General features: G+C 44.1%; 50 protein-coding genes and 1 tRNA gene (1 of these 51 running past the window's edge). 31 read left to right on the top strand and 20 right to left on the bottom strand.

Annotation, left to right across the window (positions count from 1 at the left end; genetic code table 11):
• The 5 genes from J7I42_RS15500 to J7I42_RS15520 form a co-directional block, all read left to right on the top strand.
• Positions 1–628, top strand: partial view of a glycogen synthase gene (locus tag J7I42_RS15500; protein WP_209139739.1) — the end only. The gene continues 791 nt to the left of window position 1, outside the view; 628 of the gene's 1419 nt are visible here — the last part of the coding sequence; its start codon lies beyond the left edge, outside the window; the stop codon is at positions 626–628.
• 80 nt (positions 629–708) lie between these two features.
• A complete protein-coding gene (locus J7I42_RS15505; protein ID WP_209139740.1) occupies positions 709–1983 on the top strand; it encodes a glucose-1-phosphate adenylyltransferase in 1275 nt (424 codons plus the stop codon).
• A gap of 925 nt (positions 1984–2908) precedes the next feature.
• On the top strand, positions 2909–4288 hold the full coding sequence (locus J7I42_RS15510) for an MFS transporter (protein ID WP_209139741.1): 1380 nt from the start codon (positions 2909–2911) through the stop codon (positions 4286–4288).
• Positions 4275–6149: an alpha-amylase family glycosyl hydrolase gene (locus J7I42_RS15515; RefSeq protein ID WP_209139742.1), complete on the top strand. Its 1875-nt coding sequence runs from the start codon at positions 4275–4277 to the stop codon at positions 6147–6149. The genes J7I42_RS15510 and J7I42_RS15515 overlap by 14 nt, the downstream gene beginning before the upstream one ends.
• Before the next feature lie 125 nt (positions 6150–6274).
• Positions 6275–9061 (top strand): glycosyl hydrolase, encoded by a 2787-nt coding sequence (locus tag J7I42_RS15520; protein ID WP_209139743.1) that lies wholly within the window; start codon positions 6275–6277, stop codon positions 9059–9061.
• Position 9062: 1 nt separating this feature from the next.
• Here J7I42_RS15520 and J7I42_RS15525 read toward each other — a convergent pair whose 3' ends face one another.
• The gene (locus J7I42_RS15525) at positions 9063–9251 is read right to left on the bottom strand and encodes a hypothetical protein (protein WP_209139744.1); all 189 of its coding nucleotides are present in this window, start codon (positions 9249–9251) and stop codon (positions 9063–9065) included.
• A 306-nt stretch (positions 9252–9557) separates the two neighbouring features.
• Here J7I42_RS15525 and J7I42_RS15530 point away from each other — a divergent pair, with 306 nt between their 5' ends.
• The 5 genes from J7I42_RS15530 (at position 9558) to J7I42_RS15550 (ending at position 14372) form a co-directional block, all read left to right on the top strand.
• A complete protein-coding gene (locus tag J7I42_RS15530; protein ID WP_209139745.1) occupies positions 9558–10205 on the top strand; it encodes a hypothetical protein in 648 nt (215 codons plus the stop codon).
• A 209-nt stretch (positions 10206–10414) separates the two neighbouring features.
• Positions 10415–11893 carry an aspartate ammonia-lyase gene (locus tag J7I42_RS15535; protein ID WP_209139746.1) on the top strand — a complete coding sequence of 493 codons (1479 nt, stop codon included), beginning with the start codon at positions 10415–10417 and terminating at the stop codon, positions 11891–11893.
• A 49-nt stretch (positions 11894–11942) separates the two neighbouring features.
• Positions 11943–12989: a type II asparaginase gene (locus tag J7I42_RS15540; protein ID WP_209139747.1), complete on the top strand. Its 1047-nt coding sequence runs from the start codon at positions 11943–11945 to the stop codon at positions 12987–12989.
• Between the two features lie 151 nt (positions 12990–13140).
• Entirely contained in the window at positions 13141–13545 is a 405-nt protein-coding gene (locus J7I42_RS15545) for a cupin domain-containing protein (protein ID WP_209139748.1), read from the top strand.
• A 263-nt stretch (positions 13546–13808) separates the two neighbouring features.
• A complete protein-coding gene (locus tag J7I42_RS15550; protein ID WP_209139749.1) occupies positions 13809–14372 on the top strand; it encodes a DUF1003 domain-containing protein in 564 nt (187 codons plus the stop codon).
• A gap of 143 nt (positions 14373–14515) precedes the next feature.
• Here the strand turns inward: J7I42_RS15550 and J7I42_RS15555 are convergent, their stop codons facing one another.
• Positions 14516–14698 (bottom strand): hypothetical protein, encoded by a 183-nt coding sequence (locus J7I42_RS15555; RefSeq protein WP_209139750.1) that lies wholly within the window; start codon positions 14696–14698, stop codon positions 14516–14518.
• A 56-nt stretch (positions 14699–14754) separates the two neighbouring features.
• Complete coding sequence (locus J7I42_RS15560; protein WP_209139751.1) at positions 14755–15156, bottom strand: SPW repeat domain-containing protein; 402 nt, start codon at positions 15154–15156, stop codon at positions 14755–14757.
• 170 nt (positions 15157–15326) lie between these two features.
• Here J7I42_RS15560 and J7I42_RS15565 point away from each other — a divergent pair, with 170 nt between their 5' ends.
• A complete protein-coding gene (locus J7I42_RS15565; RefSeq protein ID WP_209139752.1) occupies positions 15327–16340 on the top strand; it encodes a manganese catalase family protein in 1014 nt (337 codons plus the stop codon).
• Entirely contained in the window at positions 16321–17007 is a 687-nt protein-coding gene (locus J7I42_RS15570) for a DsbA family oxidoreductase (RefSeq protein ID WP_209139753.1), read from the top strand. The genes J7I42_RS15565 and J7I42_RS15570 overlap by 20 nt, the downstream gene beginning before the upstream one ends.
• A gap of 182 nt (positions 17008–17189) precedes the next feature.
• Here J7I42_RS15570 and J7I42_RS15575 read toward each other — a convergent pair whose 3' ends face one another.
• Entirely contained in the window at positions 17190–17402 is a 213-nt protein-coding gene (locus J7I42_RS15575; protein WP_209139754.1) for a putative signal transducing protein, read from the bottom strand.
• Between the two features lie 251 nt (positions 17403–17653).
• Between J7I42_RS15575 and J7I42_RS15580 the strand changes: the two genes are divergently transcribed.
• The 3 genes from J7I42_RS15580 to J7I42_RS15590 all read left to right on the top strand — a co-directional run bounded on the left by J7I42_RS15580 (position 17654) and on the right by J7I42_RS15590 (position 23633).
• Positions 17654–18049 carry a PRC-barrel domain-containing protein gene (locus J7I42_RS15580; RefSeq protein ID WP_209139755.1) on the top strand — a complete coding sequence of 132 codons (396 nt, stop codon included), beginning with the start codon at positions 17654–17656 and terminating at the stop codon, positions 18047–18049.
• A 665-nt stretch (positions 18050–18714) separates the two neighbouring features.
• Positions 18715–20394 carry a CBM96 family carbohydrate-binding protein gene (locus J7I42_RS15585; protein WP_209139756.1) on the top strand — a complete coding sequence of 560 codons (1680 nt, stop codon included), beginning with the start codon at positions 18715–18717 and terminating at the stop codon, positions 20392–20394.
• Positions 20395–20450: 56 nt separating this feature from the next.
• Complete coding sequence (locus J7I42_RS15590; RefSeq protein ID WP_209139757.1) at positions 20451–23633, top strand: PQQ-dependent sugar dehydrogenase; 3183 nt, start codon at positions 20451–20453, stop codon at positions 23631–23633.
• A 288-nt stretch (positions 23634–23921) separates the two neighbouring features.
• Here the strand turns inward: J7I42_RS15590 and J7I42_RS15595 are convergent.
• Positions 23922–23993: transfer RNA gene (locus tag J7I42_RS15595), tRNA-Cys, on the bottom strand.
• A 207-nt stretch (positions 23994–24200) separates the two neighbouring features.
• Here J7I42_RS15595 and J7I42_RS15600 point away from each other — a divergent pair.
• The 3 genes from J7I42_RS15600 to J7I42_RS15610 all read left to right on the top strand — a co-directional run bounded on the left by J7I42_RS15600 (position 24201) and on the right by J7I42_RS15610 (position 27301).
• Positions 24201–24953: a hypothetical protein gene (locus J7I42_RS15600; RefSeq protein ID WP_209139758.1), complete on the top strand. Its 753-nt coding sequence runs from the start codon at positions 24201–24203 to the stop codon at positions 24951–24953.
• A 105-nt stretch (positions 24954–25058) separates the two neighbouring features.
• Positions 25059–25784 (top strand): hypothetical protein, encoded by a 726-nt coding sequence (locus J7I42_RS15605; protein ID WP_209139759.1) that lies wholly within the window; start codon positions 25059–25061, stop codon positions 25782–25784.
• A 305-nt stretch (positions 25785–26089) separates the two neighbouring features.
• The gene (locus J7I42_RS15610; RefSeq protein ID WP_209139760.1) at positions 26090–27301 is read left to right on the top strand and encodes an epoxide hydrolase family protein; all 1212 of its coding nucleotides are present in this window, start codon (positions 26090–26092) and stop codon (positions 27299–27301) included.
• A gap of 83 nt (positions 27302–27384) precedes the next feature.
• On the opposite strand, the gene J7I42_RS15615 is transcribed toward J7I42_RS15610, so the two are convergent.
• From J7I42_RS15615 to J7I42_RS15655, 9 genes are all read right to left on the bottom strand, one after another.
• A complete protein-coding gene (locus J7I42_RS15615; RefSeq protein WP_209139761.1) occupies positions 27385–28176 on the bottom strand; it encodes a hypothetical protein in 792 nt (263 codons plus the stop codon).
• 105 nt (positions 28177–28281) lie between these two features.
• Entirely contained in the window at positions 28282–29010 is a 729-nt protein-coding gene (locus J7I42_RS15620) for an outer membrane beta-barrel protein (RefSeq protein ID WP_209139762.1), read from the bottom strand.
• Positions 29007–29564, bottom strand: coding sequence for a DUF4136 domain-containing protein (locus tag J7I42_RS15625; RefSeq protein ID WP_209139763.1), 558 nt, complete (start codon positions 29562–29564; stop codon positions 29007–29009). The genes J7I42_RS15620 and J7I42_RS15625 overlap by 4 nt, the downstream gene beginning before the upstream one ends.
• A gap of 25 nt (positions 29565–29589) precedes the next feature.
• Entirely contained in the window at positions 29590–30471 is an 882-nt protein-coding gene (locus tag J7I42_RS15630; RefSeq protein WP_209139764.1) for an OmpA/MotB family protein, read from the bottom strand.
• 138 nt (positions 30472–30609) lie between these two features.
• Positions 30610–31440: a hypothetical protein gene (locus J7I42_RS15635; RefSeq protein ID WP_209139765.1), complete on the bottom strand. Its 831-nt coding sequence runs from the start codon at positions 31438–31440 to the stop codon at positions 30610–30612.
• Between the two features lie 285 nt (positions 31441–31725).
• The gene (locus tag J7I42_RS15640) at positions 31726–32784 is read right to left on the bottom strand and encodes an amidohydrolase family protein (RefSeq protein WP_209139766.1); all 1059 of its coding nucleotides are present in this window, start codon (positions 32782–32784) and stop codon (positions 31726–31728) included.
• A gap of 1 nt (position 32785) precedes the next feature.
• On the bottom strand, positions 32786–34120 hold the full coding sequence (locus J7I42_RS15645) for a hypothetical protein (protein ID WP_209139767.1): 1335 nt from the start codon (positions 34118–34120) through the stop codon (positions 32786–32788).
• 25 nt (positions 34121–34145) lie between these two features.
• On the bottom strand, positions 34146–35171 hold the full coding sequence (gene glsA, locus J7I42_RS15650; RefSeq protein ID WP_209139768.1) for a glutaminase A: 1026 nt from the start codon (positions 35169–35171) through the stop codon (positions 34146–34148).
• Between the two features lie 33 nt (positions 35172–35204).
• A complete protein-coding gene (locus J7I42_RS15655) occupies positions 35205–36431 on the bottom strand; it encodes a DcaP family trimeric outer membrane transporter (protein ID WP_209139769.1) in 1227 nt (408 codons plus the stop codon).
• Between the two features lie 271 nt (positions 36432–36702).
• On the opposite strand from J7I42_RS15655, the gene J7I42_RS15660 reads away from it, so the two are divergent.
• The 5 genes from J7I42_RS15660 (at position 36703) to J7I42_RS15680 (ending at position 42226) form a co-directional block, all read left to right on the top strand.
• Positions 36703–37725, top strand: coding sequence for a DUF481 domain-containing protein (locus J7I42_RS15660; RefSeq protein ID WP_209139770.1), 1023 nt, complete (start codon positions 36703–36705; stop codon positions 37723–37725).
• A 101-nt stretch (positions 37726–37826) separates the two neighbouring features.
• Positions 37827–38954: a hypothetical protein gene (locus J7I42_RS15665; RefSeq protein WP_209139771.1), complete on the top strand. Its 1128-nt coding sequence runs from the start codon at positions 37827–37829 to the stop codon at positions 38952–38954.
• A 20-nt stretch (positions 38955–38974) separates the two neighbouring features.
• Positions 38975–39649: a hypothetical protein gene (locus tag J7I42_RS15670; protein ID WP_209139772.1), complete on the top strand. Its 675-nt coding sequence runs from the start codon at positions 38975–38977 to the stop codon at positions 39647–39649.
• A 611-nt stretch (positions 39650–40260) separates the two neighbouring features.
• Positions 40261–41544, top strand: a complete 1284-nt coding sequence (locus tag J7I42_RS15675) for an OprO/OprP family phosphate-selective porin (RefSeq protein ID WP_209139773.1) — start codon at positions 40261–40263, stop codon at positions 41542–41544.
• A gap of 361 nt (positions 41545–41905) precedes the next feature.
• Entirely contained in the window at positions 41906–42226 is a 321-nt protein-coding gene (locus tag J7I42_RS15680) for a helix-turn-helix domain-containing protein (protein ID WP_209139774.1), read from the top strand.
• A gap of 129 nt (positions 42227–42355) precedes the next feature.
• Here J7I42_RS15680 and J7I42_RS15685 read toward each other — a convergent pair whose 3' ends face one another.
• Both J7I42_RS15685 and J7I42_RS15690 read right to left on the bottom strand, forming a co-directional pair.
• Positions 42356–43540 (bottom strand): BamA/TamA family outer membrane protein, encoded by a 1185-nt coding sequence (locus J7I42_RS15685; RefSeq protein WP_209139775.1) that lies wholly within the window; start codon positions 43538–43540, stop codon positions 42356–42358.
• 31 nt (positions 43541–43571) lie between these two features.
• On the bottom strand, positions 43572–44108 hold the full coding sequence (locus J7I42_RS15690; RefSeq protein ID WP_209139776.1) for a sigma-70 family RNA polymerase sigma factor: 537 nt from the start codon (positions 44106–44108) through the stop codon (positions 43572–43574).
• 154 nt (positions 44109–44262) lie between these two features.
• Between J7I42_RS15690 and J7I42_RS15695 the strand changes: the two genes are divergently transcribed.
• The 6 genes from J7I42_RS15695 (at position 44263) to J7I42_RS35600 (ending at position 48681) form a co-directional block, all read left to right on the top strand.
• A complete protein-coding gene (locus tag J7I42_RS15695) occupies positions 44263–44913 on the top strand; it encodes a DUF4136 domain-containing protein (protein WP_209139777.1) in 651 nt (216 codons plus the stop codon).
• A gap of 11 nt (positions 44914–44924) precedes the next feature.
• Positions 44925–45515, top strand: coding sequence for a hypothetical protein (locus J7I42_RS15700; protein ID WP_209139778.1), 591 nt, complete (start codon positions 44925–44927; stop codon positions 45513–45515).
• A 44-nt stretch (positions 45516–45559) separates the two neighbouring features.
• A complete protein-coding gene (locus J7I42_RS15705; protein WP_209139779.1) occupies positions 45560–46405 on the top strand; it encodes a hypothetical protein in 846 nt (281 codons plus the stop codon).
• Positions 46402–46950 (top strand): hypothetical protein, encoded by a 549-nt coding sequence (locus J7I42_RS15710; RefSeq protein ID WP_209139780.1) that lies wholly within the window; start codon positions 46402–46404, stop codon positions 46948–46950. The genes J7I42_RS15705 and J7I42_RS15710 overlap by 4 nt, the downstream gene beginning before the upstream one ends.
• A 48-nt stretch (positions 46951–46998) precedes the next feature.
• Positions 46999–47751: an OmpA/MotB family protein gene (locus tag J7I42_RS15715; RefSeq protein ID WP_209139781.1), complete on the top strand. Its 753-nt coding sequence runs from the start codon at positions 46999–47001 to the stop codon at positions 47749–47751.
• 69 nt (positions 47752–47820) lie between these two features.
• A complete protein-coding gene (locus J7I42_RS35600; protein WP_209139782.1) occupies positions 47821–48681 on the top strand; it encodes a pentapeptide repeat-containing protein in 861 nt (286 codons plus the stop codon).
• A 354-nt stretch (positions 48682–49035) separates the two neighbouring features.
• On the opposite strand, the gene J7I42_RS15725 is transcribed toward J7I42_RS35600, so the two are convergent.
• The 4 genes from J7I42_RS15725 to J7I42_RS15740 all read right to left on the bottom strand — a co-directional run bounded on the left by J7I42_RS15725 (position 49036) and on the right by J7I42_RS15740 (position 54262).
• Positions 49036–49668: a hypothetical protein gene (locus J7I42_RS15725; RefSeq protein ID WP_209139783.1), complete on the bottom strand. Its 633-nt coding sequence runs from the start codon at positions 49666–49668 to the stop codon at positions 49036–49038.
• Positions 49669–49958: 290 nt separating this feature from the next.
• On the bottom strand, positions 49959–50387 hold the full coding sequence (locus J7I42_RS15730; RefSeq protein ID WP_209139784.1) for a helix-turn-helix domain-containing protein: 429 nt from the start codon (positions 50385–50387) through the stop codon (positions 49959–49961).
• A 101-nt stretch (positions 50388–50488) separates the two neighbouring features.
• Complete coding sequence (locus tag J7I42_RS15735; protein WP_209139785.1) at positions 50489–51226, bottom strand: GLPGLI family protein; 738 nt, start codon at positions 51224–51226, stop codon at positions 50489–50491.
• Positions 51227–51475: 249 nt separating this feature from the next.
• Positions 51476–54262, bottom strand: coding sequence for a TonB-dependent receptor (locus J7I42_RS15740; RefSeq protein WP_209139786.1), 2787 nt, complete (start codon positions 54260–54262; stop codon positions 51476–51478).
• 208 nt (positions 54263–54470) lie between these two features.
• Between J7I42_RS15740 and glgB the strand changes: the two genes are divergently transcribed.
• Both glgB and J7I42_RS15750 read left to right on the top strand, forming a co-directional pair.
• Positions 54471–56417 (top strand): 1,4-alpha-glucan branching protein GlgB, encoded by a 1947-nt coding sequence (gene glgB, locus J7I42_RS15745; protein WP_209139787.1) that lies wholly within the window; start codon positions 54471–54473, stop codon positions 56415–56417.
• Between the two features lie 33 nt (positions 56418–56450).
• Positions 56451–57479, top strand: coding sequence for a tetratricopeptide repeat protein (locus tag J7I42_RS15750; RefSeq protein WP_209139788.1), 1029 nt, complete (start codon positions 56451–56453; stop codon positions 57477–57479).
• The last annotated feature ends 192 nt before the right edge of the window (positions 57480–57671 follow it).

Consider the following 57671-nt stretch of genomic DNA (forward strand, 5'->3'; position numbering starts at 1 on the left):
ACACGACTATGAAGCCGGCAAGGCAAAAAATAAAATGCTGCTGTGCGATCAGTTCAGTCTCGATTATGACAAACCCCTGATAGGTTTTATTGGCCGCCTCGTTGGCGAAAAAGGGGCCGATCTGTTACCCCAGGTTATCAGCGATTCTTTTTATTTTATAGGGCGTCGAATGAATTTCCTCGTATTGGGAAGCGGTTTCCCCGAAGTGGAAGCACGCCTTTCGGCGCTAAAACCATTATCGCAATCCGATTATAACGTCTATATCGGTTATAACGAAGGGTTAAGTCATACCATGTATGCCGGGCTTGATTTTTTGTTAATGCCTTCACGCGTAGAACCATGCGGACTGAACCAGATGTACTCCATGCGATATGGCACCGTACCCATGGTACGCCGTACCGGCGGGTTAAAAGATACCGTTATAGATTTTGGTGACGTAAATGGATACGGCATCTGTTATAACCATGCCAGTGTACCCGATGTTACGCATGCCGTATGGCGTGCCGCCGAAGTATACCACGACAAAGAAAAAATGAAAGGCATCAGACAGCGAATGATGAACCTTGATTTCAGTTGGGAAAGTAGTGTAAAGCAGTATATACAGGTTTATTCATCGTTAGTAATGTAATAATTGTATAACTTTAAGAAGAGTAGAGTAGACTAATTCAAGAGTATAATAGAACAAGATTTAGGTTTAAAACTACAACCATGAGCAAACAAGTGATTGCTGTCATCCTGGGCGGAGGAGCCGGTACACGACTTTATCCCCTTACTGCCAGCCGTTCGAAACCCGCAGTGCCTATCGCCGGAAAATATCGTTTGGTAGACATCCCTATTTCAAACTGTATCAACTCCGGTATTAACCGCATGTTTGTTTTAACGCAATTCAACTCGGCATCGCTGAACAAACACATTAAGAACACCTATCACTTTAGTATTTTCAGCAGTGCCTTCGTTGACATTCTGGCCGCAGAGCAAACCCCCGATAACCCGTCGTGGTACCAGGGTACAGCAGATGCCGTACGCAAATCATTACGCCACCTCAGTCAGCACGACTTTGAATACGTGCTTATTCTCTCCGGCGACCAATTGTACCAAATGGACTTCCAGGACATGATCAACAAACACCGGGAATCCGGCGCCGCCATATCAGTGGCCACCATTCCGGTGAATGCCAAGGAAGCTTCTGATTTTGGGATCCTGAAAGCCGATCCCGATGGTCATATTACTTCATTCATTGAAAAACCCAAGCAAGACCTGTTGCCCGACTGGAAAAGCGAAACGAGCCCTGATATGCAAAAACAGGGCAGGGTATACCTGGCAAGCATGGGTATCTATATCTTCAACCGTAAACTGATCTTTGATCAGTTAATGGAAGAACATAAAGGCGCCACCGATTTTGGTAAGGAGATCCTTCCTAAATCCATCGGTGTGCATAAGATCATGAGCTACGAGTACGATGGGTACTGGACCGATATTGGCCATATCTATTCCTTTTTTGAAGCCAACCTCGCGCTCACGGCAGATATTCCACCATTCAACTTATTCGACAACAGGAACGCCGTATACACCCGTGCACGCATGTTGCCACCGGCTAAGATCAGCGGCACCACGCTTGAAAAGACCATCATTGCGGAAGGCAGCATCATCAATGCCAGCCGCATCGAAAACAGCGTGATCGGCATTCGCAGCCGTATTGGTCATGGTACTACAGTGGTGAGCAGTTATGTGATGGGCTCCGATTATTTTGAGACCATTGAAGAAATGCAGCATTCGCTGGAGAGAGGACTGCCCAAACTGGGTATAGGTGAACGTTGTTATATTCGCAATGCGATCATTGACAAAAACTGCCGCATTGGCAACGATGTGCGGATCAACGGAAGCAATCATCTCGAAAATACCGATCACTCGTTATACACTATAAAAGACGGAATTGTCGTTGTGAAGAAGGGTTCTATTTTACCCGATGGATTTGTGATCTAAGCGACAAGACATAAGATTAAAGGTGGATTATCCGTAAAGGATGGTTCACCTTTTTTAATTGGAGCAAGGCAATGGGCAGCAGGCAATAGAAATACACCGCTGCGTGTCAATCCGCGTCGCGGCCCATTGCCCATTGCCTATTGCCTTATTCAACCCTATTCACTCTTCAAACTACTCACCGGGTTCATCATCGCGGCTTTAATTGCCTGAAAGCTTACCGTTAACAAAAAACTGTTCGGTTTTGATACGTTCATTGTTCGGATGAATACAAAATTACCTATTACTTCCATCCGGCAACGCCATCATGTGACGGTCTTCGGAAACCGCTGGGACGGGCTTCGGAAAACGGTGGGACGAATGGCAATTTCTCCACTGAAAATTCATTTTAGTTGTGACGGTCCGAGGGAAATGGTGTGACGGTTACCTTTACATCGATGGGACGAATGGTAATTTCTCCTCTGAAATTTCATTTTAGTTGTGACGGTTAAGCAGAAAACGGTGTGACGAATGGTCGAAAACCGGTGACGGTTTTTATTTCCTTCACTTTGCCTATACTGATCCTTCGCTTTGCCTATACTGATCCTTCACTTTGGGTCCTCGGGCGCCGGGGAAGCAATGAGGTGCTATCAAGGTAGCATTGTACCGGTTTTTTGAGTTTGATTGCTGACTGCCGCGACACGCGCAGCGTGGAGCTAACTGTATGCTGTATTCCACTGCCGACTGCCGATTGCCGGCTTGGCCGCCGAAGCCTTGGCGAAGGCGGATTGCCGCGACACGCGCAGCGTGGAGCGTACTATTGTATTCCTTTGCCGTTTGCCGTTTGCCGTCTGCCGTTTGCCGTCTGCCGTTTCACGTTTCACGCTTACCCCACTTCCCCTATATAAATTTTCTTTTCGTATCTTACACATACTCAAAGCGATTGCATATGGAACCATCCCCGATAGTATTGGATACCGAACAGGCCATTCAGGCCAAACCCCATTTCAACTTCTGGCAGATCTGGAATATGTGTTTCGGCTTCTTTGGAATACAATTTGGCTGGTCGTTACAAATGAACAATATGAGCGCCATTTATGAATACCTGGGCGCATCGGCCGAACAAATACCAGGCTTGTGGCTGGCAGCCCCTATGACAGGTTTATTGGTGCAACCCATCATCGGTTATCTCAGCGACCGTACCTGGCATCCTGCCTGGGGCCGCAGAAGACCCTACTTTTTAATTGGCGCCATCCTGAGTTCCCTCGCTTTGTTTATTATGCCCAACGCCTCGGCCGTTTGGATGGCCGCTGGCACGCTCTGGATCCTGGACTCATGCATTAATGTTAGTATGGAACCCTTCCGCGCCTTTGTGGCCGACAACCTCAATGAACAGCAGCGGCCCTTTGGTTACTCCATGCAAAGTATGTTCATTGGCGCTGCGGCCTTTATCGCCGGGTTCTTACCGGGTATCCTCGTAAACTGGTTTGGCATCTCACGCGAAAAAGCAACCGGTGGCATTCCTCAAAACATCATGTGGTCGTTTTATATTGGCGGCATTATGTTTTTAGTGGCCGTGTTGTACACCGTATTCCGCAGTAAAGAATATCCACCCACCGATCCTAACTGGCGGCAACAATTGAATGCAGAACATGGTCCCGGCTTAGCCGGGAGCATTGGGGGTGCCATAAAGGAGATCACAGCCTCAATCTTTCAAATGCCGGCACAAATGAAGAAACTGGCATTGGTGCAGTTCCTCACCTGGCCCGGACTGTTCCTTATGTGGTTTTATTATACAACCGGTGTGGCGCGCGATATTTTCAAAGGCGATCCTAACACCTCTAATGCTATATACACACAGGGAATAGAACATGCCAATGCCACCTCCTCCATTTTAAACCTCGTTACCTTTTTGTTTTCACTTACATTGTCATTTTGGGTGGCCAAGCTGGGCAAAAAAATGACCCATACATTTTGTCTTATCATTGGCGGCATTGGTTTATTCACTGTAAAATACATCAGCGATCCTGCTATGTTGTATGTGTCCATGAGTTTGGTGGGCGTTGCCTGGGCTTCTATTTTGTCAATGCCATATTCTATGCTGGCCGGACATTTACCTGCAAACAAGATCGGCATCTATATGGGCATCTTTAATTTCTTTATTGTATTGCCCGAGATTATCGCCTCACTTTTCTTTGGAAAGATCATGGAATCCTTTCTGCACAACGATCGCCTGTTGGCCGTGCAGATAGGAGGCTGCTTGCTGATGGCAGCAGGTTTTGTTTGTGCTTTTATTGTAAAAGAAAAAACACAAGATGAGCTGTTGTAGAAAACTGGTTATTACGGTTGTTTTTTCTTTTTTGACCCTGTTTGTTATTGCACAGGATAGTACCCGGGTATTTCCCACGCATTGGTTTACTGGCATGAAGAACCGGGACCTTCAATTGATCTTTTATAATAAAAGCAAAAACCTGAGCGGGGAAAATTGGGTTGTCCAATCCGCTGATCCTGCCATAAAAGTTAAAAGGTTTTACAAAAACCCAAACCGGCATTACCTGATCGTGGATGTAGAAATTGCGCCCAATGCCCAGCCAGGGAAATATTTATTAAAATTTGGCGGGTTGGCGCTGAATGAGTGGAGCAAGATCTGGTTTGAATTAAAACCACGCAGCCCCCAGAATGGCAAAACGCGCATCAAAGGCATAAACAGTACTGATCTTATTTACCTCATTATGCCCGACCGCTTCAGCAATGGCGACACCACCAATGACCGTATTGCCGGACTGAGAGACCAAAGTATCGACCGCAACAATTATTTCAAACGTCACGGCGCCGATTTGAAAGGCATACAAAACCACCTCAATTACCTGCAGCAACTGGGTGCAACTGCATTATGGCTGAACCCGGTGTTACTAAACGATATGCTTGACCGCAACGAACACGGCTATGCATTTACCGATCATTATACCATTGACCCGCGACTGGGGGGCGCCAACGCCTATCATGAGTTGATCGACAGCATACACAAACGGGGCATGAAGATCATCCAGGATGCGGTTTACAACCATGTGGGCATCGAACATTTTCTGTATCGCGATCTGCCCGACAGCAGCTGGTTCCATTGGTGGCCAATCTATACCAACACCACCTTTAAAGACCAGGTGCTGATGGACCCCTATGCTTCCACAATTGATAAAAAGCGAATGAGCGATGGCTGGTTTACGGAAAAAATGCCCGACCTGAACCAGAACAACCCGCAGGTAGCCAGCTTTCTGATACAGCATGCCATCTGGTGCACGGAAGAGTTCGGCATCGATGGCTGGCGTATAGATACCTATGCTTATAACGACCTCGATTTTATGAACCGCTGCAATAAGGCCCTGCTCAATGAATACCCGCAACTGCATTTATTTGGCGAAACCTGGGTGCATGGCATTCCCAACCAGAGCTTTTTTACCCGCAACCAATACAACATCCCATACAAAAGCAATCTGCCAGGTGTAACCGATTTTCAACTCAACCTCTATGGCATTGTACCGGCATTAACACAGGAGGTTGGCTGGACGGAAGGTGTGAACCGGCTGTACGGTACCACCGCCAATGATTTTGTATATGCCGATCCCATGAAAAATGTAATTTTTCTCGACAACCATGATATCAGCCGGTTCTTCAGTGTAGTAGGAGAGGATGTTGCCAAACAAAAAATGGGGCTTGCCTGGCTGTTCACTTTCCGTGGCATTCCCCAATTGTATTATGGTACGGAAATAGGGATGAAGAATTTTGCCGATCCCGATGGCAAGGTACGCCTCGATTTTCCTGGCGGCTGGGCTGGCGATAGCGCTAATAAGTTTGAACCAGGAGGCAGAACACCCGCAGAAAGCGAAGTGTACAATTATGTACGAACGCTGGCCAACTTTCGTAAGACGTCCCCGGCATTAACAACCGGCAAGCTGATGCAATACGTGCCGGAAGACGGCGTATATGTTTACTTCCGTTATACGGCGCAACAAACCGTGCTATGCGTCATGAACCCCACCGATCAGGAAAAGGAAATAGACATGCACCGGTTCGAAGAAAGAATAAAAACATTTACTCAGGCCAGGAATGTGATTGATGGTACTGTAATAGACATCACCAATAAATTAAAAGTACCGGCCAAAACATTGTGGGTGGGAGAGTTGGTAAGGTGACCTGTAAGGTCCGCCATCGGGTCTCGTACAATTAGTGGGATTAAGCGGTCCTGACAGGTCTTATTTAAAGTGAGAAGAGCCAGACCTGTCAGGTCCAAGACACCAGTCTGAAAGGACAAGCCCCAATGATGGACCTTACAGGTCTGCACCTTAACCTGATAGTACAGGAAGGACAGCCTGTCAAATTCTGCTATATTAGCCAGATGTTACACAAAACGATCCTTGCCTGCTGTATAACAGCACTCTCATTTTCTGTTTCTGCACAAACAAAATGGCCCGCAATAAACCAGCAAACCCGTCCCTGGACCCGTTGGTGGTGGATGGGCAGCGCGGTGGATGAAAAAAATATCAGCAGCTCGTTACAACAGTATAGCAATGCCGGTTTTGGCGGCGTGGAGATCGTCCCCATATATGGCGCCAAAGGATATGAGAACCGCTACATAAAATACTTATCGCCGCAATGGATGCAAATGCTCGATCACACTGTTCAACAATCCAACAAACTGAACATGGGTGTGTATATCTCCGTAGGCACTGGCTGGCCCATCGGCGGTTCCAACGTGACCATCCCCGATGCCGCTTCAAAACTGATCGTTCAACAATATAAACTCAAAGCCAGCACCCCATTTATGGAAAAGATCGTGGTGAATGACCCCAAGCAAAAAGGGGTTGCCGTATTAAGCGCCCTGATGGGCTACAATAAAAACGGAGGTGTCATCGATCTGACCAATAAAGTTGATACCAGTCGTACTCTGCAATACAACACAACCGAAGACCTTGATCTATATGCAGTATTCACGGGTAAAACCCGGCAGGCGGTTAAAAGAGCAGCCCCGGGTGGAGAAGGGTATACCATCGATCATTTCTCAAAAGCGGCCACCGCTGACTATTTCAAAATATTCGATACCGCATTCGGCAATTCATCCCATGGCGTAAAAGCATTCTTTAATGACAGTTATGAAGTATACAATGCCGACTGGACGCCCGACTTCTTTACCGAGTTTCAAAAACGGCGGGGATACGATCTGCGGCAATACATCAACCTGTTTGTTTCCGATGCCGTGAACGATACAGTGGCCCGCTTAAAATCAGATTACCGGGAAACCCTGGCCGACCTGATGCGCGAGAATTTCAGCACTGTGTTCACCCAATGGACCAACAAACGAAATACCCTTTCGGTAAACCAGGCCCATGGTTCACCCGGCAACCTGCTCGATCTGTATGGCGCTTTTGACATTCCCGAAACAGAAACCTTTGGCAGCAGCTATTTTCCTATAAAGGGATTGAAAAGAGACAGTGGCGATATTCGCAATGTAGACCCCGATCCCAATATGTTAAAATTTGCCTCTTCCGCGGCACATGCCTATGGCAAACCACTTACCAGCTGTGAAACTTTTACCTGGTTGACTGAACATTTTAAAACCGCCTGGAGCCAGTGCAAACCCGAAGTAGACCAGGTATTTTTATCAGGCATCAACCATGTATTTTATCATGGTACCACGTACACGCCCGCCGATGTAAAATGGCCCGGCTGGCTGTTTTATGCCTCAGTGAACTTTGTGCCTGATAACAGCTTATGGCCGCATGTAAAGGGATTGAATGAATACATCACCCGTTGCCAATCGGTTTTACAAGCCGGCGAACCAGATAATGAGATCCTCATCTACTGGCCGGTGTACGATGTATGGCACCATGCAAAAGGTATGGATATGCCGCTGAAGGTGCATGATGTGGACCATTGGCTGCACCCCACCAATTTTTATAAAAATGTAGTAGGATTACAAAACGCAGGATACTCGTTGGATTTTGTGTCAGATAAAATGCTGGAACAAGCCAGCGTAACCAATGGCATGATAAGCGTAGTTCCTAAGGGTGCCAAACACAAAGTACTGGTGGTGCCAGGCTGTGATAAAATACCGGTGGCTACTTTGAAAAACATTATAAGATTGATGAAAACGGGCGCTACCGTGATCTTTGAAAGCCAACCCCAAGATGTTCCGGGATTTAATGACCCACAAAAAGGAAAACAGGCTTTACAAGCCTTATTAAACGAATCGAAAATAGCCACCAGTGATGTGGCCGGGGCATTAAACCAGTTGAAAATATTGCCGGAACCCATGGCAACAAAACAGCTGAAATTCATTCGCCGGAAAACAACTGAAGGCATGTATTATTTCATTGTAAATAACTCCGCCAACGATATCGACGAAAAAATAACCCTGCAATCACCAGCTACAACGGTATTACGGATGGACCCACTGAGCGGTGCAATCAACGTTTTGACGGCTGAAAAGAACGCCAACACAACTGCCGTTCAATTACAATTAAGATCAGGCCAATCCATTATTTTAAAACTGAGCAAAAAGGCAGAATCGGCGCCTGCGTACAAAAGTGTTAAACCAGCCGGCGAGGCCATCAATTTACAAAACAATAAATGGACGCTGAGTTTTAAGGACGGTGGTCCGCAATTACCGGCCATCAAACAAATGACCGGTATTAAACCATGGACCAGTTTCACAGAAGATTCAACTATCCAATCATTCTCAGGTACGGGTGTATACACCACTACCTTTACCATTAAAAACAAGGCAGCTGATTATTTATTGCAATTGGATAAGCTGTACGAATCTGCCAGGGTGATCATCAATGGGAAGGAGGCCGGGTTGATCTGGAGCCTGCCTTATGAATTAAAAACGGGCAGTTTTTTAAAAGAAGGGCAGAATACTATTAGTATAGAGGTTTGTAACCTGATGGCCAATCGAATCCGCGATATGGACCGCAGGGGCCAGGTATGGCGCAATTACCATGAGATAAACTTCGTGAACATCAACTATCAAAATTTTGATGCCAGCAAGTGGAAAGTCCAACCATCAGGACTGGATGGCGCTGTGCAATTGATCCCGTTGAAATAAATTACGACATATAAAATGGTGAACTGATCCTCAAGGTACCAGGAGCCAGTTTCTTTGCATGCACTTCCTGCTGTTCAATAGCAGGCAGAATGGATGTTGTGAACCATTTAACTAATTCGCTTTGCGTGTACTGGTTTGCTAACTCTTTGGAGAACATCATTACTTCAATGTGATTGTTGTTGTCTTTCATAATTTTTGTTTTTTTAACAATACAAAGTTCCTTCAGAAAACACCGGTTGAACGTGTACGGATTTCAGCATTTCTTATACATTTCTAAGGTTGGGGACCAAGGTGCTGGTGAATTCGAATTGCTGATACAAAGTTGAAGACAATTCACAAGGCAATTGCGTGACATGCCTCACATTTGAAATGGGCGCTTGCGTTTGTGATCCCCGTCACACTCAGGTTGCCAAGACTTATAAATTCAGGCAATTCAATGCGCTGTTTTTTTGGGAAAACAGAGAAAATAATAAAAATTGTTAGTACAACTAATAATATGAAAAGCATTTACATGCTACTGGCGATCATTACAGCAATCGCGTTCTCCACCTGTACAGGTCCCAAAAAAACGGAAGGTGTTTGGATAAACAAAGAAGGAATAAAGGGCAAAACATACAGCAATCTCTTTATTTTAGTGGTAACGGCAGACATCCAGGCAAGGGTAAGACTGGAAAGCGATCTGTCAAATGTGGCCACATCCAGGGGTTTGAAAACGGTTAAAAGTGTTGATGTAATGCCATTTGACATTGAGAACCCTAAGCAACCCACCAAAGAGGAAGTGGTCAGTAAAGTAAAAGCCAGCGGTTGTGATGGTGTTTTTATCGCTACTTTATTAAAGAAAGATGACCGGGTAACGTATACAGAGGGAAGAACTGGCTATGTACCCATGAACAATTATACCCCCGCAGGCAATTATTATGCATATTATACCGGGGCGTACAATACTATTTCAACTCCATCGTATTACACAACAGATAAAGTATATTTTATGCAAAGTAATTTATACGATGCGGCCTCTGAAGAAAAAATGTGGGCAGTTGATTCAGAAGTTTTTAATCCTTCAAACATTGATGCCTTCAGCAAATCATACACAAAAACGCTCATTTCCAAACTGAAGAAAGCAAGACTGATAAAGAAGAAATAATTCATTCTCTTTAAATAAAATACAGGTAAAGAGTCTATCCCAGGTCTCCATTCGACTACTCCGGCAGATAATGCTATTCTCCGAACGGCGCCGTTTAACGGTTACTTTATAACTCCGGGCAAAAAAGACTAAGCCAGATTGCAAAATCAGGGGCTTAAGGGTGTCTTTTATACAAGCAATATTGCTTTTGTGAATTATAAATAAAATATATGAACAAAGGTCAGTTCTTGGTCCCGCTTGTTATTATACTGCTTTTTTTCGAAGGTGCTTTTCCTCAGGCAACCCGTACAGAAAAAGACCTGCTTGGCGAAAAACAGATCCCTGCAGATGCCTATTACGGAGTGCAAACAGCACGGGCCCTGGAAAATTTTCAGGTGAGTGGAATGCTTACGAAATTCTACCCTGATTATGTAAAAGCGTATGCCATGGTAAAAATGGCGGCTGCACGCGCCAATACCGATGTAGGCAGAATGAGTAAAGAAAAATTGAGCGCCATTGAAAAAGCCTGCCAGGCAGTGATCGATGGGAAATATCACGATCAGTTTTTAGTTGATCTGTATCAGGGTGGTGCAGGCACTTCGGCCAATATGAACGCCAATGAAGTACTTGCCAATGTAGCGCTTGAGATGAAGGGAAATAAAAAAGGCGAATACACGATAATAGAACCACATGACGACCTGAATATGGGGCAATCTACCAACGATGTATACCCTACGACCATTCATGTTGCCTTAATATTGCACAATGATAAAGTTGTAAAAGAAGCTAAAGAACTGGCCGCCGCATTTCATAAAAAAGGGGATGCATATGCAAAGACCCTGAAAATGGGCCGTACCGAAGGTCAGGATGCTGTGCCCATGACCGTTGGGCAGGAGTTTCATGGATTTGCCAACCAGATAGAAGGGGCCATTGACGCACTGGTTAAATCAGAAGCATATTTATATGAGATAAATATGGGCGCCACAGCCATTGGCACCGGTATTACAGCCTCACCCGGATATGCAGAAAAATGCGCTACCCGTTTGGCTGAAATTACCGGTAAACCCATGACGCTTAGCAAAGATCTGATAGCCGCCACCTCCAGTATGCAGGCATTTGTAATGTATTCCGCTGCAATAAAAAACCTGGCGGTTACATTATCCAAGATCAGCAAAGACCTGATCTTTCTTGCCTCAGGGCCAAGAACAGGGATCTTTGAGATCAACCTGCCGCCCCTGCAGCCGGGTTCATCCATCATGCCGGGAAAAGTAAATCCGGTTATGCCCGAACTTATGAATGGAGTATGCTATAAGGTAATGGGAAACGACGCCACAGTAGCAATTGCATCGGCAGATGGTTTATTACAGCTGAATGCATATGAGCCATTTGTTGCAGTTGCCATCATGGAATCGCAGGGACTATTCTTCAAAACGATTCCGATATTCAGAAAACAATGTATAGAAGGCATCACTATAAATGAAAAGGTTTTGCAGAATTATATGAACAGGAGCGTAGGTATAGTGACTGCCTTAAATCCGGTGCTCGGTTACGACAAAACCACAGAACTGGCAAAAGAAGCTTTACAGTCTGGTAAAGGGATCCTGGAATTGATAAGAGAGAAAAAGCTGCTGACTGAGCAACAGATAAAGGACCTGCTGGATCCGGTAAAACTGACCTCACCTACAGGCCCAACAAAGCTTCAGGAATAACCAACATGCATGGAAATTTTCTATTCCTTTCAACATACAAACATGAAATATGAAAAAAATAATCACCTTTTTATTTTCTTTAGTTATAATCATATCTGTACAGGCACAACTGCCACGGGTTATTATTCTGGCAACAGGTGGTACAATAGCAGGTGCAGGCGCTTCTTCCGACAGGGCCGGTTATACAGCCGGAAAGATCCCTATCGATGATCTGATCGGAGCAATACCCACTGTAAAAAAGGTCGCCAGCATTACCGGCGAGCAGATCGCCTCCGTCGGCAGCCAGGATATGACCACCGATATCTGGAAAAAACTCGCTGTTCGCGCAAATGAGATCTTTGCAAAAAATGAGGCAGATGCCATTGTAGTTACCCATGGTACCGATACCCAGGAGGAAACCGGTTATTTTCTGGACCTGGTAGTAGCCAGCGAAAGACCAGTAGTATTGACTGGCTCCATGCGACCTGCCACAGCCATCAGTGCCGATGGTCCCAAGAATCTGTATGATGCTATTACAGTAGCCATTAATCCTAACAGTAAAGGAAGAGGGGTGTTGATCAGTTTCAATGAAGGCATCTTCGATGCAAGGGAAGTCATGAAGTTAAGCACCACGAAAGTAAACGCATTCGGCTCACCCAATACAGGCCCTGTTGGCCAGGTATATGATGGCAAGGTAGAATATTACATGAGCTCCATGCGGGAAGTAAATGTAAAAACGCCCTTTTCCGTACAGGCCGATACAAAATTCCCAAGGGTAGATATTGTATACATGTATGCCGATGCACCACCTGATATGCTGGATATGCTGATTGCCAAAAAAGTAGACGGTATTGTGATCGCCGGGGTAGGAAACGGCAACTTCAATAAGGCATATATGGATGCGGTAAAACGCGCCGTAAGTGCAGGTATTGTTGTATGCCGGGCAAGCCGTACGCCCTCGGGAAGGGTAGTGCTGCATGATGAGATCAATGACGACGAACTGGGCACCATTGTTTCAGATGATCTCACTCCACAAAAGGCAAGGGTCTTGCTGATGCTGGGACTCATGAAAACAAAAGATAAAAAACAGTTACAGCAGTACTTCTTTAAATACTAATACCCACAGGTTACTCCCTCATTGCATTAAATGAAAAATTAAGGCAATGAGGGGGTTCTTTTTGCCCACCCCAGGTATCAATTCGCCTACTCCGGCAGATAGCTATTGGTAAAGGCTACCCATTGACTGTATTTTTACAAAAATCAGAAAAATGAAAAACAACATTCTTACCAACAGCATCGCAGCCGTTATACTCAATACATTTGCATTCGGCGGTCCGGCATCAGCACAACAATCAGGTGTTAAACGTACCGACTTACAACAACACGACCTCAGCATCCCAGGACGTGAAATGGTACAGGTGCGCGTTGACATTGCCCCAGGTGTGCTGGCAGCAAAACATAAACATCCGGGTGAGGAGATCATCTATGTATTGGAAGGCGAATTGCAATACCAGCTGGAAGGCAAGCCACCAGTTACGCTCAAGGCAGGGGAGGTATTGTTCATTCCCGCCGGCACACCTCACACCGCCAAAAATGTAGGAAAAACAAATGGCGCAGAGCTGGCCACTTATATCGTTGAAAAAGGGAAGCCACTGGTAAACATGTTAAAATAATAAGGCTACCATAAACTTTTTGCAAATAAAAAACGTCCCGGATTTTAATCTTTCTAACTCGCTTTTTGGGCCCGGTTTCAATCCTTACAGCTGCTGTACTAACACAAATTCAATTCATTCTCCTCAAAATTATTTTTTATGAAAAGTATACTATTAATTGTTGTGCATGCTGCTTCTAAGTGACGGCTATAGAAATGGCCATTCAAAATAAATAAAGCAATGTAAGCATTGCTGTTCTTCATTACAGCTAAAACAAAATCATTATGGATACTAAAATAATTAACCAGGTGTTATCAGACGAAGATGAATACCTGCTCAAATTGCATAAAATTGTGCAGGACACTATTCAGGAGGAAGATCTTATCATCAATAATTTATTGCATCCGCCACAGGAAGTCATTTCACAGGGGCAAAAGCTTTCCGATAAGGTAGCACGTTTTGGAGGTAGCTGGAAGTTTATTATTTCCTTTGGGATCACTATTGCAATTTGGATCATTTTTAACGTTATAATGACAAAAAGCAAAGAGTTTGACCCCTATCCTTTTATACTTATGAACTTGCTTCTTTCGTGTATAGCGGCATTACAAGCACCCATTATTATGATGAGCCAGAACCGGCAGGAAGTAAAAGACAGAATGAGAAGTGAAAATGATTATCTCATCAATTTAAAAGCTGAAATAGGCATTCGCAGTCTGCATCAAAAGATGGACTTATTGTTGGGCGAACAAATCAAAACATTATATGAAATGCAGGTAAAACAATTTACCATGCTTGAGGATATTAAGGCAAAATTAGACGCGAAGACAGACATTGCTTCCCCCTATTAATTGGCATTTTAGTCATACTTTATCTTTTATCACCTGCCTGCAAGTGTGAATGGTATAACTTATTCATTAAATCATGTAATAGCTACCTTTGCCAGGCATCAGCGCTCCTTTGGCATAAAAAAGTAAAAGATGATTCGCCACCATTATCCTGTTTGCTTTCTATTCTTTAACATCTTTAAACCAGAAATAATCACCATTACTGCAACAGCAATCTTCAGGATACCGCTGATTTTATTTTGTTTTGGCTGGGCTTTTATTACTCTATTACCGACAATTCCTATATCTTCCATTTCCGCGGTAGAAACTGCCAATCCTTTTTCTGACATAACAATTAATTTGAATTTTCAATTTTGTTTCAAAACCAGGTATTTCCTTAATCGGTCTAAAGTCCGGTTGCTGTCTTGTGGGGTATATTTCTATTAACCGGTGCATGTCTTTCATCAGGTACACCTCTGGTCATTAACACAACCCCAATTTCGAGAATACCTAATAGCAGGTGCGGTTGCCAAACGTGATTAACAAACCCGAACAACCAGGGTGAAACAGCCAGAAAAATACCACCTACCATATCAAGTGTTAAATGTGAACGCATTGAGATCATGCGAGCTACGCCTAATTCATAATTTGTCAATAGACTATACAATATGGTTGTTATACCTAAAATTACGGGAACCCAAGTTTCTGCGCCATTTCGCGTAAAATCAAATATCCATGGCGCTGCTATGAGCAATACACCCATAATATAATCGAGACATCCATGAACTTTCGTGTTTATTGGTTTCATAATATCAACATTTAATTATAATAAAGCTTCACAAGTTATGCCAGTCCATTTCAAGTGAGGCATGACTATTTATACAAATAGAGTATCCCACCCATTGAAGTCAAAAAAACATAACTGCCTATCTTAAAAATTCACGCTTCGTTTCTCATTTTAAATAAAATTCAAAGTATATGTTTTATCATGTTAAAGAATTACAATTCAATGCGAGGGTATCAAAACCTAATCCTGCATTTGCAACCTTATTATTAGAACAATTTGGGGGAGCAAATGGCGAGTTGGCTGCCGCATTACGTTATTTTGGTCAGGCATTTGGCGCCCGCAAACCATATCCTGACAAATATGATCTGTTAATGGATATCGCTACAGAGGAATTCAGCCATTTGGAAATTGTGGGCGCGACTATTCAAATGCTGCTAACAGGCATTAACGGAGATTTAAAAAATGCATCTGAAAATTCAGAGATCATGCAATTGCTTAATGGGAAAGCCGCTAAAGAACAAATGATCCATGAAGGTATGACTGCCACCCAGTTCCTTGTTGGCAGTGCCGGTACCCCGGCTTACACCAACACCCAGGGCGTTCCCTGGACGGCAGCCTATATAAATGGAGATTGCACAGGCGATCTAACGGCCGATCTCAGGTCAGATATTGCCGCTGAATCACGCGCCAAAATGGTATATGAGTATTTGATGCAGTTTACCGACGATCCCTATGTGAAAGAAACCCTCATTTTCTTAATGACAAGAGAAGTAGCGCACTATCAGATGTTTGAAGCTGCGCTGGGAACTATTCAGCCAAACTTTCCTCCAGGAGTGCTTCAAAGCGATCCAAGGTATAGCAATCTGTATTTTAACATGTCTACCGGTAATGATTTTTCGGGCCCCTGGAATGAAGGAAAATCCAGTCAACTCGGTGAAAACTTCCAGTACATTGAAGATCCAATACAGCACGTACTGGATACAAATGGACTACTGCAACAGCAACCATCCGGCACAAACCGAACAGCTAAAAAGGTAGAGGAAATGAACAGAGAGCTGAGTGCAACCCGGAGTGAAGAAATCAATCTTGCCACTCCGATAGGTGAACAACAATGGGATGAGCCAAGAGAAGAAAATAACAAAGAAAATACAAAACGCAAAACTAAATCAGCAAAAAGTGTTAAGAATGGTCAGTCAGGATTGTAAAAATGCTTCCGGCAATATGCAGGTGGAAAAAGATGATCTGAACATCGTGTATTTTACCGATCCTTTATGTTGTTGGAGTTGGGCCATGAAGCCCCAACTGGACCGATTAAACGTAGACTGGAAAGGAACGATACACTGGCGTTATTGTATGGGCGGTTTATTGCCGTCATGGAACCAATTTACGGACTCATTAAACAGCATCAGTCGGCCTGCCCAAATGGGGCCTATCTGGATGCAGGCGGGACAACTTACAGACCTGCCAATACCACACAGAATATGGATCGAAGACCCTCCTGCATCTTCTTATCCGGCGTGTATAGCTGTAAAATGCGCCATGCTTCAATCTCCTGCGCTTGGCGAATTATATCTGCATTATATACAGGAAGCGATCATGATGCATAGGCTCAACATTGCGAAATATGAAGTATTACAGCAGGTAGCTGAGCAGGTAGCTGCAGCAGCTACCTGTTTTGATCTAGATCTGTTTATTGAAGATATGAACAACGGCAATGGCCTGGAAGCATTCCGTAAGGACATACAGGAAGTTAAATATTGTTCAATTCAAAGATTTCCTACATTATTAGTACGGCGAACAGCGCATAGACCTTTGTTAATTACAGGATATAAGCCTGTCGATGTTATAATGAGCATAATTATACAACCCTGAACGAGCATAATATTGCCCCACGATGGGCAATACTTTACCTTGTTATATATTTACTCATTCTCTTTTGGATCAATGATCCCCAGACTCTTTACAATTTTGAACTTACCATTATTCGCCTGGGCAATGTACATGTTCATTCGAACGTGATGCTGACCGGGCACCATTTCAGCTGCACCGCACTTTTATTCCGCTATAATTATTTCGGCTTTCTCTTTATCCTTAGCAAATATTTTCAGCTCTATTCCGCCCAAAGGGTTTAAGCCGATGGAATTTTCATTTTCCAGAAAAGAATCTATTCCGTTCGCTTTCAGTTTTTCCTGGACGAAAGTAGCTTCCAGCGTATCATTGAATGTACAAAGTACGATGGTCGTGTCTTGTGTTATATGAGTGGGCATTTAATATGATTTAATATTTTTTGCATTTATGAAAATGCCATTTAATAAGAATATAGCTATATAAAGATAGACCATTTAAGGATCATTGAATGGAAAAACGATTCACGCCTGAAAATGTGTGAATGATGTAACTCCATTCGATAATTATATAATGTATTTCTAAATTTAATAAACAACCTTTATATAGCTTAATCATATACACTCATACTGGAGATGCATAAAGAGAAAGAGAACGCCATAAAAAACAATCTATGAACACCATTACATTAGATAACCTCACAGGTACGAATCATGGAAAATTATATTCCAACATCCCGTTAAAATATTTAACAGCTTTGTCTATTATCGGAGATAAAGTTCGTAATGACCATGGTGAACATCTTGGGGACATCAAAGACATTATGATTGATATTACTACCGGTAAAATCGAATATTATGTAATAGAATTCGGAGGTTTCCTCGGCATTGGCATAAAATATTTTGCTATCCCATTTGCCCTTCTTCAGGTTGACCCTGACAAAAAAATATTCATCTTTAATCAGAAAAAAGAAGCCCTTGAAAAAGCCCCCGGGTTTGATATAGATCATTGGCCGGATACGAATATTCATTTAGAACAGGTTCACAGTTATTGGAGTTTTATGGGATAGAACATGCAATGGTACACTTCAAGAGTCGCATTTTTTAGTCGAGTAATGGTCGAGTAGGATGGGCTTGTTACACCTATTATTACTTCATTAAACCCAGAATAACTCAGCTTATTCAAATTTATGAATTTCTATTAAAGAAATTTGATTTCATCCCCAACGGTAGGTTTTACTCCACTTGAAGCTTCTACATATTCTGAACTTGCTATCCTTATTAATTATCCCCATTAAAAGAACTACCAGCACCGTTATTATTGGGATAATCGGCAATGTTCAGCGCTCCGACTTATCTACTATATTACCGGCGTTAATATTGTAATATATATATTCTGTATATACCGCACTGTTGTAACTATTCGTTACCGTTACTATTTACTTTTGCTAAAATAGATTATTATTCAGCTAATCACATGCAAACAACTGACAAAAGAATGTAGTTACTTCATAGTAACCTTCTTCTAACAAAAACGACTGCAATATGAAAAATATACACTCACCTGATTATATCCATAAGATATATTCATCTTCCTAGTATTACCATCCATCATACTCACTTTACTGGTTTTTCCCTACACCCCCATTACTCCTACCCATTTATCGTAGATGCCAAACAGATCATATGATCTGCTTGTGAATGTTTATTTTTTACTCTTAAAACACCTTATCAAATGAAACTTTTACATTTTGAACGGCTTGCTATGGCCGTTACTTTCTTACTGCTATTTGTTTTCACTTCCACATTACAGGCACAGGTTACTTTAAGCGCTACCGGTTCAGGCACCGCTTATGACCTGATAGCTTCAAAAGGATTCGGTAATGAAAACCCTGATTGCAAACACCCATCTTTTGGCCCGCATGTTACCCAGGCATTTGATAATACGCTGGGTAAATATGTATTTGTATTTCACAGCCATGCTACGGCCGATGACGACCGCTGCACCAATGAAGACCGCACCCGGATGGAAATAAAAGGGGGCGATGGCTCCAATGCTGAGATGCAGCATACGCAGGGACAAACGGCGTACTATCGCTGGAAGTTTAAACTGGATGCCGGTTTTATTCCTTCTAGCCGGTTCACCCATATTTTCCAGATCAAGGCGATTGATGGTGATGCCGGTGCGCCATTGATGACCATTACGCCAAGAGCCGGTAACCCGCAAAAGATCCAGATCATTCACAGCTCGGGCGAGGGGAGCGGCAGCCTGGGCACTGTTAAAGAAGCCGACCTCGCTCCTTTTAAAGGCAATTGGGTGGAAGCTTATGTAAAATACAAAAGCAGTGACGGCAGCGCCGGAACGTTTGAGATCACTTTAACTCGCGTGAGCGATGGCGCCGTGTTGCTTTCCTATAGCAACAGCAGCCTAGACATGTGGCGCGAAGGCGCTTCTTACAACCGGCCCAAATGGGGTGTATACCGGGGTAAGGATGATGTGCTGCGCGACGAGCAGGTGCGGTTCAATGATTTTTGTATTTCGGAAAGCAGCGCCAGCCTTTGCCCTAGCAGCATTGGCAGTAACCCCGGCAATCCCGGATCAGTTAATCTTTCCCCACAACACGACGCCTATGTACGCGATGGGTCAAATGCCGGAACTGCTTTTGGCTCAACCGATGCGGCTAATTTAGTTACCAAACTGGCGCCCGCTGGTCAAACCGGCAACAACCGCGAAACCTATCTCTCGTTTGATCTGTCTGCCGTGACCGGCACCATTACCGGCGCTACGTTAAAAGTAAACGGACATACTCAGGATAGCCGGGACGCCAATATAGTAGTGGGCGCTTTTGCCGTTTCCACTACCAACTGGACGGAGTCGGCCCTTACCTGGAATAATAAACCGGCCTCCGCTGCTTCGGCCCTGGCTACTGCTACCGTTACCGACGCCACTGCCCGGTATTACAACTGGAATATCACCAGCTATATACAAAGCGAAAAAGCGGCAGGCCGTACCAAGGTTTCATTTGTGCTGAAAAATCAGCAGGAAACCCAGGGCCAGTTATTATGGAATTCAAAAGAAACCGGCAGCAATGCGCCGCAATTAAACATTACTACTGCTGCTGCGCGTCAGGAAACTACCACAACCATTCCGGCCATTATTACCAGCGGGCTCACCAGTTTTCCCAATCCGTTCAGGAATAACAGCACCATCAGTTTTACGCTCGATAAACCGGCGCATACCAATCTTGCGGTATTCGATATAACCGGCAAACAGGTAGCCGTACTGATGAATGGGATGTTAACGGCTGGAAGCCACAATGCCCAATTTAATGCCAATCACTTACCATCAGGTGTATACACGCTGAAGCTGTTGTATAATGGCAAAACCATTACCAGGAAGCTATTGAAAGAATGATCATTATGATTGAAACCCTCATAGAATTCCTATTAACAAACCTTATATCCACCAACATGAGAAAAACAAACATCCTCAAAGCATGGCCGGTATTGTTTCACCTGTGCATGACATTATTACTATTGCTGTCCTATGCGCAGGGACAAACCCTGCCGGCCAATTTTCAACGTGTGCAGGTAACTGCCTCCATCAGCAATCCAACAGCTATGGCGTTCACGCCTGATGGCCGTACTCTTATCTGCCAGCAAAGTGGTCAGCTGCGGGTTGTAAAAAATGGCAGCCTCTTATCTACCCCAGCCATCACCCTTTCAGTAAACAGCAGTGGTGAGCGGGGATTGATCGGCATAGCCGTTGACCCCAACTTTGCCACCAATAACTATATTTACCTGTATTATACAAATACATCGGGGCCGCACAACCGCGTTAGCCGTTTTACCATGACGGGCGATGTAGCAGGTTCGGAAACACCTATTCTCGATCTGCCCACACTCAACGCTATTTATCACAATGGCGGCGGTATGACGTTTGGCAACGATGGCAAACTGTATGTTGCCGTGGGTGAAAACCAGGTTGGTTCCAATGCCCAGAATCTGGACAGCTACCTGGGTAAATTGCTGCGGATAAATTCCGACGGCACTATACCCGCGGGCAATCCCTTCACCGGCGGCGCCGCCCGCAGCCGGGTATGGGCATATGGATTAAGAAATCCGTTTACTATTTCAAGCGACCCGGTAAGTGGAAAACTGTTTGTAAACGATGTGGGCAATGCTACCTGGGAAGAGATCAATGATGCCACCTCAGGTGGCCGTAATTTTGGCTGGCCCGATAAGGAAGGTATGTGCACCAGCGGATGCACGGGTTTAACCAATCCCATTTATGTGTACGCCACCAACCGGGACGATCCGCCGCCCACCGGGCAGGGTTGCGCCCTCAATGGCGGCACCTTCTTTAATGGTGCTATCAGTAATTATCCATCTACTTATAATGGCCGCTATTTTTTCCTGGATTATTGCGGTTCCTGGATCGATAATATCAATCCGGCAATTGCGGCCCCCGCCCGAAGTGGTTTTGGCAGCAACCTGGGCGGCGGTCTGGTGTACATAAAACAGGGCACCGATGGCAACCTGTATTTTTTAAGCAGGGATAACAGCGCCCTGTACAGAATTATTTATACCGGTACGCAGGCGCCGGTAATTACCACGCAACCACAAAGTATTACTTTATCGCAGGGTAATACGGCTACGTTCAGCGTTACTGCTACGGGCAATCCTGCGCCCACCTACCAGTGGCGAAAGAGTGGTGCCAATATTTCAGGCGCTACATCGGCTACCTACACCATTACTAATGTACAACCTTCCCATGCGGGCGCCTACAGCGTGGTGGTGAGCAATAATTCCGGTTCGGTAACCAGTAACAACGCTATGTTAACGGTAACCGCGCCCAATACGGCGCCAGTTGCTAATATAACCAGCCCGGTAAACAATGCATCATTCAGAGCAGGCACAGTAATAAACTTTAGCGGAACCGCTACCGACTCAGAAGATGGTACATTACCTGCCAGCGCTTTTGAATGGTGGGTCGATTTCCATCATGCGAACCACATTCACCCCGGGCCGGATATTGCCGATGGTGCCGCCAGCGGTTCATTCCCCATCTCCGCCGAAGGACATACCGAAACCAACATCTGGTATCGTTTATATTTAGTAGTACACGATTCGCAGGGCGCTACCGATACTACCTATATTGAATTATTCCCGGTGCTTTCCACGTTAAACCTGCAAAGCGTGCCGTCAGGTTTACAGATCCGCCTGGATGACATACCGGCTACCACGCCGTATACCACGCGAGCATTGAGCGGTATGATACGGCCCATGGCAGCCATCTCGCCGCAAACGGTAAATGGTACTACCTGGTTGTTCGATCATTGGGATCATGGTGGCGCTGCTTCGCAAAATATCACCATCACCGACAGCAATGTTACCTATACGGCCCACTTCAAGGTAGCACCAACTGCCATTACCTTTACACCTGTGCACGATGCCTATGTACGCGATGGCACCAATGCCGGTACTACATTCGGAACAACCGATTCAACGCTGCTTATTACCAAGGTATCGCCGGGCACACAACAAAACAACGCCCGCGAGTCGTACCTGTCATTTGATCTTACCAATGTAACCGGTGATGCAGCGTCTGTAGTATTGAAAGTATTTGGTAAAGTAGATCTTACTACGGTACCTTCTGTGCCGGTTGGCGTATTCTCCGTAGCCAATACCACCTGGACGGAAAATACCATTACCTGGAACAACAAACCGGCTACATCTGTTGCTGCGCTGGCCTCTACTACCGTTACCAACGCATCGGCTACTTATTATTCCTGGGATGTGACCAATTATGTAAAAGCAGAGCTGACAGCAGGCCGCAAAAAAGTAGCTTTTGCTTTGAAGAGTGAACTGGCCCATGATCCACGCATCTTGTGGAATTCCAGTGAAGCAGGTTCTAATCCGCCGCAGTTATCAGTTATTACAGATGGCAGTAATCCACCTGCGTGTCAACCGGTGAGTGCCAGTGCCGACGATGGCAATATTCCAGCCAATGTGTTGGACAATAACCTCAGCACCCGCTGGTCGGCCAGTGGCGACGGACAATGGATACAGTTCTGTTTGAATAATACAACAACTTTTACGGGTGTGCAGATCGCCTTTTACCAGGGCAATACCCGCACTTCTACTTTTGATATCTTAACCGGCATCGATGGCAGCAGCTGGACAACTGCAGCATCGGGTCTGGTAAGCAGTGGTACTTCATTGAACCTGCAAACATTCACCATTACACCCCGCACAGCGAAATATGTTCGCATTGTTGGGCATGGCAATAGCGTTAATGCCTGGAACAGTTATACCGAGGTAAAAATTCAAACCAATACAGGAGGTAATAGAACTATTACCGGCACGCCGGCTGAACCGGCCATTGCTAACCTTGCTAAAGTAACACTGGGCAGCTATCCCAATCCATTCAGCGGAAGCAGTACCATTACTTTTTCATTGCCTGCAGCCGGTCATATCCAACTGGCGGTATATGACATTACCGGCAAACAGGTGGCCTTGTTAGTGAATGGCCGGTGGCAGGCAGGTGATCACCGCACCACATTCGCTTCACATTCCATTCCTGCCGGCACTTATGTTATGAAGATGGTGTATAACGGGAAAATTTTTACGAAGAAGTTGATAAAGGAGTAGTTGCAGACAGAAAGCAGAAAGGTAAAAGCCCAAAGCCTAAAGCAACTAATATAATGAAGGCGTCTCAAAAGTAAGAGGCGCCTTTTTTGTGTTTTATGGCGATGTATAGAGCACTGGAATTTCAATTCCGGTGTCCAACAAAGGCTTCTTCTTACTTAAAATTGGTTCGGAAACCTCCCGGAGCAATTAGCGTAACCTTAATACCAAAGGCTTTAACATCTTCCGCCAAAACTTCGGTTAAACCTATTAAGGACCGTCTCGGCTGAGCCGAGACGATCCTTGATCCGGAGGTTCCGAGCAGATTCGAACTACTGTAATAAGGTATTGCGGACCTTTGCCTTGCCACTCGGCCACGGAACCATTTATAACCTCGCCCAATGATAAATTTACAACTAGAAATTAATGTCAATTATGAACCTGACAGGAATCATATAAACCGCACAACCACCAGTATCGTATTTCTCCGTAGTAATTTCCAATATAAGGCCACAGATTTTTGAATTCCAAACCCTTTTTCTATTTTACAGGCCAAACCATACACCTTAGTCTATTAACTTAAAATCCAACATGAAAAACCTGATCGTAGCCGTGCTGGCAGTAAGCCTTTTTTCCTGTGCAGAAAATAAAGATAAGATAGGACCCATAAAGAAAGAGATCGTTCCGGTAAGAAAAGACAGCAACATTACAACCATTCACCATTATGATGGCCGCTGCAACATCGACAATGATGTGTCCTCCCTGGGAATTGGAATGGTAATAGCCCCCTTAAAATTTGTAATGTATGACGACAGTCTGCTAAAAGGCGAATCGCAACAGGTAGACATGTACGGAAAATACGACAGCCTCAACAATGTGTGCTCCTGCGTTTTTGATCCCGAATATGGATTGATGCATTTTGCCTGCATTGGTAAAACAGACAGGGCATACAAGGTGCTGATAAACTATTCGCAGGTAAAATGGCTGCCCCGCGAAAAAGACTTTCAATTTAAAACCTGGGAACAATATATTGAAAGCTCTTTTGGCATCAGGCGTAAAACCACCACCGATTCAACCAGAACACCCATCGGCCTGGTGAGAAAAGAACCCAGCGATCAGGCAGACACGCTTTCAATACCCGCCGGCCAGGAAATGTTTTGCGCCATGCAGGTTAAAGGCGATTGGATAAAAGTACAGTACGATTGTTTCTATAATACTGAAAACAATCCCTACGAAGGACAACCTTGTCATAACTTTATAAACAAATGTGCTAACCCGGTAACCGGCTGGTTGCGCTGGCGCCAGGACAATCAACAACTGATCGATATTTTTTTAATGCCCTAACACTAAACGCAGTTAAATTACAAAAAACAACTATACATTACACAAACGCCAGGAATTGCCGTTCCTGGCGTTTTTTATATATTTGAACAAAACTAACTGTATCTTATGGCCGATCAGGAAATCATCAAACACACCAAAAAGATCCTTAAAGTATCAACAGACCACACCAAAAGCTGGAAGCATAAACTATTTGAGATCATCTTCGAGATCTTTATCATAGTGTTTGCAGTAACCCTGTCGTTATACCTGCACGAACGTGCGCAGAAAACAGAAGAACATCACCTGCAGGATGAATTCTTATTGGGACTAAAGGAAGACCTGCAAAACGATATCAAAGAGTTGTCAGAGGACTCACTTTCCTATATAAAAACAATAAAGGGCTTCCGGTACTTCAATCGAGTGGGGCTTGAGCAAAGCACAAAAGATAGTATTCCCTATTACTGGACCACCTTATTCAGCACTGCCGACCTTCAACCAAACGACAGCAGGTTCCAGGGATTGAAATCTGCAGGGAAATTGTACGTGATCAACAATAAAAAGCTCCTGAACGATATCCTTGATCTGTACCAGGAAAAAATTCCCATGCTATTACGGGCCACTAATATGTACACCGATTTTAAAATAAACCGGTTGGTCAGTTATCTGGAAATAAATCTGTCATCTAACAATAGAAATGATAACAATCTGAAAGAATTAGTGAAAAAAAGCCAGGAACTGCGCAATTATTTGTCAACCGATGATGCCATTATGGATATTATTAAGCGGTATCACCAGGTCATGGACCAAAGCCGGCTCCTGATCCATAAAATATCTAAAGAAGTAGGGGAGTAACAAACAACAAACAATGATCAGGGACCCTTTATGCGGGGCCCCTGATCATGAAAAGTTATTTTCAGAATTTGACAAATGTCTGTGCATAAGTAACCCATCGCAATTTTATAAACAGTAGTTTCGTCACGCGAATTATCTCAACAACCGCTCCCGCCGTTACCTGCAATCCCAGAACTCTACACGGAAATAATCCGCACAGTTTAAATACACATGACAGGATGCAAAAAGCCTGCTTACACTATGCTGCACCAACTAATAAGTAGATGTGGAGCGGGCTCCGTTTTTACAATATAAAATCTAACATCATGGGCACAAGTCAAACTACTGCCGTTCCTAAAATGGCATCCAGTGAGTCGCTCAGGCCTTTTCAGTTCATGGTCCCGCAATCGGAGCTGGAAGACCTTATACGAAGGGTCAAATCAACCAGATGGCCTGAAAAAGAAACCGTAAACGATTTTTCACAAGGTGTACCCCTGGCCACCATGCAAAAGTTAGCGCGTTATTGGACTGAAGGTTACGACTGGCGCAAAAGGGAAGCAAAGATCAATTCCTATCCCAATTTTATTACTGAGATAGACGGGCTCGATATTCATTTCATGCACATTAAATCCAAACATGACAATGCCATGCCGGTTATCATAACCCATGGCTGGCCCGGTTCTGTTGTAGAGCAAATGAAACTAATTGAACCATTGACCAATCCAACAGAATATGGCGGAAAAGCAGAAGACGCTTTTGACGTGGTGATCCCTTCCATGCCAGGTTATGGATTTTCAGGTAAACCTGCCACTACCGGCTGGGGTCCTGAACGTATTGCAAGCGCCTGGACTATATTGATGAAACGGCTGGGTTATAATCGGTATACGGCACAAGGCGGCGACTGGGGCGCTATCATAACCGATCTGATGGGCGTACAGGCAGATCCCGGTCTGGTTGCTATTCATGTGAATATGCCGGGCGCTGTTCCACCCGAGATCGATAAACAGTGTTGGGCTGGTACGGTACCAACCGGATTATCGGCCGACGAAACAAAGGCTTGTGAAGAACTGGTTACCTTTTATAAACAGGTTTATTATGCGTTCTTCATGGGTACACGTCCGGAAACGCTTACGGGAATAGCAGATTCACCCATTGGTCTAGCTTCCCTCTTGCTCGACCACGATGCAAAAAGCACCGCACTCATTGCCCGTTCTTTTGATGGACAAACAGAAGGTATTACAAGAGACGATGTGCTTGACAACGTTTCGCTTTTCTGGTTCACCAACACGGGCGTTTCTGCCGCGCGGCTTTATTGGGAAAACAAGCTTAATTTCTTTGCACCCAAAGGCGTAAAAATTCCAGTAGCAGTGAGTGTTTTCCCGGACGAGTTATATCCCTGTCCACGCAGTTGGGCTGAAAAAGCTTATCCTAAATTGATGCAATTCAACAAAATGGAAAAAGGCGGTCACTTTGCAGCCTTTGAACAACCCAAATTACTTGTTCAGGAAATGCGGACGGCCTTCAAGTCGTTTCGCTAACGGTTAGATAAAATAGAAGGGATGCGATGCTAAGATCGCGTCCCTTTTTAATATCTCAAAGAGTATTTCGCTTAAGTGTTCGTTTAATAAACCGTTTTCCCCTTCTTCTTTTGTCTTGGCTGGCAGCCACCAAAACAGGCAAACTGTGGTGTAAATAACATGATCCCAAATTCAAACCCCGCGCCCTGGCTGCCATTGAATTCATGGCCGTAGGTCAATGCAAAAACCGCATACTGGCTGGGTTCCCACCGCAACCCGATCTTATATTCCGGTATCGTACCGGCTTCACCGGCCGAACCATACACTTCGCCAACAATTGATGCTTTTGGCCCAAAAGGATACCAGGCAACCCGGCCAGAATAAGTAAAAGCCCAGGCTGTACTCGTAGTATCGCTGTAATTAATAGTGGTGCTCACACCGGGCATAAGGTCTACAGAAACCTTATTATTGAAAAATGGGATCGTGCCCGGGGTATTTATCCAATAGGTCTTGAACGCATCTTTTACCCGGAATTCTGCATCCAGTGTGCCCGGTCTTGTTCCGGTACCGGCCTTGGCCGCAAAGCCACCGGTTTTATCCCTGTTCTCATAGAACATGTATTTCGCATATAGGGAAGCTGAATAGCCATCATTGGTAAGCGGGTCATCATCGTTATTATACAGGTAGGCGGCCATGGTAAACTCCCATTTGGGAAACAGGGAATACGTGTTCATAAGCATAGAGCTTCGCCGGCCTATAGTAGGGATTATCGTGATTGTGCCCCAGGGCTTCGACAGGTAGCTATCGGAGTTAAATTGCTGGCCATGTACCCGTACAGCCGGATATGCCAAATAAACGTACACTATTACACGAAATATGAGAAATATCCCTTTCATAACATTATGCAATATTTTAAAAAAGGGGAAAAGCATTACGCAATTCCCCTTGCACCAACTGCATACTTGAGAGAAAATTAAACCCTGAAATTAATCCTCTCCCGCTCATTTCGAGTTGCTATCATTACTTGTTGTTGTTTGCTTTTTCCCGCCTATTGGGATATATAGATTCAATTGAAATGACCTGGCTTCGTTATTACCCGCTTCTGAAGGATACAGATCAACCAGGCTCCAATAATATCGTACAGCCAACTTCAATCCTCTTCCTTTACTAAACTGCCAGGAGATGCCGCTTGCCAAACCAAAATCGAAACGGGTGGTTGAATCTTTCATATTCTTTTCGAATATCTGTTTTCCCTGCTCATGATCAGCCTCTAAAAAATCTTTGGCTTTCACCCGGATCGCAATCTGCGGCCCCGCATCTACATTCAGGTATTTCCAGAACCGGTATTGTATACTGGTATTAAGTCCCAGATATGATAAACTGCGCCGTAAACTTCCATGCTGATAAATAGTATCGAGGGTGGCATCACCCAGGGTATAAACAGGCAGTCCTTTTGCGCCCAGCTTATATTTTGCCAGTGCATCAAACTGGAGAAACAATTTCGTCTCTAATTTCAGCGTTAAAAAAAGCCCCAGGTTAAAGTTTGACTGCGGATCAGATTGGTTATATCCCTTTAAATTATTCCACGCATTTCCGATAGATAGCCCAAAGGTCATTTTATCGGTATTGAGTTTGTCGCCAAATAAAATTGAAATAAGGATCTGAGATCGGGTGGTGACAGTTATAAAGAAGCATAGTGCCAGCACTATTATCTTTTTTATACCGCTCATTTTTTGCCACCCTTTGGCGGAAAATCTTTCAGGATCTTTTGAACTGCATTTTGAATGAACTGATCAGGGTTATTGGGCTTTTTGTCGATCTCTGCATTACCAATACCCTGCCACAGCAGTTTTTGGGATTTGTTATTCACTACATCAATGATCAGTGAGCCATCGGTATAATTGTAAGAACTGAATGTAGTTGACCCGCCGCCCCAATACCCGTATGGCCGGTAGATCCCGCCATAGCCGTAATAGTCGGTGTTGGCAGTTACGGCGGTTTTGGTTTTAGACACAGTCACTGCATTTACCAGCATATCAGCAGCATCGGTACCCACTTCCTGATAACCTTTGCTGATCATGGTTTCTTTTATGGCTTTTGCAATGCGTTCGGCATTCAACTGGCTTACTTCGCCTTTGGCAGCTATGTCTACCATCGTAAATGTTTTGTAAGAAGAAAAATCGGCTGCGCGATCATAATCTACATTCACCTTTACACTGGGAGCGCAGCCGTAGTTTGCCTGTAATAGAAACCATAGCCCCAAACCTATAAATATGTTTTTCATGGCTTTACTTGATTGAGATTGAGAATTATTGTTGTTTTGGCTCCAGTAACTTGAAGAATTGGTCCAGTTCCGGGAGTATAACTATGCGTGTTCGTCTGTTGGTAGCCCGCCCTTCCGGTGTATCGTTCGATTGTAAAGGAGTATACTCACTGCGGCCTGCGGCTATAATATGAGTAGGATCAAGGCCATATTGCTTTTGCAATACCCGAACAACCGCGGTGGCCCTTTTCACACTCAGGTCCCAGTTGTCGACCAGGGGCGGCTTGTTATATTTTACATTGTCGGTATGCCCTTCCACCATAAATTCTATATGCGGTTGGGCCTTTAATACTGCAGCTACCTTCCCCAGCACGGTCTTGGCTTCCGAACGAATATCATACTTACCGCTGGTGAAAAGCAGTTTATCTGAGATATCAATAAAAACCACCCCTTTATCTACTTTTATATTTATGTCTTTGTCATCGAGGTTGCCAACGGCCCCTTTCAGGTTCATCACCAATGCCATATTCAAAGAGTCTTTACGGGCCATTTCCTTCTGCAGGTCCTGAATATAAATATCCTTTTGTCCGATATTTTCCAGCGACTGTTGTATACTGGCGGCCTGTGTTGAGGTAAGTACAGAAAGCCCTTCCAGTTGTTTTAGCATAGTGGTATTGTTCTCCTTTAACATATCCATATGCTTTTTCAAATTAGTATTCTCATCCTGCAGGGAAGTATTGGTTTGTATTAATTCATTGTTCTTGTCATTACAGCTTTTGAGGTCCACGTCCAGCTTTTGGCTTTTTCCGGATAATGCATCATAATTTTGTTGCATCTCGTTCTTCATTTTATTGAACTTCTTACTACTGACGCAACTGGAAAAAATAAGTGTGACCAGTATTAGGTTAATGAATTTTATCAGGTACATACAGCGTTTGGTTTTAATTGGTTGGGTTCGATCATTACAAAATTACAGGCTAAAATGAATTTCCAAGCCGTTTAACGGTATAGTGTAGGTTATTTAACATGCCTGTAAAATAGAAATCGTATAACTGTGTCGGATAATCTAGCTTTCGGTTACCAGGTATTGCGCCTGAATAATGGTTTGCTGACAGATCTCATCCTGGATATCAAAAAGATTGGTTGGCGTTACCCTTGATTCAAAGATCCTTGACCATATTTGTTTGTAATTCCGGCTGTCTATGATCTGGATGTTGATACGGATCTTGTTCTTCACATATTGGGTTCCGCCGGTGATGATGTGGTTGAAGCCAACCATCGTGCCCAGTTCTTTAAGGTCAAGGTATTTGGTGGCGAGATTCTTTATGGCCTGGTAAGCGATCACTGATACTTCATTCAATTGCGACAGCGTAGTGCACATTTGCAAACACAGGCTGTCATTAAAAGCTTTGATCAGTTTTCCATCAGAGGTACAGATCAACGGCATAATGGCAAATACAAGAGGATCAGGTTCAGGAGCGATCGCCCCTTTTTCTTTTGCTAATTTCAGCAATCTCCTTTCGTCCATCCACTGTTGTTTGTCCATAAAAACAGGCACATACTTTCCTTTGGGGATCCCAATTATGATCTGGTCGTTTATACCAATTCCGGTATAATAATGGGTCAAAGCCTGCCTGAGCCTGCCCGCATGAATACGTACAATACAATCTTTCTGCGGGTTAAAACTGGTTGGTTTTTCGAGCACATGTAGCGCAATAGTATATTCTTTTATACAATGCGCACTACCAACAAGTGTTTCATGTACAATATAGGTTAGAAATTTTTTCAGGATCTCTGACTTACTGAAATCAGGATGCAGGAAGATTCTATCCAATTGGTCGGCAATGGAGTCGTAGCTAAACAGTTTCGTCGCTACAAACGGAGTCGGGAAATTCATAGTCCAGGTTTTTTAAAATCAATAAATATGTATAGACACTAAAAAAAGGTCACACAGGCAAACAATGGTTTATACTTGTTTGGATTAATAAAACAGCGATAAATAGACAGTCAAAGCCCTTTGTTCTCACAAGGGAGGGAGGAGAGTGCTGATACAAGATCACAGGGGGGCAAATAGGATATAAAAAAGTTAAATAGAAAATTGAACCGGCAAATCTTGAGCGAATTATCTATGGGGGTTTAATTGTATTAATACAAGCACTTATGCAAGTATATGCTATTTTTTCTAATTTCCCACATGCGCGGCTTCCCATTTCCGCACTTCTTGACGGGCGTTATCAAAAAGCCGGGCATAGTTATCCTTCAACAGTTTTTTCTTTGCTTCGGCCGTTAGTTGCTTTAGCAATGGCTCATACATATAATACACTTTTAAATACTTCTCCTGGGTGGCTGGCGCCACTTCATCTGTGCCCATCAAAAAACGATCGGGATATTTGTTGATCACGGCGGCAGTAGCACTAATGGTTTCTGGGGAGGAAACAATGTATTTGGCGACTTCATCCCAGGAAATATCAATATGCACATGTTTCAATGCCGGGTCGCTCAACACTACATCGAGCATCTTAAGCTGGTCCTTTACAGGTTGTACCACCCGGCCTAATCCGCAATGGGCCCAGATAATAGTGGTTTTTGGGTGGCGGCGGAAAAGGCTCGCGATCTGCTTCAACAAATAAGGCTCCTGGCCAGGTTTTGGATAGGGCATATTAATATCGTTGTGTAGTAGTACCACCAAACCCGCTTCGCCGGCGAAATCCAGGATGCGGTCGAGGGCGGGGTTGGTCAACGAAGCCACCTCCCCGGCCACTTTGGATGATACAAATTCTTTATGTATGGTAAATTCCCCGATGCCTGAAAAAACGCCTGGAAATACCTTTAGTACCCTTTTTATATGATCTGCAGCATACATATCGGCCGGGTTAAACCCGGTGATCATGGGATCAAACAGTTTTTGATCATCTTTTGAAAGACTGCGGTACGCCATGGCAATGTACGCATCAGTAAAAGAATAATAGTACAAAGGAGCATCACTTGCCAGGTAATAAGTAGGAGCAAAATCCCCGGTATTGCCATAAGACCACTCCTGCTGCAAGGGGATACCAAACAGGGTAGAGCGGCCCACCTTTCCTTTCATCACCTGTATGAATTGTTGAACGGTTATTCCTTCCTGCACATAGTTCGTTAAATGAAAATGCGAATCGTAAAACAGGGAAGTGTCTGTGGTTTGAGTTTGCGCCCTGGTTGCCAAAGGCACCAGTAACATAAGCGCACATATTTGTTTCATCATATTACAATAAGATATCGGTTCCGATGGTGATAGTAGCGCCGGTCTGTCCACCCGCATATAATCCAAAGGTGCCGCCAGCCGAGCTTTTATAAACATAATGAGCCTGGGCATTTAACCGCCAGCTTCTCGACTTCATGGGATAAAAATTAACGCCGCCGCCGGCTTCCCAGGGATGCCGTTTAAAGGCATCAAAGAACAAAGAGTGGATGCCGTAAACGCATAATTTTTTTGGTATTACCATTTGCGACAATTGCACGCTGTATCCTTTATCCCGTAATGAACTAACAGGCAGCGGCCCATCGGCATCAAACTTGGTAAGCGAGCGGTAATACAACTCCACCTGTGCATTAAACCCTTTATACTTTACGCCCAGGTCAGTAGCGATCATATCATAATTAGCTTCATTCACCGTAACGCCATCGGCCAGGGCGCCGGTCTCAAAGAACAGCACGCCATCGGTCATGCGTACCTGGGTATTATCGGGTGAAGGCTGGCCGGTATTATTAAACCGGTTATCGCGGCAATGGGTATAGTTAACGCCAAACCGGGTGGCCACTTTGTCGTGATGCTCAAAATCAACCAGTCCACCCCGGGCCCCATATTCGCCCGTAGTAGGCATCCACATCAAACCCACGCCCTTTGACATGGTGCGGGTTAATTTAGCCGCTGCTATGCCCAGGATGCTCAGGTTATCACCCAGCATCAAAATATAGTTTAACCTGGGTAATACTTCACCTTTCACAAAGAACCCATTGGTAAAACCCGCCCGCAGACTTTCTTCACCCATGGTACGATCGGTTGATAAATAAAAGGGGAATGGCCCCTGCATGGAGCGGATGGAGATATTGGGCATAATACCTGCACCCAGAATAAAGTATTTATTGAACTTGTATTGCAGATTACCGTATACCAGGGTCTGCTGGGTGGTCATAATGGTCCATACGGTAGCCGTATACGTTAGCTTTGGCGTCATAACAAAACCCGTGAACCAGATCATAACACGATGCCAGTAAAAATCGTTGCGCCCGGTGAGTGCTCTATCTCTTCCTAAATGGTCCTGCCAGGTCTGTTCATGTTCACCAGGCAGTTGGTTGAGGTAGCGAACTATTGAATATAAACCGATATTCAAACTGGCCACTTTTGTTTTTACGATGCTGAACCCTTTGCCAGGCGTTAATTCACCGGCCACCATGTTCGGGTAACTTTCTACCAGATCTACCTTCGCTGTATCTTTCTGGAATACCTCAGGGTTCAGTTGCGCCAATACGCTGGTGGTACCACAAAGTGTTACTACCAGCGCCAGGCATAGCCTTGCTCTATGTAAATAGTGTATCATAAGAATTCCGGGTAAAATATGTTGCTTATTTAGGTTGAACCAGGTAAGGGTTCGCATGCAGCTTTTCTACTACATAACTGATCACTTTTTGTGCTTTTACACTGTTGCCTGCGGCATCAAGTGGGGGAGAAACCACGGCAATTCCGAATTTGCCCGGGCACACCGCCAGCAAACCACCGCCTACACCGCTTTTGGCAGGCAGGCCGGAATGATAGAACCAGATCCCCGAATCATCATACAAACCGGCAGTGGCCATTACCGACAGCGTATGCATCACCGTTTCTGGCGAAACCACCTTTTTCTTTGTTACCGGGTTTACGCCTCCATTTGCAAGCGTAACAGCCATAGTGGCCAGGTCTTTGGCATTTACATTTATGGCGCATTGTTTTGTATAGATGTCTGTCGATTGCACGGGATCAAAATACATGCGGCCATAAGCCTTTAGCAGGTGGGCAATGGCCTGGTTGCGTAAATTATCACCGGCTTCACTTACATACACCGGCCAGTTCAATGAAAGTGGCCGGCCCGCAAAATCGCTTTGTACCTGTAGTATACTTTTCCATTTGGCGGCTGAGTCGGTCCCGTTTATTAAACTGGAAGCGGCAATAGCACCGGGATTCACCAGTGGGTTGATCTCTTTTCCTTTTTGTAATTCAACTGCAACGATGCTATTGAATCGCATACCGGTAGCATCTACGCCGATCTTGTCCTGCACGGCCTGCGCCCCCTGTTCTTCTATCACTTTTGCCATGGTAAATACTTTCGACACACTTTGAATAGACACCATGGATGTGATATCACCTTTGGTATATACTTTTCCATCGGTAGTCACCAACGCAATGCCGAAGATGTTGGGATCTACATTGGCCAGCTCTTTTATATAATCAGCATTTTTGCCTTCTTTAAGATCTTTGAATTTATCGTAAGCCTCGTCTAATGCCTTTTGAATATCTGCAGGCGCAACGGTTAACTGTCCCAAACAGGTTGTACTGCAAAATGCAGCAAACATAACAGCCATAGCTGTCTGTCTCCTAAAACATATCTGCTTCATAACTGCTCATTTAATGCTGATTGATAGAAGGTATTATTCTCTGTTTCTGTAAAAGATCTGGGAGAAATTATATTTGAATCCTAAGTGTATCTTGAAAATATCGGAGTGAAAATCATCGGTAAAATTGGAACGGCGTCCCCATTGAAATTCAATAGCCGCCAGGGCATTAGGGAAGGGAACAGACACAAAGTTCACAATGGCATATTGTCCCATCCTATACGCGCTGGGAGCAGCCGCATCTGTATTTTCGATATGTACACTTGAGTACCCAATTGATGTGCTGAGTTTTGAATTCCAGTTATGGTCAAGAAAAGCATGTATACCGTAAATAGGCAATGCTTCGCCGGTAAATGGCTCTGCCGTATTACCGGGTTGTACCTTCACGCCTACATCAACCGGCGCATCCTGCATGTAGTTTTGTATGCCATGGCCATATACAAAGGACCCTCTGAACACATTGCTCGCACCAAGATTAAGAACGGTACTAAAGTGCCCCCCCCAGCCAACCACACTGCCGCTAACATCATAACCACCTGTTGTATGTGTGTCTTCCCATCTTAAGTCCCGCAACATACCGGCTATTTGTATATGTCCCCAGTCGCCGCTTCTTTTATAGTGTGCTGAGAAATCGGGTAGCTTCAGGCGACCGCGAACACTATCCAGCTCTATCCGGTCATCGTAGGAGCCCTGGTCGGCACTGGCGCCGGGTCTTTCCAGGGCAACGAATAATTCATTCTTGCCTTGCATGATCGCATAGCGAAGCTGGATATTCCGGAAGAACACCATCCCCGATGGCCCCCAGTATTCAATGGTATTTGGCCAAACATCGCCATCCATAAACGGTGAATTGGTTTGCCCTATGGCAATCCGGCCCAATTCCGCATAGATATGCCGTAACCGCATGGTGGTCTGACCTTCATCAACCCCTGTACCGAACAGATCGAACTCGAACACCGTTTTAAGCTCTCCAATTGGGGTTGAAGTATAACCTTTGACGCCGAACCGGCTTTGACGGATACCAAAAAAAACTTTTCCATCAGGAGCAAACTGGTCTTTATAAGAGGGAAGTTTGGTAATGCGCATCGCATCGAACCAATTGGGGTTTATCTGGTCAAAGTTGTAACCAACATCGGTCATCACAAACCCGTAAATTTCCAGCGCCTTCATTTTGGTGGTATCAATTAATTTTTCAGACTGCTGCGCCATACAGAACAAAGAACAGGAAAGTAGAATGGAAACCAATAACAAGGAATGCTTCATAAACAATTATTTTAAACATTAAGGTTATGTTCCGTATCCCCTGGCAGGGAGGGAGCAGGTGTTTTTTCAGGAAGGTATCGGAGTGAGTTAAATGAATACCCTTATACGCAACCAGCGTATGCTGCAGAAATGCTGATCCGGATCAGACATGCGCTTTAGTATATTAAAGTTATACGGTTTTAAATAGGATTCTCCATTTCGTACGTGTTTAACCGTAAAATGAACACTTGCCTTTTTAATTGATTACATTCATTGATCACATTGTGTGTATATGAGATACGTTCTGTTGCTTTTGTTAACATTGGCAGCGTTGCAAATTACTGCACAATCACCCAGGGATACCATATACTTTAAGAACGGCACCATGGTCATTGGAAAGATCAAAAAAATAAAACTGGGCGTTATCACCTTCGATCCTGATGACGCCAATGATATTACGGTACAATTAAAAAAGCTGCGCACTATGGCGGCCCGGTACAGGCCATACCGGATAGAAAGCACTTCACATATAGTATATTTCGGAAAAATTACTGCAAGTGACAGGAATGGGTATGCTAATTTCATGTCAGAAATTGATACCACCACCCATTTCATTGAAAACATCTCTGTTCTTTATCCCGCAAGAAACTCATTTTTTCAACGTTTTTCCGGATCGGCTACTGCAGGATTGGACTTCACCCGTTCCAGCGGATTGGGCAGAATAAATTATGATGGGAAAATTAATTATAACGCAAAAAAAGTAGAACTAACCTTGTCTGCTTCCGGCATTTATACGCTTACCGATTCCACATTCAGTCGCGATCGGGAAGATGTAAACATAAAATACAATTATTATTTCAACACCACCTGGTTTGGCACCCTGTTGTTAAAGTACCAGCGAAACCTCGAACTCGGTCTTACCAGGCGGTTTCAGGAGGGGATTGGCGGCGGCAACAAATTCCTTACTAACAAAAACATATATGCGTGGACAAGAATCGGCATGGTAGCGAACCAGGAAAAGAATACGGAAAATACGAATACAGGTACCCTGTTTGAAATATTCGGGCAACTGGAATTTAATTTTTTTAAATTCACCAAACCTGAGATAAGTTTTAGCGTGGTGGAAGCTTTCTATTACAGCCTTTCGCAAAAAGACCGCGTTCGTAACGATGCCTCCACTACTTTCAGCTATAAGATCATAAAAGATCTAAACCTCACCCTCTCTTTTTATTCAAATTTCGATAGCGAGCCACCCTCCGAAGAAAGCCGCAAATTCGATTTCGGTACCGTCCTGGGCATCTCTTATATTTTTTAATAGCGACCGTTTTACGGTTAAACTGAACGGTTACATTACCGGTTGTTGCATAATCCCGCGGTAATTTAGCCGTCATTGCTCAGGCAAGATAATTATGCAATATGCGTATTACCTGTTTTTTATTGACTGTATTCCTCTTTCTCCTGTGCAGGGAGACAGTTGCGCAATATACTGCCGACAAGATAGTAGGGCAGAAGCAGAAGTATGTATCGCTGGCAGACAGTCTGAAGCATTCAACGTATCCCTACCTGTTGCCGATCTGGGGACAAAAGGTGATCAGTAAAGGGTTCGATCTTCCTTTCCCAATGGGTTTCAGCGCCCAGTACGTTTGGCAGCAATCGGACATCATCATCAATAATTTACAGGTGGGTTTCAACAATGGCCCCAAGCGCAACTGCGATGACCTTATCCGGTTCGACGAGGCTACCGCCACTACCAATGGTGTGAACGTGCGACCTGATTTCTGGCTCTTTCCCTTTTTGAATGTATACGGCATTCTGGCCAGATCGAATAACTCCACTGCAGTGAAATGCGGGCTCTGGATACCTGATAGCAGCAGCAGTTGGAAGAAAATAGCCGACATCAATACAAAAGCCGATTTTGATGCTACCACTATAGGGTTTGGGCTCACCCCAACATTTGGAATAGGCGGCTTTTTTTTGGCACTCGATATGAATTTCTCCTGGTCGGATATTGAACAACTGGACAAACCCGCCTACATCTTTATCCTGGGCCCAAGGATTGGAAAGAATTTCAAATTCAAAGGAGAGCAAAGCCTGGCTATCTGGACAGGTGGATTCCGCGTGCATATGAACAGCGGTACGAACGGTTCCTTACCGCTTTCCGACCTGTTCCCCGTTAATGAATGGAACAAAAGAATAGACAGTGGTTATATGAAAGTAGCCAATAGCCAGCAACAGGTAGATGCGTGGTGGAACGGTCTTTCTGACCGCGACCAGCAAAACCCGGTGAATAAAGCCAAATATAATACGGCCAATACAGCGCTGGAAAAAGCAGGCCAGCTGCTCGATGGCGCTTCACAGGCGGCCAGCACCCTGGGAAACTCCACCGTGCAATATTCCCTTGATAAACGCCCAAAAGATAAATGGAATTTCCTCATTGGAGCGCAATACCAGCTTAACAAACATTTTATGGCGCGGGTAGAATACGGTTTTCTCAGCAGCCGTAAACAGTTAATTGCCGGTTTGCAATACAGGTTTGGCTTTTAATAACCACATAAAATTTAGTTATGAGAAAATACACACTTTTGATTGTTGTCAATCTGCTTGCAGCAGCGGTCTATTCACAAGAGACAAGAATATATGGATATGGCAATTATGTGTTTCAGGATCAGGTAGAATCCTACAGCAGCTCTACCAATTATTTTAATGGCACCATTGAGGACGGCGGCATGTGGGGCGTTGGGTTGGAATTCAAAGTGCACGATGAATATGGCCTCGAATTACTGTATCAGCGGCACGATACCAAAGCCGTTGTTCACTATTACGACCTGGCATCAGTTGGCGACAAAGGTGGCGATGTTGACCTGGGCATTAACTGGATCATGGCCGGGGCAAATCGTTACCTCACTGAAAAAAGAAGCCTGGAGCCATTTGCAGGCCTGATGCTCGGGGTGGCCATCATAGATGCCAAAAACCCGGATAATGGAAATAAGCAAAGCGCCACCAAATTTGCCTGGGGGTTTCGGCTGGGCACCAATGTATTGGTAAGTGAACGCATTGGTTTCAGGTTTCACGCGCAAATACAAAGCGCCACCCAGGCAGCCGGTGGCGGCCTGTATTTTGGAACTGGCGGCGCGGGCGTGGGAGTTTCCACCTATAGCAGTATGACACAATTCGTCTTAGGTGGCGGTGTATTTGTCCGGTTTGGCCACCCTGACCCTAAACCAACACGCCATCCATAATTCCTTGAGCATTTTGATAACATGCACTGGTTGCTGTCTTACATAACCGGATCATTACTGACCATACTGGTCATTGATCTACATGACAGCATAGCCTAATCGAAATGGCCCGGATCCATTACGTCTGCAAGAGGGGATATCATAAAAATATACCAGCCCCAACCCGAAACCTTCACCAATGACACCTTACGGGTACCATCATCCGTTTCCGTAGCAGTTAAAGACACCGGCGATCCGGTAACCGGTCTATGAGCCGGCCATCAGGCGGCTACGGCTTCGGCGGCCGGAGAAGATAACATTATCATACGAACAACGATCGCACAGCTGCTAGTCGATACCATAACCAGAAGCCCCGTTGTGTCTACATCGGGACTTTAACTGTAAAGCAAGTGCTATTTAACAGTGAATAGGTGAAAACACGGTAATAACCGATAAGCCATCGCTATCTTTAATAAGCGGCTGGGAACACAGTGACCTTAAAAAACCAACCTTGCAATGAAAAGAACATTTGACAACTGTTACCGCATTGTTTGTTTTGCCAGGACCAATGTAGCAATACTGGCAACAGGTGGAACTATAACTGGTGAAACAGAATTTGCAAAAGATAATTTATGAATATTAACATGGGAAGCGCAGCAGGGAGGATGCTAATAGGTTTATTATGCATCCTCCCATTTTTTACCTGGTCGCAGGATACAACCAAGCTCCTTCCTAATGGTACGGATGGGATGACATTCAACCCGGCGGATACCGGGAAAAATATGAAACCCAATGAATTTGACGGACCTATAGCAACTTTTAAGATTGGCCTCGGTTATATTCATGATTTTGTAGCGTATAGCGAAAGCGACAAATTCAAACAACAAATGGACAGCCTTGGCCTTAATCTGCTACCTGCTTTCAAACTAAGGGACTTTAGGGTTTTGGGCAGCGGTGTGTTTAAAACCAAACGATACCTGGCATTTAAGTTTGCCTATATGTGGGATGGCGATAATGAAAAATGGCTCATCAGGGAATCAGGGCTTACCATAGGGGTACCTGAGTTGGCCGGACACATTTTTATCGGCAGAACAAAAGAGGGCTATTCAATGGTGAAGGTAATGAACGGGCATTCACCCTGGACCATGGAACGGCAAATGGCATTGGACGTAATTCCTATTCTGGCCGATGGAATAAAATACTTCGCCTACCTCCCAAAATCAAGAGTATGGTGGAATCTGGGGGCTTATAATGATGTCATCTCAAAAGGCCAGGGATTCTCTACGTATGCCTGGCAATATGATGCCCGGGTTGGCTGGTTACCTATTTATAATAAAAAGAAGGACGAAGTACTCCATGTAGGCGTAAACCTGCGTTATGGCAAACCGGTCGATAACAAGATCACCCTGAAGTCAAGACCTGAGTCAAACCCCACACCACAAATAATAAACACGGGTGCATTTACTGCCAATCATTCCAGCCATCTTGGCGCAGAGGTCTATTACAGCAAAAAAAGTTTTATGATAGGATCGGAGGTTATGATGCATAATTTTTATGCTGACAATGCCGAAAACCACCAGTTCTATGGAGGCAATGTGGTAGTTACCTGGCTTTTCACAGGCGCTGTTCGCCCTTACAATACCAATGGAAGCATTTATGGCTTTGTACCTGTAAGAAAGTCTATTTTCAAAGGCGGTTGGGGCGAGTGGGAGGCCGTGGTGCATTTCTCCTGGCTCGATCTTACCGACAGATCTATTGCCGGTGGTAAATTTTGGCGTATTACGCCTATGGTTAACTGGTATGTTTCAAAAGTTATAAGAATGGAATTTGTATATGGTTATGGTGTGCTTGATCGATTTAATATAAAGGGACCAGTACAATTCTTTCAAAGCCGGTTACAATTCACCATGCTGTAATAAAAATTGAGAAATGTCAATCATGCACAAAAAAAAAATATTGTGCTCAAAGTTACAAATCTACCCTAAGAAAATTAGGCTGTGTTGGCGATAGGTGGTAAATTGTAGTACAAACACCAGCATACTTTTTACTTCGTATTCCCGCTAACATTTTTTCGTATTCCCACAAGAAAGCTTAGTTCTAGTTTTCTGCTACATGCTTTACACGAGCGTAACGTAACCAATCACATTAAATCTTACTAGTATGCGACACCAAAACCTAACCTTCGCACCAGGGACTGAAAAGACCACTTCGAGTTTTAACGCACAAGTTTTAAGTCCTGAAAAGGTCAGTGACATTTCCGAACGTTTGAAACAATTTATGAGTTCAGAAAAACCGTACCTCAGATACCGGTATACCATAAAAAGCCTGGCAGACGACATACAGGTACAGGCTTATCTGTTGTCGGCCTTTTTAAACCAGGAAAAACGACTTCGGTTTACTGATTATTTGAATCAGTTCCGGATCCTATATTGTGAGAATCTTATACAGGAAGGTCTGGCAAACGATTTGAACATGAAGGGCCTGGCATTGATCTGTGGTTTCCAAAACCGGAATACTTTAACCAGCGCTTTCAAAAAATTTACAGGGCTAACACCTTCCCGGTATACTAAAAGTGTACGTTTGGGAATAAAGCCTTAAAAGGCTGTCAATTCTGTGCTATCAGTATGGGTGAAAGAGGGGTGGCCCCACGGCCACTTCTCTTGTTTTATCCGCCATAGCTTTACCGCCGTCGCCTTTGGCTATGGCGGTCAAAGAGCGAAGGCGGATTTATTTCGACCAGTTGCTGCCAAACACAATGTAGTACGCCCAGGTATCGGGCCCATGCGCCACATCGATACCAACCCTAAGCTTGAACTTACGCGCCAATAAATACCTGAAACCAGTGCCATAGCTGGTTACCCAGTTTGTATTGCCAAATTCACTCCACTCATCAAATGCTTTACCGGCGCCGCCAAACAACATCGCACTCCACCGGCGGGTAAAATCCCAGCGAAGTTCCAACTCCGATAAAACATCGGCATTGCCCTGATACCGGTATACCGGAATACCGCGCATATCAATGTAGGGCAACATATAAAAAGGTGGGTCGCCAAACGCCTGCTGCCCATCCAAACGAAAACCAGCCGTTATACTGGGAATGATCATTCTATAGGCATACATATAATAGTTTATCCGCCAGAATTCATAATCACTGCCCAGCACATTATCGGCCCTGCTTACATCGGCATGTACTTTCATCCCTTTAAAAGGAGTGAAGATATTATCACGATTATCCAATTCTATTAATATCCCCAGCTGACTGATGATCTTTGTCATTTCCAATGACTTCACCAGGTTCACCATGGAAGTATCACCTACATACCGCGTGTCGGCCTTTAAGAACAGGTATTTAAACCCCGCATACCAGTTTGACTTAAATAATCTTTTTGAGCCCTGTAACAATACCGGTAATATTTTTATATTAAACGCCATTTCCTTTTCACCAATGTGCTCAAAGGTTTTATAGAACGACATATTTACATCAGCATATGCGGCGCCTATTGTGTATTTAATGCGTTGCTTTACCAGGGTGCCCGATCTGAAACCACCTACCATCCAGGTGTCATTTAATGTATAAACACCCATACCACCCGTGATATTGGGTGCCACAGGCGTTATCTTAAGTTTTCCATTTACCGAATCGTAGTAAGGTGGATTCTTTTTTATGAATACCGGTATTAAGGCGCCGCCAAAACCTCCCAGCGCCGGCTCGGTAATAATAAAGGGTATAGGCACAAAACCATTGGCCTGTATGATCCAATCGCTAAGGTCAAGGGCTTTATCCAATGAATCTTTTAATGAGATCTTATATTTCGCAGGTTGGGAAAACGCCGTTTGCCATCCCTGAAGGAATAGCAATATGCAAAAGCAACATTTCAGCAATGAGGGCTGCCATGTATTTATCATTTTCATACAAAGGGATAGATGATCGTATTTAAACAGATTATTGCAGATGTACTTTATATTTATTAAGATACTCCTGCATCAGGCGAGTGGCAACTCTTAACTGGCGCTCTACAGTTGGAACAGAACGTTGAAGGATCTCGGCAGTCACTTTAACGGTATTGTCTTTTTGCATGGCCAAAACATACACTTCCCGGTACTTGATTGGCATTTTACTTAAGCAGTAACAGATCTGGCGTTGCAGGTCAACCATATCCATCAATTGCTCGGCATCATTACCAACTGAAATTATACTATATGCTTTACCGGCTACTGCCACATGTCTTTTATATACTGACTCGTTACGAAGATGATTAATGATCTTGTTTCTTAATGACCGATATAAGTAAGACGATAATGATACATTGATCGTTATCTGATCTCTTTTTACATGCAACGTTATGAACAGCTCCTGTACAACTTCCTTGCAGGTTTGCCGGTCGTTGATATACTTTTTGGCAAAACACAACAACACATCCCAATATTTTTTGTATAACACCGAAAAAACTGCATCATCGTTGAAATCATGTATCATCATAACACTAAATTAAAAATAATGGGAAGGGTTACCTACGCACAAAGCTTTAACGATGACCGGTTTTATAAATCTGTGCATAGTGTTTGGTTCTTTTTGCACCATTTTGCTTTTCTGAGGTGTCTTAAAATTAAAAATAAACACCAAAAAAAACTTTATGACAACGAGTTTACGCTATCTGCTATTTGCGTGTCTGTTGCCCTTGCTATGGGGCTGTTACCCGAAGGGAGCGGAATACACAGACGAACTGGATCTCGTATATACGAACTATGCCAGTGATTTCAATTTTACTGCATTGAAAACCTATTCCATTCCCGACAGCGTTGTAAAGATCACCGGAGATGTCATTTCCGATCCGGATGGTGATGGCAAACCGTCGTTCTTACCATCCTCATCGGCCAAGGTGATCCTTGACCAGGTAAAATTAAATATGAGCAACTATGGATGGACGCTAGTAGACAAAAGGGGGAATCCCGATGTCACCATCCTGGTTTCATCAATGACCACTACCAATATCTATTATTATTACGATTGGTGGTATTATGGCTGGTACTACCCTGGTTACAACCCGGGCTGGGGCTGGTATTATCCCGGCTATTATCCTCCATATATTACCGGGTACCGCTCAGGATCTATATTAATGCAAATGATAGATAACACAAGCAAACCATGGGGATCCGATAATGCACCGGTAAAATGGGTTTGCATTTTAAATGGGCTGGCAGAAGGAGGGACGGCTAACATTGCCGCTCGTACGCAGGTAAATATAGACCAGGCTTATACACAATCACCATACTTAAAACACTAGAAATATTTTATATGAAACATATACTATTATCAGCGTTCATCCTGTTGTGTGGCGTTACTCTCTATAGCCAGAGTTCGTTTATTTTGTCGTATCCCATGGGCTTGCCCCTGGGCGACCTGCATGATTATTCAAGCAAAACAAGCTTCCGCGGCATCAGCATGGAGTTTTTGGGCCATGCCAAGCCCGGCGTTGCTGTTGGGCTGGAAACCGGCTGGAATGTATTCTATGAAAAGAAAAACAAAGAACCTTACAAACAGGGTACAACAACCATTACCGGCACGCAATACAGGTACACGAATGCGGTGCCCATACTGGTAGAATCAAAATGGTACCCAACAGAGGAAAAAAAGAAGGCCAATCCGTATGTGGGGCTGGGCGTAGGCACCTTGTTTGCAAGCCGGTCAACCGATTTTGGCTTATACCGCATCACCAATGAAGCCTGGCAGTTTTGCGTTCGGCCCGAGGTGGGAGTGCTATTTTCCATTGAACCCGGTCTGAAAGCTATGTTGGGTGCAAAATATTATGGAGCCTTCAATACCGACGACCTCGATGGTCAATCGTTTTTATCGATCAACGTAGGTTTTGTTTTCTCGAGTTTGTAAAAGTTCATTTGGGTTTTTATTTATTCATTAAAATTAACCAAACCATGAACTTCCCGATTCCAACCGCCGCGCCTGCCTGGATAAACGGCCGGGCCGTTGAACAACAACTGGAACGGATCTTCCTGCATCCTGATTTCAGCAGTTCCGAGATCTTAAAAAGATTCCTGTCTTTTGTAGTGCGGGAAACCCTCACAGGCAATGCCAATTGCCTGAAAGAATATACAATAGCATTGAAAGTATTACAGAAGCCTGTCAATTTCAATCCGCAAAAGAACTGCATTGTGCGCATCCATGCAGGCAGGCTGCGGCGGGCTTTATACCATTATTATAATGCTCCGGGAGCTGATGATGAAATTATCATTGGCATCCCGAAAGGGAAATATGTGCCCGTTTTTATGGACCGTCAACAGTGGCTCGAAGAAAGCCTGCTTAACAAATCTTACGAGGTAAACAAAACGCAGGCCGAAACCGAACCACTGATCTTTGCCATTCTTCCTTTCAATTATAATTCAGCAAACGAAGCCACCCGCACCTTCCTCGACGACCTGTGCCTGCAGATCAGCTCTGCGCTAACACAGATAAAACCGATCTCCGTGATCAGTTATCAGGTGGTAAAAAGTATGGCCGGTAATTATAGCGACCTCAAAGAGTTAAGCACAACATTGCGGTTTAACCATATTATCAGTGTAGGGGCCCAGTACCAGCAACAAAAGAGCAGGGTAAACATCCAGATCATCGATTGCCGGTACTACCGGCAAATATGGTCAAGGGTTTTTGACTGCACCCTCACCGGCTCCAATCTTTTTGAAGTTCAGGATGGTATTTGCCAGGTTATTACCAACCAGGCAAGCAATTATTCAGGTATTAACATAAAAAACCAAATAGTATGAAGAAATATGCATTATTCATTCTCCTGGCGCTGGTTTATCAATTTTCCAGTGCACAGGACGAAGACCTGGTTATAACAGGTACAAACAAAATATCCAAAGAGCTCACCCCCAAACAGATCATCGATTCACTGGAAGCCAGATTCCCCAATGCAAAAGCTGTTACCTATTACAAGATCCCTAAAGACGCTGCTGCAAAAGGATGGGCAATAAATGTGGAAGACAACCTCGAAGGTGGAGAGGATATCGAGTATTATACCCTCAAATTCAAAAACCAGGATTTCCAGTATTACGGTTTGTACAAACCCGATGGCACACTCGTAATGTCGAAATACAAGGAAGAAGTAAAAAATATCCCGGAACCAATCAAAGAATCATTAACACACCTGAAAGATAAATATCCCGGGTATAAATTAGAATCAAAAACCTATTACAAAAACACCAACTACTCAAGCAGCAAGGATTATTATGAGTTTGTGGCCAGCAATGGGAAAGAAAAAAAGAAAGTGATCTATAACGGGGAAGGCGAATTGGTAAAAGTAAAATAATCATCTGTAATACAAGTACAATTTATTCAAGCATAAAAATGAAATCATATGACAAAGAGAGTATTGATGGCACCATTGTTATTGGCGGGTTTGTATCTGGGTGCTTGTGGCACTGGTAAAAAGCTGGAGGTGGCACAAGGGCAGAACGCAGAACTTACAGAACAGAACCGGCAATTGAAAAGCAAGGTGAGTTCATTGAACAATGACTTGAACAGTTGTGCAGCAAGTCAAAAATCATGCTCGGATGAACTGGCTCAGGTGAAAGCCGACAACAAACACTTTCAGGACAGACTGGCGATGACCAATGCAGTATTAAAGGAGCAGGCCGACATCATGCACCAGATCCAAAACAAGGTAGATGATGCACTGGCTGATTTTAAAAGCAAAGGAGTGGAAGTATATTTCGACAAAGGACTGGTACATGTAGCCATGGAAGATAAACTCCTGTATAAAAGCGGCAGTTCCAAGCTGGGAAAAGATGGTAAAGATGCACTCACCCACCTGGCTGGCGTATTAAACGGTTATCCCAATCTGAAAGTAATTGTATTGGGAAATACAGATGATGTAAAGTTCAAGAACGGAATGGACAACTGGACGCTCAGTACTGAAAGGGCCAATGGGGTAGTGCGCGTGCTGGAAGACGAAGGGAATATGAACCCCACGCGGATAACTGCAGCCGGAAAAGGAAAATACAACCCTATTGCTGAAAATAATACCGAAGAAAACAGGTCAAAGAACCGGCGCACCGACATTATCCTCAACCCCGACCTCGATAAGCTGTGGGAAAGCGTAGACAAGTAGACATACATACTCTAAAATGGTGACCTGATAGCCTGGTTTTGAAATGAATTGATCTTAAAATACTAACCAGTGAAGGATTATAGTAACCAAAATTTACAAAATGCTTCGTTTGTTGATCAGGATCTCAGGTTCTCCAATTTTTCAAACAGTGATCTGCGAGGAGCCAACTTTTCAGGCGCAAACCTGAATGGGGTTGATTTTACAGGCATAAAAACCGGCATTACCCCCGTAAAGCTGGCTTGGATGTTCCTGGTGTCCATGATCATTTCTTTGTTCTCAGGGTATTTGGCCATGCTTGGTGGCAGAACAATACAGGCATTGTTGTATTCAAAAGTTGAACACGAACGCACTGCGGGCATATTAGCCCTCGTAGTTACGGTAATTTTTATCATTTGCGCCTGGTATGTAGGCGGTGGCCATGCCATTCGCTCTCTGCTGGTGCCTATTATAATATTTGCCTTTCTGGCCGGGATCATTCTTTACTGGTCGGGCCTCAGTACGGGTAAAGGCATGTTCTATTTAGGATTATCGCTGGTGTTGATAGTGGTCCTGTTTGTAGCAGGCACTATTGCCCGAACAATGGCTGGTGTGTTATCAAACATTTTGTTCTTTGTAGTGGCCATCTCTGGTACTATATTCGGTAAATCTGTTGGTGGCGACATTGGCACCGTTGTATTGGCCTTCATTTGTGCCATAATCAGCAAACGGGCCATAAACAATGTACATGGGTTCTTCCTGTTAAATGGTATAGCCCTGTACATTACCGGGCGCTATGGCACATCCTTTCGCCGGTCGAAAATGGCCAATACCCGGTTCGCCCAATCAAAACTCAGGAACGCCGATTTTTCCAATACCGATATCTCATCGATCAATTGGGGTAATGCAAAAAGGGTCAACTGTATTATTGACAACAGGATCATTACCGATTAGAAATAATTGAAGAATTCCCTGGCAAGGAGACGTTGAATCTAGGAGTGACCGAAACCGCATCGCATGATGACGGGAAAATACCGGAACCGTTAACATCCCGGGAGGATTAAACGGCAACGGTATTTTTTTTATGCCTGTACTCGTTCTGAACAAGTACAGGCATAAAAAAAGAATCCCGTGGAAACGGGATTCTGCTACCATATGAAAAAACTGACGTAGGTATAAAAAATCCTGAACTCTACTTTTCAGTGGTGTATGGAAATACACTAAACTGATTGTTAACCTTACTCCTGAATAGAATCGTTTTTAAAAGCGGCTGATTGTCTTTTATGACTATACATTCAAACTGTATCGTTAATCTTTTTGAAATACGTTGTAATAGATCCCACCCGTTAAATAGCCCGAAAACAGTATTCCCAGTGGGGCTACTTCGGTTTGCAAACCGGCATCTGGTTCCCAGCCCACATATACCCTGTTATACATCAAAGGCATTAACAATTGAGCCTGTAAACAAATGCCCATAGTGTGGGTAATAGCTATCCTGAGACCGGTAGCAAATGAGAACGTGAATGTTAACCGGTCGCCATTGTGAATTGAATCCGGATCAATATAGGCGGCGCCCAAAAGGGCTTTTCCATAAACATGCACGGGACCACTTCCATATTCTCTTCCGGCGCCTGCCAGTATCGTATGCATTTTTACAGTGCCAAGGGGCATTTTTCTATCTGAATCATTTCGTTGAAAACGCATGGTAGAAGAAACATATCCATACTGTAGTTCAAAACATACGTTTTGTTTCGATTTGCCTGGCTGAATGGTGTAGGCAACAGAGCCGGTATAACAGGGCCCATCGCCAAAAATAAAACGGCCTCTTGTTGCCCTCAGGCTGGCCCCGGTATAATAGCCGGCATTCGCAGTTAACTGCAGGGTTTGCGCTTGTAGCGATTCAAATGGCCATGGTAAAAAAAATAGTAAATACTTTAACATTGCCAACGGATTTGAATCTTTGATAAAGTGGCTTGCTTAAAAGAAAGACCGATGAAACGTGTTTTCCACCGGTCTTTTCGTGAGCCTGCTTTGCGTTTTACCCATCGCATGCAGAAAAATAAACCGGAAACTTGCCTTCTCCTATTAAAAACCTAATAATAAAAACTGTCTGCGTAACCAACGTAACCAATAATTTTTGGTGTTATCCCTGTATCAAAGTTACCGGGTGGCATATGGGAAAACAAATAACAGGGTGGCTTAGTGGCCAAGTTTTGCAAAAGTTGTCCAACTCAGGAAAACTGCCTGTTTCGTACGTAATCGGAGGGGGTTTTGCCAGTAAATTTTTTGAAGGCGGAAGTAAACGTATTCCTGTTATGAAAACCACATTTGGGTACCAGTTCCTTGAGGTTTATTTTGCCCGGTCTTTCATTTTTGATCAGGTCTTCACAATATTTGACGCGGAACTGGTTTAAATAATCGGTAAAATGCATTCCCAATCGCTTATTCAGAAATGCCGATAACTGGTGCAAAGGCATTTGCAGATCTTCGGCCAGGTCTTTTAATTTGTAGTGTGGTTTTAAAAAGGGTTGATGCTGCAGCATATAAGTATTCAACTTCACCCTGATCAAATCCACATTCGAGTCGTCAGCATCTGGCTGGCGATCATCCTTATTCATTCCCAACAACGATCTCAATATATGAAGCAATTTCCTTTCCATAAACTACAAGGCAGTTTTACAAAATTAACTGCCTTGCGTTATCGTCCATTCATTTAACCGTGAATCATATGTTAGGCAATGGATTGGGAAGGTCGTCGGGTTTATAGTAAGAGCTGATTGCGCAGTTTTTTTTCGGTCTCATCCCCCCAGTTCTTCAAGATGTCTGTTAATTGCGACCGGTATTCGTTCCCAGTCATTTTCTTTCCCTTTTTAGGCATCTCCAGTTCTTTCCCGGTCACATCTATCAGCGCCAGCTTGGTGGCATACCAGGTAGTATGAAAACGCGGAATGGCCAGTCCCATGATCATTCCGGGTAACCCATTTACAGACTCAGGGCCGCCAGTGGTAAGTATTTCATCGGTATAAAAAGCGATCACCACAACCGAGTCCATGATACGGCCAACGGCCTTTCGGCAATCGAACCCGGCAATCTTTCTTATTTCAGGCGTAATACGCCAGTCAATATGACGAACCGAGTCTGACACCTGATAGGCGCTCCCAAATATTACCCGCTGGGTTAAAGAAAGATTGCTATCCAAACTGGTAAGAACGGTATTCTCCGAAGCAAATACATTCCACGTTTTTACCTGTTTTATTTCCGGCTCCCGGCCCGCTTTAAACAACGTACGATCGTCTTTGAAGAAAAGGTCGTAATAAAAAGTCACAAACTTGGGCAACTTCGACTTTGTCAATTCATCAAAGAAATTGCTCTCACTCATTAAAGCATGCTGATTGGTCTTTCGTTCGTATTCTATTCTGCCTTGTGAGATGAATTGCTGCTGCGCCAAAACAGCCTGCGAAAATAATATGGTTACTATTATATAAAAAAGTGACTTCATTGATTTACGATTTTAAGTGCTGAGTTCTTATGTTATTTGGTTCTTGGGTTCTTGGGTTCTTGGGTTTTTGAGTTATTGGCCACCCGGTCCTGAGCGTCAGCGAAGGACAGGGTATTCTCTTTGCCTTCTGCCGTCTACCGTCTGCCGTCTGCCTTCTGCCGTCGGCCTTCTGCCTTCTGCCTTCTGCCGTCTGCCGTCTGCCGTCTACCTTCTGCCTTCTGCCGTCTGCCGTCTGCCTTCTGCCTCTTCTTAAAAACCCATTGGTTTTCCATTTTTGTTGAAGTTCCAGATGAACGATAACATAAAATTCCTTTTGATGGTATTATACGTTCTTTCTGAAATAAAGTTATTGTTGATATTCCGGTTAAACCCAATATTCTGGTTCAGGATATCCTTTACAGCAAATCGCAGGCGGCCCGCATCATTCTTTAAGAACTTCTTGTCAATACTTCCATTCCAAATGATTGAATTATTATTATTTTCAAACACACTGGTCTTTTGACGCAAATTGAATGTGCAGTCGGTGTTTGTTTCCAGTTTCCACGGCAGGGCTAACCATACCCAAACGCTATGCCCCTGGGTAAGGTAACGGGTAACCTTGTCGGTTGCCAACGAAGTTTTGGAAACATTATAATCGAAGTCAAAGAACAGCCAGATATCGACCTTCTTTTCTTTACGGTAACCTATATTAGGACCAATGCTAAAGGTCTGCCTGTCGTTCTTATTTTCCTGATCATTGGTAAAGTTGGTATTGTGATTCAGGTTAAACTCGGCATTAGTACCAGCCATTAATCCCCATTTGGCTACTTTTTTTCTATAGGAGAGGTAGCCGCTTACCCGGTAATTACCATCTACGTTTATAGGCCGCGATATTTTACGACCGGTTTTAAGGTCCAGGAAATTATAGGTACTGAAATCATTTTGCGTTGTGCTATAATTGAGCTCTGAGTAAATACTCCGTTCCGACAGGAATTTAAAACTATTGTACGACACCTCGAATCGATGCCGGAAAGCCTGTTTCAGATAGGGGTTACCCTCCTGAATGTTCATTTGGTTGGTAATATCCCGTATAGGCTGGATCTGACTAAGGGAAGGCGCTTGCGTGCTTCCGTTATAATTGAACCGCAGATTGCCATTGGTACCCATGGTCCAGTTCAGGTTGGCTTGTGGATAATAATTGGTAAAACTGTAATTGATGGCAGAATCTCTTTTTATGTCTGTACGGGTATAAGCCGCATTCGAAATGTTCATCCCAAACGAGAAATTGATCTTTTTGGGTTTGGCATACCGGTAATTGATCCCGCCCGATTGGGTAAGTACATTTAGCTGGTATTCATTGCTCAGCGAATCGATCCTGTTCAAATATTCTTTCCCACCTAAAGCATCTTTCTCCATCGTGGTGATGTAGGCCTTCCGGTGATTGTTATCTATGCTATAGTTAAACTCCAGTAACGACCTTTTATTGATCGGTTCTGTATAAGAGACCTTGGAGTTAATGGTAGAGAGGGTATTTTCAGTCAGCTTTTGCTGATCAAGTATTTTAGCACTATCCAATATCCCATTTTCATAATAGTTGTTGTCTGAGAAAAAGAACCCGTTCGAAACTATGTTGGTATAATTCTGTTTAGCCGAAATAGAAAGGGTCCGCCCCTGTTTTCTGAACTTTTGCTTGAACAGCAGCGTGGAATTGAAATTCTTGTTATCGGCATCGGTTGTGGTTTTCCGTTCAATGCGGCTTAAGGTATCACCCAGGCTGTTCAACGATTCCTGGTGGAAAGTACTTTGACTAAAACTTTCTCCCTTCGAACCCTGCACCGTAATTTTTATGGAAGAAAAAGAATCGATCTGCACTTCATACAACCCATCTAACCGGTTGCGGTAACGGCTGGTAAAGCTGTTACCATTTTCATTGGTATACAAAACGGTATCCTTTAAGATATTCTGGCTATAAGTATTGCCTTCTGATTCCGTATTCAGTTTATTATACTGGTAATTACCGTTCAGGTGAATTTTATCGCCGTTCCATTTATTAGAGTAATGGAGACCGCCATTCCAGCCTTTGGGCAATCCTTCCCCCCAATAATTACTACCGCCAAATTCATCTCCACCGCTAACAGAGATAGATATTCCGCCATCATCGGAGCCCACCTCCACATTATTGTTGGCCCCGTAGTTCATCCCTTCATTCCAGTTTAACCCCGTTTTCCCGGTATTCGACATAATGCCATAAGCCGCAAATTTCCGCTTGCCCTTAAAGGCATTTATCATGAGGTTGTTGTTCCAGTATTTATTGGCATCGCTGCCTAATTCCAGTTTACCAAAGTACCCTTTCTTTCTATCCTCCTTTAATTGCACATTGAGGGTTTTGGTTTTTTGTCCATCATCGATACCTGTGAAGGTAGCCTGGTCGCTTTTTTTATCGAATGCCTGCACTTTTTCAACGGCATCGGCGGTAAAGCCCCGGGTAACAATGGTAGGGTCATCGCTAAAAAACTCCTCCCCATCCACCAGTACTTTCTGTACCTTTTCGCCCTGGGCGGTTATTTTACCGTCTTTGTCTACCTGAATACCGGGTAAAATTTTCAACAGATCTTCAACCGTGGCCCCTGCACTCAATTTAAAGCTGTCAGCAATGTACTCGGTAGTATCACCTTTGATGCGAATAGCGCCCAGTTTGTGCTGTACTACAACTTCTGCCAGCAACTGGCTCTTCAGGATCAGGGAAATTTTGCCCAGATCAACGGTGGCGCCCGCTGTTACTTCAACCTGGTCGAAGTAATCGGCATAAGCCGGGCGGGTAACCATAACAATAAATTTACCTGCAGGTAACTTTTGAAGCTCAAACTGACCCGCCGTATTACTTCGGGTATAAGAAACCAACACCGAATCGGCTGGCCTCAATAATGCAATAACTGTATTGGCAAGGTTCTTTTTTTCCGAAGTATCAATTACTGTACCTTTAAGAGTGGCTTGTTGTGCTAAAACGGGAACGGAAATAATAAAAAGTAAGGCTAGAAGTATGGTTGTTTTCTTCATGGGAAGTAAGGGACACAGGCATTAAGCCATAGTGGTTGGTTAACGTGTTTGGTTAATTTGTCCGATACGCCCTGGTGATGGAGCGAATGTCTGGAATGTATTTGGTTTTTAACCAAAGAATATCTTAATTAATCGTTAAAGCAGTTTCATATATATCTGGTCATAATATACAAGACAAGTACAGGATCAAAACAAACAGAACAGGCTTATGGAAGTAAAAAAATATGAAGAAATTCATTTTGTAGACAGCACAAGGGCAGTATGGAACTATTCTTTTTTTTCAGAAGATGACATCCGCAATTTCCAGCAGGGTACCCATTATCGCTTATACGATCTGTTTGGTTCACACGAAATTGAAGTATTGGGCAAAAGAGGCTACTATTTTGCCGTTTGGGCGCCAAACGCCACCGCCGTATCTGTGATCGGCAATTTCAACGACTGGAACCCCACCACCCATCCTTTGTTTGTCCGGCTCGACAAATCGGGTATCTGGGAGGGTTTTATTCCCGGAATGTCCAGAGGCGAAGTATACAAATACCATATAGATGGGTTCAAGGGCGTTAAAACCGACAAGGGCGACCCCTATGCCAATTTCTGGGAAAAAAGACCCAACACGGCTTCCATTACCTGGGACCTTGGCTACAACTGGAAAGACGATGACTGGATGTCAAACCGCGGTAAGCACAATTCACTGGAAGCACCCTGCAGTATTTATGAAGTCCACCTCGCCAGCTGGATGCGCCCGAATAAACATGACGAAGAATCTTACAATTCATACGATCAGCTACGGCAGCTAATGGTCCCTTACGTACAGGAAATGGGATTTACCCACGTGGAATTTATGCCGATAATGGAACATCCTTTCGATGGCAGCTGGGGTTACCAGGGTACCGGTTATTTTGCACCCACTTCCCGGTTTGGCGATCCGCAAAGTTTTATGGAGCTGATAAATGCTTTTCATGAAGCAGGCATTGGCGTTATACTCGACTGGGTACCTTCACATTTCCCCTACGATGCCCATGGCCTGTTTATGTTCGACGGGGCCAACACCTACGAATATGCCGATATGCGCAAAGGGTTTCACCCCGATTGGAACAGTTATGTATTCAACTATAAAAGGGGAGAGGTAAAATCCTTTCTCATCAGCAGCGCCCGTTTCTGGTTCGATAAATTCCATATTGATGGGATTCGGGTTGATGCGGTCAGTTCCATGCTGAAATTAAATTATTCGCGTACCCACGGCCAGTGGGAACCCAACGAATACGGCGGCGATGGCAATATTGAAGCTATAAATTTTATTAAAGACCTGAATGAGACCATTTACCGCGATTTTCACGATATCCAAACGATTGCCGAAGAAGCAACCGACTGGCCAGGCGTATCGCGACCCACTGTTAATAACGGACTGGGCTTTGGCATGAAATGGATGATGGGCTGGATGCACGATACACTGGATTATTTTAAAATGGACCCCATATACCGGCGCCATTACCAGAATAAGTTCTCCTTCAGCATGATGTATTATTACGACGAAAACTTTCTATTACCTTTAAGTCATGACGAAGTAGTACATGGTAAAAGCCCGATGATCTTTAAAATGCCGGGCGATGAATGGCAGAAATTTGCCAACCTGCGTACCCTGTATACTTATATGTTTACACACCCCGGGGGAAAACTCCTGTTCATGGGCAGTGAATTTGGTGATACCAATGAATGGAATTACAAAAGCGAGCTGCAGTGGGACCTGCTAAAATTTGACTCACACCAGTTAATGAAGGATTGTGTACGCGATCTGAACCTTTTATTGCGGAACGAACCCGCGATGTATGAAAACCAGTTTAATATTTATGGGTTTGAATGGGTTGACCTGAACCACCCGGCCGAATGTGTGGTAGCTTACCGCCGAAAAGGGAAAGACCCCGCCAATGACCTCCTGATCATTTTAAACCTGACCCCTGTGGTGCGGCACGACTGGAAAGTATATACTTACGGGAAATCTGAATGGCGTGAGATCTTTAATTCCGATGACAAACGATATTGGGGAACCGGAAATGTGTTCAATCCGGAGATCTTCACGAGAAGTTTAGATAAAAATGATAATATGTATGAAATAAATGTGCACCTGCCGCCGTTGGGAGCTATAGTATTGAAGTAACAGATTTTTGTGATATATGAAAAGAACAAATCTATGAAAACCCTTAGCGCTATTTTAATGTTGGGATTAATTTCCAACGGTGTTTACTCCCAAACTGATAGTACAGAATTCTATTATAGAAAAGGAATTCTGGAACAAGAAGCTCGCCGGTACCGGGAAGCAGAAAAAAACTTCGCCAAAGCCGCACAATTTTCACCCAAAGCGCCCAAAGTATTGTTGGGCTGGGGACAGTCGCTCATAGAACAACGGCGCTATGTAGAAGCCCGGGAAAAATTCAGCGGCGCCTACCAGGCAGACAATAAAAATACCGATGCGGTACTGCAACTGGCTACGTTATCACTAAATACCCGCCAGTGGAATGAAGCGATCACGTACGCTAAAAAAATGCAGGAATTAAAGATCGGCAACAGCGCCAATTACATTATGGTGAAAAGCTATTATGGACTGGAGAATTATGGCGAATGTGTGAAATACTGTGAACTGGCCTACAAAGACGATCCTAAAAATGCAGAAGTTCCTTATATAGCCGGTCGCTGCCTGGTTGATATGAGCAATTACAAAAAAGCGGCTGGTTGCTTTGAGCAGGCCATCACGCTTGACAGCAGTAAAGCGAATTGGATGTATGAAGCCGCGTTGGTTTACTACGCAGTGCCTGATGATAAAAAAGCCATTTACTGGTTTGAGCGGGCCGCTGCCAAGGGCTACCCCCGCAGTAATGATTTTATAGAGAACCTCGCCAATGCCTACCTGAACGTTAAGAATTATGATAAAGGATTGGGTCTGTTACAGGAAGTGCTGGTAAAAAAGCCACAGGACCAGGAACTGTTATACAACATTGCTGATGCCTATTACAACATGGGCAAATATGACGACGCCATCAGCTACTGGGATAAATTACTCGAGCTCGATAAAAAGAATGCGAACTCTTTATACATGATCGGACTGAGTTATCAAAAGAAAGGAGAGAAGGAAAAAGGACAACAACTGTGCGACAAAGCCATTGAAATGGACCCTTCGTTAAAGAACCTGAAAGAGGAGAAGAAAATGCCTGGTGGAATATAATACAGGGCAATAGGCAATGGGCAATAGGCAATAGGCAATAGGCAATAGAGAATACAAAAGAAAAGAAATAAAAATCCCCAGGTTATTTTGACCCGGGGATTTTCTATTAGTTAATGCTTGTTTTAAGGAATCCCCTCCTGGGAGGGGTAGGGGTGGGTTTGCCTACTGCCTTCTGCCGTCTGCCTTCTGCCG

It is taken from the genome of Niastella soli (assembly GCF_017742245.1).
In the GTDB taxonomy this organism is placed as follows: Bacteria; Bacteroidota; Bacteroidia; order Chitinophagales; family Chitinophagaceae; genus Niastella; species Niastella soli.

Coding starts and splice junctions, on each gene's coding strand:
- J7I42_RS15505 (WP_209139740.1), top strand. CDS start 709: ATGAGCAAACAAGTGATTGCTGTCATCCTGGGCGGAGGAGCCGGTACA.
- J7I42_RS15510 (WP_209139741.1), top strand. CDS start 2,909: ATGGAACCATCCCCGATAGTATTGGATACCGAACAGGCCATTCAGGCC.
- J7I42_RS15515 (WP_209139742.1), top strand. CDS start 4,275: ATGAGCTGTTGTAGAAAACTGGTTATTACGGTTGTTTTTTCTTTTTTG.
- J7I42_RS15520 (WP_209139743.1), top strand. CDS start 6,275: ATGATGGACCTTACAGGTCTGCACCTTAACCTGATAGTACAGGAAGGA.
- J7I42_RS15525 (WP_209139744.1), bottom strand. CDS start 9,251: ATGAAAGACAACAACAATCACATTGAAGTAATGATGTTCTCCAAAGAG.
- J7I42_RS15530 (WP_209139745.1), top strand. CDS start 9,558: ATGAAAAGCATTTACATGCTACTGGCGATCATTACAGCAATCGCGTTC.
- J7I42_RS15535 (WP_209139746.1), top strand. CDS start 10,415: ATGAACAAAGGTCAGTTCTTGGTCCCGCTTGTTATTATACTGCTTTTT.
- J7I42_RS15540 (WP_209139747.1), top strand. CDS start 11,943: ATGAAAAAAATAATCACCTTTTTATTTTCTTTAGTTATAATCATATCT.
- J7I42_RS15545 (WP_209139748.1), top strand. CDS start 13,141: ATGAAAAACAACATTCTTACCAACAGCATCGCAGCCGTTATACTCAAT.
- J7I42_RS15550 (WP_209139749.1), top strand. CDS start 13,809: ATGGATACTAAAATAATTAACCAGGTGTTATCAGACGAAGATGAATAC.
- J7I42_RS15555 (WP_209139750.1), bottom strand. CDS start 14,698: ATGTCAGAAAAAGGATTGGCAGTTTCTACCGCGGAAATGGAAGATATA.
- J7I42_RS15560 (WP_209139751.1), bottom strand. CDS start 15,156: ATGAAACCAATAAACACGAAAGTTCATGGATGTCTCGATTATATTATG.
- J7I42_RS15565 (WP_209139752.1), top strand. CDS start 15,327: ATGTTTTATCATGTTAAAGAATTACAATTCAATGCGAGGGTATCAAAA.
- J7I42_RS15570 (WP_209139753.1), top strand. CDS start 16,321: ATGGTCAGTCAGGATTGTAAAAATGCTTCCGGCAATATGCAGGTGGAA.
- J7I42_RS15575 (WP_209139754.1), bottom strand. CDS start 17,402: ATGCCCACTCATATAACACAAGACACGACCATCGTACTTTGTACATTC.
- J7I42_RS15580 (WP_209139755.1), top strand. CDS start 17,654: ATGAACACCATTACATTAGATAACCTCACAGGTACGAATCATGGAAAA.
- J7I42_RS15585 (WP_209139756.1), top strand. CDS start 18,715: ATGAAACTTTTACATTTTGAACGGCTTGCTATGGCCGTTACTTTCTTA.
- J7I42_RS15590 (WP_209139757.1), top strand. CDS start 20,451: ATGAGAAAAACAAACATCCTCAAAGCATGGCCGGTATTGTTTCACCTG.
- J7I42_RS15600 (WP_209139758.1), top strand. CDS start 24,201: ATGAAAAACCTGATCGTAGCCGTGCTGGCAGTAAGCCTTTTTTCCTGT.
- J7I42_RS15605 (WP_209139759.1), top strand. CDS start 25,059: ATGGCCGATCAGGAAATCATCAAACACACCAAAAAGATCCTTAAAGTA.
- J7I42_RS15610 (WP_209139760.1), top strand. CDS start 26,090: ATGGGCACAAGTCAAACTACTGCCGTTCCTAAAATGGCATCCAGTGAG.
- J7I42_RS15615 (WP_209139761.1), bottom strand. CDS start 28,176: ATGAAAGGGATATTTCTCATATTTCGTGTAATAGTGTACGTTTATTTG.
- J7I42_RS15620 (WP_209139762.1), bottom strand. CDS start 29,010: ATGAGCGGTATAAAAAAGATAATAGTGCTGGCACTATGCTTCTTTATA.
- J7I42_RS15625 (WP_209139763.1), bottom strand. CDS start 29,564: ATGAAAAACATATTTATAGGTTTGGGGCTATGGTTTCTATTACAGGCA.
- J7I42_RS15630 (WP_209139764.1), bottom strand. CDS start 30,471: ATGTACCTGATAAAATTCATTAACCTAATACTGGTCACACTTATTTTT.
- J7I42_RS15635 (WP_209139765.1), bottom strand. CDS start 31,440: ATGAATTTCCCGACTCCGTTTGTAGCGACGAAACTGTTTAGCTACGAC.
- J7I42_RS15640 (WP_209139766.1), bottom strand. CDS start 32,784: ATGATGAAACAAATATGTGCGCTTATGTTACTGGTGCCTTTGGCAACC.
- J7I42_RS15645 (WP_209139767.1), bottom strand. CDS start 34,120: ATGATACACTATTTACATAGAGCAAGGCTATGCCTGGCGCTGGTAGTA.
- glsA (WP_209139768.1), bottom strand. CDS start 35,171: ATGAAGCAGATATGTTTTAGGAGACAGACAGCTATGGCTGTTATGTTT.
- J7I42_RS15655 (WP_209139769.1), bottom strand. CDS start 36,431: ATGAAGCATTCCTTGTTATTGGTTTCCATTCTACTTTCCTGTTCTTTG.
- J7I42_RS15660 (WP_209139770.1), top strand. CDS start 36,703: ATGAGATACGTTCTGTTGCTTTTGTTAACATTGGCAGCGTTGCAAATT.
- J7I42_RS15665 (WP_209139771.1), top strand. CDS start 37,827: ATGCGTATTACCTGTTTTTTATTGACTGTATTCCTCTTTCTCCTGTGC.
- J7I42_RS15670 (WP_209139772.1), top strand. CDS start 38,975: ATGAGAAAATACACACTTTTGATTGTTGTCAATCTGCTTGCAGCAGCG.
- J7I42_RS15675 (WP_209139773.1), top strand. CDS start 40,261: ATGAATATTAACATGGGAAGCGCAGCAGGGAGGATGCTAATAGGTTTA.
- J7I42_RS15680 (WP_209139774.1), top strand. CDS start 41,906: ATGAGTTCAGAAAAACCGTACCTCAGATACCGGTATACCATAAAAAGC.
- J7I42_RS15685 (WP_209139775.1), bottom strand. CDS start 43,540: ATGAAAATGATAAATACATGGCAGCCCTCATTGCTGAAATGTTGCTTT.
- J7I42_RS15690 (WP_209139776.1), bottom strand. CDS start 44,108: ATGATGATACATGATTTCAACGATGATGCAGTTTTTTCGGTGTTATAC.
- J7I42_RS15695 (WP_209139777.1), top strand. CDS start 44,263: ATGACAACGAGTTTACGCTATCTGCTATTTGCGTGTCTGTTGCCCTTG.
- J7I42_RS15700 (WP_209139778.1), top strand. CDS start 44,925: ATGAAACATATACTATTATCAGCGTTCATCCTGTTGTGTGGCGTTACT.
- J7I42_RS15705 (WP_209139779.1), top strand. CDS start 45,560: ATGAACTTCCCGATTCCAACCGCCGCGCCTGCCTGGATAAACGGCCGG.
- J7I42_RS15710 (WP_209139780.1), top strand. CDS start 46,402: ATGAAGAAATATGCATTATTCATTCTCCTGGCGCTGGTTTATCAATTT.
- J7I42_RS15715 (WP_209139781.1), top strand. CDS start 46,999: ATGACAAAGAGAGTATTGATGGCACCATTGTTATTGGCGGGTTTGTAT.
- J7I42_RS15725 (WP_209139783.1), bottom strand. CDS start 49,668: ATGTTAAAGTATTTACTATTTTTTTTACCATGGCCATTTGAATCGCTA.
- J7I42_RS15730 (WP_209139784.1), bottom strand. CDS start 50,387: ATGGAAAGGAAATTGCTTCATATATTGAGATCGTTGTTGGGAATGAAT.
- J7I42_RS15735 (WP_209139785.1), bottom strand. CDS start 51,226: ATGAAGTCACTTTTTTATATAATAGTAACCATATTATTTTCGCAGGCT.
- J7I42_RS15740 (WP_209139786.1), bottom strand. CDS start 54,262: ATGAAGAAAACAACCATACTTCTAGCCTTACTTTTTATTATTTCCGTT.
- glgB (WP_209139787.1), top strand. CDS start 54,471: ATGGAAGTAAAAAAATATGAAGAAATTCATTTTGTAGACAGCACAAGG.
- J7I42_RS15750 (WP_209139788.1), top strand. CDS start 56,451: ATGAAAACCCTTAGCGCTATTTTAATGTTGGGATTAATTTCCAACGGT.